Here is a 57,671-nt window from a genome sequence, read left to right as displayed (position 1 = left end):
GCTCACGGACGCAGTCGGCGAGCGTGCCGTTGTAGACGAGATAAGGAGGACCTCTGTCCTTCTGTCGTTCGCCCTTCAGCGACGGCCACTTCTTCAGTTCGGCCGGCGCGTCGTAAGCGATCGGCGATTCCTCTTTGAACATGCGCGTAGTCCCGAGCGGCCTGGATTGGGGGAATCCTAGGGCCGCCGGGTAAACACGCGTTAAAGAATTGGTTCAAATCAACCGGCAATGAAGGCGAGCAGGGTGCCGTTGGCCTTGGCCGGCGGCACGCAGATCGCGGCCCCGCTTCGCAACGCCGCCGAACCCAGCGCCTTCTCGGTCGCTGCGAGGTCGCCGCTCACGAGCACCAGGGCCGCGCCGCCGCGCTCGGAGAGACCGGCGAGAGGCACGCCGGGATAACGCTTTCCGAGTTGTTCCAGCGTCAGATAAACGAAGTCCGCACGATCGCCGCCGGAGGGCACGGTGGCCGCGCCGTCGGCATCAGCCTTCGGTTCGCGGTCGATCAGGCGCGCCAGATGCGCCGCCTCCTTCGCGGGCTCGGGTGTTGCGATCAGCACCTGCCTGATCCGCTTGGCCGCATTGGCGTGTTTCATCAACTCGGGAATCCACACGGTCTCGCGCGTCTTGTGCTGGCAGGCGAAGATGCGCACGCCGCCCGGCGCTTCCGCGGTCGGCCACATGAAGGTGCGGAATTTTGCGGCGGAGATCGTGCCGTTCGGCAGCGTCACCGGCCGCTCGAAATCGGTGGGGCCGATCGGCGTAAGGCCACGCGCGCGGATCTCTTCCGCACCGGCGGCGGAATCGACCGCAGTGAACGCGACGCGCTCGATGCCTTCGCCCTGCTTGTCGAGGAACGCGCGCGCCGGCGCATTGTGCTCGGTCGCGGCGAGCACGCCGAGCAGCTCCATATAGTCCGGGTCGAACATGATGGTGTAGTTGCCCGTGCCCATATGCGCGCTGTGGGTGCCGCGCGGCGAGATGGTGAAGCCGAGCTGCCTGTAATTCTCGGCGGCCTTGTCGAGGTCTTTCACCATGACCACGGCGTGGTCGATACCGATGACGTTCTTGAGGGCCACTGTGATTTCCCCGCGGCAAATGCAAATTGACGGCGACCTGTGGCCGCTGGCCTTATCTACGCCGGATAGGCGCCCAAGTCATTTTCAAATCGGCGGGAAATGCGGAATTTCGTTCCGCGTGAAGCTCGATCGACGCGAAGGCCGACGGCGTCAGCGATCCTGTCCGCTGATATAGGCGGCGAGGATGGCCCGTTCCTCGCTGGTCATTTCCGTGATGTTGCCGGGCGGCATCGCATTCGACCAAGCGGCCACGCGTCCGATCAGGCGGATGTTGCGATGGATGTGCTCGGGCGCGTCGAGCAGGATACCCTTTGGCGCGGTCACGATGCCGGCCCAGACCGGCTCGGACGCATGGCACATGCTGCAACGGGACATCACGATCTCCTCGACATTGGCGACCGTGACTGGCGCCGACAGCGCGCCCGTCTTGACCTCACGCGGGCCTGCGGCGGAGAGGAAGAGGATCGCGATCGCGCCGGCCGCAGCCACGCCCCACACCCACCACGGCGATTTGCGTCCGGCATGGCCCTCGTTGAAGAAGTGGCGGATCACCGGGCCGAGTGCGAGGACGATCGCGACGATGATCCAGTTGAAGCGGGTGGCATAGAGCAGCGGATAGTGGTTGCTGATCATCAGCACGACCACGGGCAGCGTCAGATAGTTGTTGTGGACCGAGCGCTCCTTGCTGGTCTTGCCGAGCTTCGGGTCGGGCGCCTTCCCGGCGATCAGGGCGGCGACGATCTTCTTCTGGTTCGGGATGATCACCGTAAACACGTTGGCGACCATGATGGTGCCGACGATCGCCCCGATCTGGTTGAAGGCGCCGCGCCCGCTCAGCACGTGGGTGAAGGCGTAGGTCAACGCGACCAGGAACAGATAGCCGCCGATGGCAAAGGGAAGCTCGCGCTGCGCAAGCCCGGTGCGGCAGGCGACCTCATACAGCAGCCAGGCCAGCGCCAGGCTCGAGAGGCTGAACAGCCCGGCCTGGATTGGCGTGAGGTCGAGGATCGACTTGTCGACCAGGAACAGGTCGGCGTCGAGATAATACACCACCACCATCAGTGCGAAGCCGGACAGCCAGGTGGTGTAGGCCTCCCATTTGAACCAGGTCAGCTCGTCCGGCATCTGGGTCGGCGCCACCAGATATTTCATGATCCGGTAGAACCCGCCGCCATGGACCTGCCAGGCCTCGCCCCCCACTCCGTCCGGCAGGTCAGATTTCGGCTTCAAGCTGAGATCGAGGGCGATGAAATAGAAGGAGCTGCCGATCCAGGCGATTGCGGCCACCACATGCAGCCAGCGCAGCAGCAGGCTCGCCCATTCCGATAAGATCGATCCCCACATGATCACCCCATCAATCGCGACACCAATGCCGCAGCTTTGATGACCGCAACCGGCGGCCGTGCCCCTACAATGTGTCGCACCGATCCGCGTTGTTTTCCAGTACGATGGGCGCACGCTGTTGCACATCGTGCGGGCATGAGCTGACGTGGGATTCGGCAGATAAGTCCGGGAGGAAGATGACGTGAAGAATCATGTTTCGCACATGATGGTGCCCGTATGGCTTTTGGCAGCCTGCGCTGGCGTGCAGGCCGAGCCTGTGCTGCAAGGCAAGGACGCCTACGGCAGCTGGCAGGCCGACAAGCCCGGCGTGGTCAGGCTGATCCGCCCGCAGGATCTGGCCAAACCGGGCGCCTCGCCGTCGGTTTCCAATTCCACGCGGGTGGCCGCGCGTGGCGGCGCCACGCCGCTCGTGCCAGAGGGATTCAAGATCGACCTTCTGGCTGACGGCCTGTCCGACCCGCGCGTGCTGCGCGTCGCGCCGAATGGCGACATCTTCGTTGCCGAGACCGGGCCAGGGCGCATTCGCGTGCTGCGCCTCGGGGAGGGCGGCGCCAAGGTCGCAACGAACGAGGTCTTTGCCAGCGGGCTCACCCGCCCCTTCGGCATCGCGTTCTTCCCGAACGGCGACAATCCGCAATGGGTTTATGTGGCCAATGCCGGCAACGTCGTCCGCTTCCCCTATCACGCCGGCGATCTGAAGGCGTCAGCCAAACCCGATGTCGTGGTGGCAAACCTGGCGCAGGGATCGGGTCATTCCACCCGCGACATCGTGTTCACGCCCGACGGCAAGCGCATGCTGGTGTCGGTCGGCTCCGCGAGCAATGTCGGCGAAGGCATGGGGAGTCCGCCCGGCGGGCTCGAAGCCTGGTCACGCACGCAGGCGGTCGGTGCGTCCTGGGGCTATGAGGCCGAGCGCGCCGCGGTGCTCACCCTGGATCCCGAAGGCAAGGATCGAAAGCTCTATGCCACCGGCATCCGCAACTGCGTCGGCCTCGCGATCCAGCCGCAGACCGGGCTGCCCTGGTGCTCGACCAACGAGCGCGACGGCCTCGGCGACGATCTCGTGCCCGACTATGTGACGAGCGTGAAGGAGGGCGCCTTCTACGGCTGGCCGTGGTTCTATATCGGTAACAATGAAGACCCGCGCCATGCCGGCGCGCGGCCGGACCTCAAGGACAAGGTGACAGTGCCGGACGTGCTGGTGCAGCCGCATTCGGCCTCGCTCGGCATGACCTTCTATCAGGGCACGCAGTTTCCGACGGAGTACCAGAGCGACGCCTTCGCCGCCGAGCACGGCTCCTGGAATCGCTCGAAGCGCACCGGCTACAAGGTGATCCGCATCCGGATGAAGGACGGCAAGCCGACCGGGGAGTACGAGGATTTTGTCACCGGGTTTGTTGTGAACGACACCCAGGTGTGGGGACGGCCGGTCGGGATCGCGGTGGCGAAGGACGGCGCGCTGCTGATCTCGGAGGATACTGGCGGCACGATTTGGCGCGTGACGCATTAGATCGGGCTGCAGTGAAGGTGCACCCTCGCCCCTTGTGGGAGAGGGTGGCTTCGCGACAGCGAAGCCGGGTGAGGGGTTCTCTCCGCGAGTCTATCTCGCTATGAGTTCGCCGACAGAACCCCTCATCCGGCGCCATAGCCGATGCAAAAGCATCGGCGTTCTTAAGAACGGCGGCCGTAGGCCGCCTATGCCACCTTCTCCCGCAAGGGGAGAAGGGACGGCAGCGCGCCTCTACTCAGTCACCCCCGTCTCACGCTTGCTCCCCCATCCACCGGCAGCGTCACACCCGTGATAAAATTCGCCTCATCCGACGCCAGGAATAGTGCGGCGTTCGCGACGTCCCACCCCGTGCCCATCTTCTTGCGCAGCGGCACCTTGCTGTCGCGTTCGGCTTCGACTTCGGCGCGGGTCTTGGACCATTCGCGGGCGCGGGTATCGACGGCCATCGGGGTGTTCATCAGGCCCGGCAAAATGACGTTGGCGCGGATGCCGTATTCGGCGTTCTGGTAGGCGAGCTGTTCGGTGAAGGCGATCATCGCCGACTTCGTCGCCTTGTAGGCGACGTAGGGATAGGTCGTGATCGCGGCCATCGAAGAGATATTGATGATCGCGCCGCTGTTTTGGGCGCGCATGATCGGGATCACCTCTTTCGCCGCCAGGATGCAGCTCTTCAAATTGATGGCGACGATACGGTCGAACGCCTCTTCGGTCAGCTGAAGCAGCTCGGCGTCACCGCCGGACAGGCTGACGCCGACATTGTTGTGCAGCACATCGATCCGGCGCCAGCGCGCCTGGGCGTCGGCCACCATCGCCTTGATGTCGGTGGATTTTGTGACGTCGGCCCTGAAGGCTGCGGCGATCCCTTGCTTCGCGGCAATCATCGCGGCGGTTTCCTGCGCCGACTCCAGATGATGGTCGACGCACAGCACTTTCGCGCCCTCGCGCGCGAACGTCAGCGCCGTGGCGCGGCCGTTGCCCATGCCTTCGCCGGGGCTCTGGCCGGCGCCGACGACGATCGCGACCTTGTCTTTCAAGCGCATGTCAGTTCACTCCCGGGATCGGGTACTGCTGGAGTACCTCTTTGTAGTAAGGCTCGTTGTCGATCTTCATGGTGGCGAGCACGCGCACCACGCTGCAATAGAAGGCGATGGTCAGGACGAGGTCGACCATAAGCTCGTCGGAAAGTTGTGCCTTGATCTCGGCAAAGGTTGCGTCCGACATCGCGAGCTCGCGCACCATTTCGCGGGCGCCTTTGAGGATCGCTCTCGCCAGCGGCTCCAGCTTCGAGGGCTTGCCCTCGGTCTCCGACATCAGGCCCGCGATGTCCTCGTCGGTGACGCCGAATTCCTTGCCGATCTTCACATGGTGGGTGAATTCATATTCCGACTTCTCCATCCAGCCGACCTGAAGAATTGCCAACTCCCGCAGCCGTGGGTCGAGCTTGCTCTCGAAGCGGATGTAGCCGCCGATGCCGTTGAAGGCGCGTGCCATCTCCGGCGAGTTGACCAGGAGCTTGTGCAGATTGGTGTTGCGCTTGAGCATGTCGCGATATTCGGGCGCGACCTGGTCGGCCTCGAGATAGGGTAGGCGGGCCATCCGACTCATTCCTTCTGCTAGTGTTCTTGTGATTCACGTTCGGGGGCTTGCAGCGTCACGCCGCCGTCGACCACCAGCACCTGGCCGGTGATATAGCGCGCAAAATTGCTGAGCAGGAATTTGACGGCGTGGCCGACGTCCCAGCCGGTGCCTTCGACTCTCAGCACGGAGGCCCTGGCGCGATTGGCACGCGCCTGCTCGCTCATGCCGCGGGCATAGACCATCGGCGTATACATCGGCCCGGGGCAGATGCAGTTGACGCGGATGTTATCGCGGCCGTGATCGACCGCCATCGCGCGGGTGAGGCCGATGATGGCTGCTTTCGACGTCGTGTAGGTCGTCAATCCGCGCGGCCGCAGCGCCGAGATCGAGGAGATGTTGACGATCGCGCCGCCCTTGGCAGTCTTGATCATGGCGGGGATCGCGTGCTTGGAGAGCAGGAACATGGTCTCGACATTGACCTGCATGACGCGGCGATATTGCTCGGGCGCCTCGTCGACCACGCTGCCGCGGCTGCCGATGCCGACATTGTTGTCGAGAAAATCGAGCCGGCCCCAACGATCGAGCGCGGCTTCGACCAGTTTCTTGCAATCAGCTTCGCTGGTGACGTCGCCGCCATGGGCCGCGGCCGTGCTGCCGTTGGCTGCGATCATCTCCACGGTGCGCTCGGCGAGCTTGAGGTCGCGATCGGCCACCAGTACATTTGCGCCGGCGCGAGCCAACAAAATTGCTGCGGCGCGGCCGTTGCCGATGCCGTCGCCCGCGGCGCCGCCGCCGCTGATCAGCGCCACCTTGCCGGCGAGGCCAGCATCGTCCTCAGGGCCCTGCATGTCGTTTCATCCCGATATTTTCGTGCAGATTAGCAATCGCCCCGACAGGTGAGAAGGCCGGCCATCACGCGCCGATGTCATTGACATCGCATGGAATTGCATGCCGCCGCGCGGCAGGAGGCACGGTTGAGCGGGTATGTTGCGGAACCGTCTTCACGCAACTGCGTTTGTCGGCGGGCCTTTTTCGCGTTACGCTGTCCCTCGGGGTTTCCCAATCGCCAGTGGCTTGCCGATGAATCTGCTCGATCCACAAGGGCCGGTGGCTGCGGCCAACAGCACCATCCTGGTCGATTCCGTCTTCATCATGCTCGCGATCGTGGTGCCAACCATCATCGCGATCCTGGCGTTCGCGTTCTGGTTTCGCGCGTCGAATCCGAAGGCGAAATTTCAGCCTGACTTCGTCTATTCCGGTCGCGTCGAGATGGTGGTGTGGGCGATCCCGGCGCTGACCGTGATCCTGCTCGGCGGTGTCGCCTGGATCGGTTCGCATAAGCTCGATCCCGCGGCGCCGGTGCCGGGCACCGGCAGCCCGGTGCGGATCCAGGCCGTCTCGCTCGATTGGAAATGGCTCTTCATCTATCCGGATCAGCGTATCGCCACTGTCAATACGCTGACGGTGCCGGCCGGCGCTGAGCTGAATTTCCAGCTGACGTCGTCGAGCGTGATGAACGTGTTCTTTATCCCACAGCTCGGCAGCATGATCTACAGCATGAACGGCATGGTGACGCGGCTGAACCTGCGCGCAGACAATGAAGGCAAGCTCCAGGGCCTGGGAGCGCATTTCTCCGGCGACGGCTTTCCGGACATGATGTTCGACGTCAATGTGATCTCGCCGCTCGCTTTTCCCGATTGGGTGGCGGCGACCGCGAAGTCCGGTGCCGTGCTGAACGAGGAGAGCTACACGAAGCTGATGCAGCAGGGCATCGAGCGGGGCAGGCCGACCTATCGCCTCGACGATCCCCGCCTGTTCGATCTGATCGCGACCCAGCACATTCCGCCAGGGCCCGGCCCGGAGCTGATCTCCGATGCCGGCCGTCCGCACAGTGGAGGCCATGATGCTCGGTAAGCTCGATTGGTCCGCGATCCCGTTCGGCCAGCCGATCCCGCTGATCGCGGGCGCCGTGGTGCTGGTTGCGATCCTTGCGGTGCTGATCTGGGTCGTGGTGAAAGGGCACCTGCCTTACCTCTGGCACGAATGGATCACCAGCGTCGACCACAAGCGCATTGGCGTGATGTATATCCTGCTGGCATCAGTCATGCTGCTGCGCGGCGGCAGCGACGCCATCATGATGCGGATCCAGCAGGCGGTCGCTTATCAGTCACAGGGCTATCTGCCGCCGGAGCATTACAACCAGATCTTCTCGGCGCACGGCACCATCATGATCTTCTTCACGGCGATGCCGTTCGTGATCGGGCTCATGAACCTGGTGGTGCCGCTTCAGCTCGGGGTGCGCGACGTCGCCTTTCCCACGCTCAACTCCGTCGGCTTCTGGCTGACAGCGACCGGCGCGCTGCTGGTCAATATCTCGCTCGTGGTCGGCGAGTTCGCGCGCACCGGCTGGCTGGCTTTTCCGCCGCTGTCGGAACTGTCCTATTCGCCGGGTGTGGGCGTCGACTATTACGCTTGGTCGCTCCAGATCTCCGGCGTCGGCACGCTGGTCGCCGGCATCAATCTCGTGACGACAGTGCTGAAGTTGCGCACAAAAGGCATGAACTATCTGCGCATGCCGATGTTCTGCTGGACCACGCTGGCCTCGAACCTCCTGATCGTCGCGGCCTTCCCGATCCTCACCGCCACGCTGGCGATGCTGCTGCTCGACCGTTATCTCGGCTTCCATTTCTTCACCAACGAGGCCGGCGGCAACGTCATGATGTTCATGAACCTGATCTGGGCCTGGGGCCATCCGGAGGTCTACATCCTCGTGCTGCCGGCCTTCGGCATCTTCTCCGAGGTGGTCTCGACCTTCTCCGGCAAGGCGCTGTTCGGCTATCGCTCGATGGTACTTGCGACCATGGCGATCTGCGTCATCTCCTTCATGGTCTGGCTGCATCATTTCTTCACGATGGGCGCAGGCCCCGACGTCAACGCCATCTTCGGCATCGCCAGCATGATCATCGCGGTGCCGACGGGGGTGAAGATCTACAATTGGCTGTTCACGATGTATGGCGGCCGTATCCGCTTTGCGACGCCGATGCTGTGGGCCGTCGGCTTCATGGTCACCTTCATCATCGGCGGATTGACGGGCGTGCTGGTCGCGGTGCCGCCGGCCGACTTCATGCTCCACAACAGCATGTTCCTGGTGGCGCATTTCCATAACGTGATCATCGGCGGCGTGCTGTTCGGCGCCTTCGCCGGCTTCGAATACTGGTTTCCCAAGGCATTCGGCTTCCGCCTCGACGAGCGCTGGGGCAAACGTGCGTTCTGGTTCACCTTCACGGGTTTCTACGTCACCTTCGTGCCGCTCTATGTCGCCGGCATGCTCGGCATGACGCGGCGCCTGCAGCACTATGAGGTCGCGGCGTGGCGGCCCTGGATGATCGTGGCGGCGTTCGGCATGGCCGTGCTGACGATCGGAGTGATCTGCCAGATCATGCAGCTCGTCGTCAGCATCCGCAATCGCGAGGCGTTGCGCGACCGTACCGGCGATCCCTGGGACGGCCGCTCGCTGGAGTGGGCGACCTCGTCGCCGCCGCCGGTGTTCAATTTCGCCTTCCATCCCGACGTGCGCGGCGAGGACGCCTATTGGGACATGAAGGTCGCTGCCCAGCAGCAATCGCTCGACCACACCGCACCCGAATATCACGACATCGAGATGCCCAAGAACTCGCCGACCGGTTTTGTCTGCGCGTTCTTTGCCACCATCATGGGCTTCGCGCTGATCTGGCACATCTGGTGGATGGTGATTTTGGGCGGCATCGGCGCGATCGCGACCTTCGTCGTGTTCGCCTGGCGCGATCATGATGAGTACGTCATTCCGGCAGCCGAGGTCGCGCGCATCGACCGCATCAATCTCGAGGAACGGCGCGGCCTCGTCAGCATGGCGGGGATGATCTGATGTCGATGACCGCAACCGTCGGCCGCGCGCACGCCGATCCGCATCACATCGGGCTCGTTGTCGAGCATCCCGGACCCGCGCCGAAGCGCACCGTGACCGCCTACGGCTTCTGGGTCTTCCTGCTCTCCGACATCGTGATGTTCTCCTGCTTCTTCGCGGCTTACGCGGTGCTGGCCGACCAGACCGCCGGCGGCCCGAAGGGCTCGGAGATTTTCGAGCAGCGCAACGTTGCGATCGAGACGGTCTGCCTGCTGCTGTCGAGCTTCACCTGCGGCATGGCCAGCATTGCGGCCGACGTGCGTAACCGGTTCTGGTTCTACCTCGGCATGGCCGTGACCTGCGTGCTGGGGTTGATCTTCCTCGCCATCGAGTTCCGCGAATTCGCCGATCTCGTCTCGCGCGGTTACGGCCCGTCACGCAGCGCGTTCCTGACGTCGTTTTTCTCGCTGGTGGGCTGCCACGGCCTCCACGTTTCGGCTGGCATATTGTGGCTGCTCACCATGATGGCCCAGGTCTTCGCAAAGGGCTTTCGTGCCGACGTCCTGCGCCGGATGATGTGCTTTGCGCTGTTCTGGCATGCGCTTGACATCGTCTGGGTTGGGGTTTTCTCTGTCGTCTATTTGCTTGGGAGTGGCGTATGAGCGATCAGACACATATGCCTGTCGAACACGACCTCGCACCGGGCGAGGAAGAGCAACACAGCGTCGGTGAGCGGATCACAGGTTATGTCGTCGGCCTCGCGCTTGCGCTGTTGCTCACGGCGACGTCGTTCTTCATCGCCGGCACCAATCTGGTCTGGCAGCCTTCAATCCCCGTCGCGCTGATCGTGCTCGCGATCGCGCAGATGGGCGTGCATCTGGTGTTCTTCCTCCACATCACGACGGGGCCCGACAACACCAACAACGTGCTGGCGCTGGCGTTCGGGCTTATGGTCGTGTTCCTGGTGGTCGGCGGGACCGTCTGGATCATGGGGCATCTCAATCAGAACATGCCGCCGATGGACCAGATCATGCAGATGCGACAGTAGTAGAGCCCGCACAAAAAAGAAGAGCCGCTCGTTTGTGACAAGCGGCCCAAGTCTAGGGAGGAAACGCCCGAGCAAAGACAATCCGATGAGGATCGTCTGCCAAGGATGCACTCGCGCAAGGCGCGTGCGCACGTTGATAAGTGCAGCAACTCGCGATGGAGTTCAATTCCGGATCAATACTGTCTCCGGCCACCACTCACGGGTGCGTGAACCAATTGTTCACTTTGGCCGGCGGCAGTTGTACGCCTTGCGGAAGCCCGAGGCCTGGGCGTCGTCCTCCGAGCAGAACCAGCGGTCCGGCCTGGTGGTCGCGGCATAGCTGGGGCAGCCTCTCAAGTGGTAGATGCCGATATTGCCGGTGACGCGCGCGCGCACCGCGAGCTTGCCCTTGATGGCGCAGCTCGGCGGCGCCGTCAGCTCGTCCGGAAACAACACCCCGCGGATCTCCTTGTCACGGTCGGAGCGGCAGGCGGCGCCGAGAAGCGCGCCGTCCCTCTTGCCGGTACGGAATTCTTGCGGTGCAACAAAGCAGCCCTTCCAGATGCCGGCCGAGGCGGTCTTGGCGTCAGCCGCCGCCGACTTGATATTGGCCTTGATCGGATCGCGCGCGATGGCGAAGCCGAGCTTGACCAGTTGCTCGTTCAAGCTGACCTTGTCGCCCTCGGCCGTGCAGATGGCCCGGTGCCGTTTGCCAAAGTTCTTTTCGGGGCCGACATCGTCGCAGCGCACGGAGCGTCCGCCGATCAGCTTGGTCAGCTGGTCGCGGGCGTCGATGCCGCAGGTCCAGGGATCGGCGTGGTCGTCGATGCAGACCTGGTCCAGTTCCGGCGCATCGATGCCGTCGAGCCGGTAGGTGATATCACCAAGCTGGATGGAATTGGCGTCCCGGGCGGTTGCGGCTGCGGTCAGCGCGGAGGCTGGCCCGGATGCGGCCAGAAATCCTGACAGAGCGAGACATAAAACAAGCGCGAAAGCGCGGGCGGCGGCATAGGAATTTCGGAAGGACATGCGGTCTCGCTATCGATTGCTCTTGCGCTTCGTTCCTAGCATCCGGATGTGGCGATACCAATGGTCTGCGCCCTGCGAAGTGCGACATTCCGGCCTCGTGGCTTTACTCAGCCGCCGCTCTGATCCTATCGTTTGCGATAAGCCAGCGTGCCGTGAAGGCCGAATCGCCCGGGAAGCGGCGAGGGCGGGAGGAAAAGGTTGCGATGAAAGACCCCGTGGACGTCCTGATCATCGGCGCCGGCGCTTCGGGCGCCGCAGTCGCGTGGTCGCTGGCCGAGACCAAGATGCACATTCTCTGCCTGGAGCAGGGCGGCTGGATGAACCCGGCGGAATACCCGAGCACGGGCCGGGACTGGGAAGCCAAGTTCTACGGTGAGTGGTCATCGAGCCCCAATATCCGGGGACGGCCCGAGGACTATCCGATCAACGACGACAATTCACCGATCAAGGTGGTGAATTACAACGCCGTCGGTGGCTCGACGGTGATGTACACCGCGCATTGGCCGCGGCTGCACCCTTCCGATTTCAAGGTGAAGACGCTCGACGGCGTCGCCGATGACTGGCCGATCGACTACGACGCGCTGACCCCATTTTTCGAAGAGAACGACCGGATGATGGGGACCTCAGGGCTGTCGGGTGATCCGTTGTCGCCGCTGACCCATCCGCCGATGCCGCAGCAGCCGATGGGATTGTCCGGCGCCATCATCGGCAAGGCCATGAACGAGTTCGGCTGGCACTGGTGGCCGTCCGATACGACGGTCGCGACCATGGACTACGAGGGCAGGGCTCGCTGCATCAATCTCGGCCACTGCACGCCGGCCTGCGCGCAAGGCGCAAAGTCCTCGACCGACATCACCTATTGGCCGCACGCGGTTCGCGCCGGCGTCGAGCTGCGCACCCATTGCCGGGTGCGCGAGATCACGACCGACGAGAACGGCATGGCCTCGGGTGTGGTCTATTACGACAAGGACGGTGTCGAGCAGTTTCAGCCCGCGCATGTCGTCATCATCGCCTGCAATGGCGTCGGCACGCCGCGCTTGTTGCTGAACTCCGCGTCGGGGCGATTTCCAGACGGTCTTGCCAATTCGTCGGGTCTCGTCGGCAAGAATCTGATGTTCCACCCTTATGCGCAGATCTACGGCTATGTGAAGGAGCCGACCGATAGTAACCGCGCGCCGCCGACCTGCCTCTGGAGCAAGGAGTGGTATGACACCGACCTGTCCCGCGGCTTCGTGCGCGGCTATGGCGTGCAGTTCGTCCGCGGCGCTGGGCCAGTATTCGAAGCCGTCGTGAGCGAGCAGAAGGGCATTCTGCCGTGGGGCGCCGATCATCACCGCGTGTTCCGCAAGCTCAATGGCCACCGGCTGGGTTTCTCCGCGATCTGCGAGGACCTGCCGGAAGAGCACAATCGCGTCACGCTTGATCCGGTCCTCAAGGACAGCCACGGCATTGCCGCGCCGAAGATCGACTACACGATCAGCGAGAACAGCCGGAAGATGATGGAGCATGCGCTGGCGCGCGGCCGCGAGGTTCTCGAGACGGCGGGCGCGACCGACATCTGCGTCAATTCGCCGATCCCGTGGGGCGGCTGGCATCTGCTCGGCACCGCGCGGATGGGCACCGATCCCGAACGCTCCGTCGTCAACGAATGGGGCCGCTCGCACGACGTGAAGAACCTCTTCATCGTCGACGGCAGCATCTTCGTCACCTCGGGCGGCGTGAACCCGACGTCCACCATCCAGGCCCTCGCGCTCTACATCGCCGACCAGATGAAGCAGCGTCTCGCCAATTTGTTCGATTAAGGCCGTCATGTCCGCAGACAATCAACTGACACGCACTCAATGCAACGATCTCCGCACAATTGCTGCGATGATCGTTCCCGCTAGTGACGAGTACAAGGTGCCCGGCGCCGACGATCCCGCGATCCAGGCCGATATCCTTGCGACGCTCGGCCGCGACACCAAACTGGTGGCGGCGGCGCTCGACCATCTGGCGCGGCTCGCAGGCCAGCCGCTCGCGGAGCTCGATGCCGGGAAGCGCGATGCGGTAGCGCAGGAGTTTCGCAAGCACGGCGGCGCGGCGGCCGCAACGCTCGTTCGCGTCGTGCTGCAATGCTACTACCGCGACGATCGCGTGCTGCGTTCGCTTGGGCTGGAGCTGCGCGCGCCATTCCCAAAGGGCTATGTGCTCCCGGATGGCGACTGGTCGCTGCTCGATCCAGTCAAGGCAAAGGCGGGCACGCTCCGGCGCGCGCCCTAGCCACCTGGGCAGTCCAGCCTTGCGCCCCAAGCGGGCCACTTGCGCGAGAGGGAACAGGCCACCATCTCTGTGAGCCTCAAGGACTCTTGCCATGTTGGATTTTACCTCAGATATCGCCGATGACGGCTCGTCATCGCGAACGGCAGCGGCTGCCCCGGCCGATGACCGGGCCCTGCTGGACGCCTATTCCAATGCCGTGATCGACGTGACCGATCGCGTCGGCCCTGCCGTCGTGCGGGTCGAGACCGGACCAAAAGTGCCGAACGGCCGCGAGCGCGGCGGCCTCGGCTCGGGCATCGTGATCTCTCCGGATGGATTGGTCCTCACAAATAGCCACGTGGTCGGCTCCTCCAAGGAGATCCGGCTGCGGGACGTCGAAGGTAACGTCGGTGATGCCCGCGTGCTCGGCGTCGATCCCGACACCGACCTTGCGCTGCTGCGCGCCAACGGCGTCCGCGACTTGCCCTATGCCGCGCTCGGCAACTCCAAGAGCCTCAAGCGCGGCCAGCTCGTGATCGCGATCGGCAACCCGCTCGGCTTCGAGTCAACCGTCACCGCCGGCGTCGTCTCGGCGCTGGGGCGCTCGATCCGCTCGGTCAGCGGACGCACCATCGAGGACGTGATCCAGACCGATGCCGCGCTCAATCCCGGCAATTCCGGCGGGCCGCTGGTGTCGTCGAATGCCGAGGTGATCGGCATCAACACCGCCATCATCAGCGGTGCGCAGGGCATCTGCTTCGCGGTTGCCAGCAACACCGCGCAATTCGTGCTGTCGGAGATCATCCGCCACGGCTACGTCCGCCGCGCCTATATCGGCGTCGCCGGACAGACCGCGCCAGTCCCCCGGCGCCACGCGGTGCTGGCGGGCGTTGAGAACAAGATGGGCGCGCTGCTGGCGCAGATCGAGCCTGACGGGCCGGCGGCAAAGGCGGGCCTGCTGTCCGGCGACGTCGTGATCAGGCTGGACGGCGTAGAGATCAACGGCGTCGACGACCTGATCCGCGTGCTCGACCGTGACCGGATCGGCCGGCGGCTCGCTATGGACGTGTTGCGGCTCGGCCGGTTGCGGGCGATCGACATCGATCCCGTCGAGCGCAAGCCTGCGCGCTAGCCTCTGATGCCCGGGGCGGGGTATGACGGTGTTATGCCTCGTTCCGGGAAACCCGCCGCATGATGCCGGCGCATGAGACCTACGACGTAATTGTCATCGGCGCCGGCGCGGGCGGCATGACGGCTGCTGCCGTCGCCGCCGCCGAAGGCTTGCGCGTGTTGGTCATCGAGAAGACGGCGTTCGTCGGCGGCACCACGGCCTGGTCGGGCGGTATGGTCTGGATCCCCGCCAATCCCAAGATGAAAGAGGCGGGGCTTTCTGACAGCGTCACGGATGCCGTCCAATATCTCGCGAGCACCGTGCCTGAGCCTGCCAATGCCGGCTTGCGCGCCGCCTTCCTCGCGCGAGGGCCGGAGGCCATCGCCTATCTCGAGGCCAAGACGGAGGTTCGCCTCCAGCCGGTGAAGGCCTACCCGGACTATTATCCGGAGCGGCTGGGCGCCACGCCCGGCGGGCGCGTGCTGGAGCCGGTCGCGTTCGATGGCAGGCGGCTGGGCGCGAGTTTCGCACGGCTGCGGCCGCCGCTGCCGGAGTTCACGCTGTTCGGCGGGATGATGGTCAATCGGCTCGACATCCCGCATCTGCGCCGGGTCGGAAAATCGCTGCGCTCGACCTTGCGCGCGGCGCGGCTTGTTTCCGAATACGCGTTGCAGCGGCTGCGCAACCCGCGCGGCACGACGCTGTATCTCGGCAATGCGCTCGCCGCGCGGCTCTATGCCTCGCTGCTGGCGCGGCAAGTTGAAATTCTCTTCAGCGCCGATGTCGAAGATCTGTCGATGCAGGGCGATCGCGTCGTTGGCGTGGTGATCCGTCACGGCTCGCGCGATCGCCCGATCTCCGCACGTCGCGGCGTGGTGCTGGCGACCGGCGGCTTTTCGCACGATGCCGCCTTGCGCAAACGTTTCTTCCCACCCGCGGCCGGGTTCGTCTCAGCAACCAATACATCCGGCACGGGTGATGGGCTTCGCTTCGCGACGACAGCCGGGGGTGCCGCGCTCAACACGGATGCCACCAGCCCGGCGTATTGGGTGCCGGCCTCGCTGTTTCGGCGCGCCGACGGCAGCCGCGGCGTGTTCCCGCATACGGTGACGGATCGCGCCAAGCCCGGCGTGATCGCCGTCAACGCAGCTGGCCGGCGCTTCGTCAACGAGGCGCTGTCCTACCATGAATTCGTGCTCGCCATGCTGCGCGACGGCAACGGCGAGCCCGATCGGCCCTTCCATCTGATCTGCGATCGCCAGTTCCTGTGGAGCTACGGCCTCGGCCGCATCAAGCCCTTCACCCGCAACGTTCGGCGCTATGCGGCGAGCGGTGAGCTGATCGAGGCTCCAGATATCGAGCAACTTGCGGCGAAGATCGGCATCAAGCCGCCCGCGCTCGCCGCGACCATTGCAAACTACAACACCGATGCGAAGGAGGGCCGCGATCCCGAATTCGGTCGCGGCAGCACGATTTATCAGCGCCACCTCGGCGACGCCGCGCACAAGCCCAACCCTTGCGTCGCACCGATCATCCGCGCGCCGTTCTTCGCGATGCGCATCTATCCAGCCGACCTCGGCACCGCGATCGGTATGAAGGTCGATGCCCAGGCCCGCGTGCTGCGCGACGACGGCACGCCCATTGCGGGGCTCTATGCCTGCGGCAACGACATGGGCTCGATCATGAATGGCAACTATCCGGGGCCGGGCATTACGCTCGGGCCGGCGCTGACGTTCGGGTATGTTGCGGGACGGCATTTGGCGGAGGGGGCAGCCGTGACGATGAGTGCGGTTACAGCGTCAGTCTAGCCATCTCCACCGCTGTCATGCTCCGCGAAAGCGGGGCATCCAATACGCCGCGGCCCATCGATTCAACCACTCCTGTCTCGGCGCACTGGATCGCCCGGTCAAGCCGGGCGATGACAGCTGAGAACACGGCGACAGCTACTCCGCCGCTGCCGCAAAGCGGCTGTTCTCCAGCTCCGCCTCGAGCCGGGCCTTCTCCGCCACCGCCAGCTTGATATTGGCTTCCTTAACGTGGCCGAAGCCGCGGATTGTCTCCGGCACGCGTGCAAGCCTCGTCAGCAGTGGGATCTGCGCGGCCTTCAGCCCAGCGATCCGCTGATCGATCATCGCGAGATAATCCTCGATCAGCTTGCGCTCGGTCCTGCGCTCCTCGGTACGTCCGAACGGATCGAACGCACCGCCGCGCAGGAACTTCAGCTTTGCCAGCGCGCGGAACGCGTGGATCATCCAGCCGCCGAACTCTTTCTTCTGAAGATGCCCAGTCGTCTTGTCACGCTGTGCGAAGATCGGGGGCGCCAAATAGAACTTCAACGAAAAATCGCCGTCGAACTTCTCCGACACTTTTTTGGCAAAACTGCCGTCGGTATAGAGCCGCGCGACTTCATATTCGTCTTTGTAGGACATCAGCTTGAACAGGCTTTTTGCTACGGCTTCCGTAAGCTCGGTCGACGCAGGCGAGGCAGCGTTCTCTGCCTTGCGCACCTTGGTGACGGCAGCGAGGTAGCGGTCCGCGTAGGCCTTGTCCTGATAGCCGGTCAAGAACTCTGCGCGCGTCGCAATGATGTCGTCGAGCGACTTCGTTGGCGCACTCGCCCGGCTCTTGAACTGGAGCACGCTGCGCACCCGCGTCATGTCGTGGGCGGCCAGCCGCCCCCAGGTGAAGGCGAGCTTGTTCATCTCGATTGCGGCACCGTTGATCTCGATGGCGCGGAGCAGGGCCTCCAGCGACAGCGGGATCGCGCCCTTCTGGAAGGCGAAACCGAGCATGAAGGGATTGGTCGCAATCGAATCGCCCATCAGCGCCGCGGCGATGCCGGTGGCGTCGATGATGTCGAGGTTCTTGTCGCCGATCGCATCGCTCAGCACAGTCTGCATCGTGCCCATCTCGAAATCGAGATCGGGGTTCTGCACAAAACTCGCGGTCGGCTGGAGATCGGCATTGATGTAGGCTTTCGTCACCCCGCGCTCGGCACGGCTGAGCGCGGAGGGACCTGCCGAAACGATCATGTCGCAACCGAGGATGACGTCCGCGCCGCCGGTGGTGATGCGGACGGCAGAGATATCCTCCGGCTTTGGGGCGATGCGGACATGGCTCATCACCGCACCGTTCTTCTGCGACAGGCCGGTGAAATCCAGTGCCGAGCAGCCGCGGCCGTCGACATGCGCGGCCATGCCGAGCAGCGCACCGATGGTGATGACACCGGTGCCGCCGATGCCGGTGACGAGGATGTTGTAGGGGGCCTCCAGCTCGCGTGCGGGCGGCAGCGGGAGGTCGGCGAACAACTGCCCGGAATCAACGCCCGAGGTCTTGATGCGCTTGAGCGTACCGCCGTGCACGGTGACAAAGCTCGGGCAGAAACCCTCGACGCAGGAAAAATCCTTGTTGCAGTTCGACTGGTCGATCTGGCGTTTGCGACCGAACTCGGTCTCCAGCGGCTGCACCGAGACGCAGTTCGAGGCTTGCGAGCAATCGCCGCAACCTTCGCAGACCAGCTCGTTGATGAAGGCGCGCTTGGCGGGATCGGGATAGAGTCCGCGCTTGCGGCGGCGGCGCTTTTCCGCCGCACAGGTCTGGTCGTAGATGAGGACGGTCAGGCCCTTGATGTCGCGCAGCTCGCGCTGGACAGCGTCGAGCTCGCGGCGGTGATGGATGGTTGCGCTTTGCGGGAAGTAATTGCCTTCGGGATATTTGCTCGGATCGTCCGAGACGATCGCGAGCCGCTTGACGCCCTCAGCCCAGACCTGGTGCGCGATCTGCGCAACGTTGAAACCGCCCTCGGCCGGCTGGCCGCCGGTCATCGCCACCGCATCGTTGTAGAGGATCTTGTAGGTGATGTTGATGCCGGCGGCGGAAGCGGCGCGAAGCGCAAGCAGGCCGGAATGCGTATAGGTGCCGTCACCGAGATTCTGGAAAATGTGCTGCTCGGTGGTGAAGGGCGACTGCCCGATCCAGTTCACGCCCTCGGCGCCCATATGTGAGATCAAATCGGTGCGGCGGGTCGGCATGCTCAAGGCCATGCCATGGCAGCCGATGCCGGCCATGGCGCGGCTGCCTTCGGGTACTTTTGTCGAAGAGTTGTGCGGGCAGCCCGAGCAGAAGAACGGCGTGCGCGCGAGCTTGATTTGTGCAGTGGCCGGAACAGGATTGTCGAACGCCTCGAGCCGCGCCAGGCGCTGCTCCAGCACCGGGCTGTGATGGCCGAGCTTGCGCAGCCGCGCCAGCAGCGCGGACGCAACGATGGTCGGCGTCAGCTCGCCTTCGCTCGGCAGCAGCGGCGCGCCGCTCTCGTCGCGTTTTCCCGTCACCGTCGGCCGCTTCGACGCATCGATGTTGTAGAGGATGCGCATCAGCTGGTCTTCGATGAAGCCGCGCTTCTCCTCGACCACCAGCACGTCCTGAAGACCCTCCGCGAAGCGCCTTGCGCCGCTTTCCTCCAGCGGCCAGGTCAGCGCGACCTTGTAGATGCGCAAGCCCAGATCCTGCGCGTCCTTGTCGGTAATGCCCAAGTCGGCGAGCGCCTGGCGCAGATCGAGATAGGCCTTGCCGGTCGCGACAATGCCGAGCCGCGCGGGCTTTGAATCGAGCACGATGCGGTCGAGCTGGTTGGCGCGGGCAAAGGCCTGCACCGCAGCCATCTTCGGGCCGAACAGGCGCCGCTCGGCCTCCAGCGGTGGATCGGGCCAGCGGATGTTGAGGCCGCCGGGCGGCATTTCGAAATCATCGGGCAGCTTGATCTGGATGCGCGCGGGATCGCTATAGATCGACGCCGAGCTCTCCACGGTCTCGCTGATCGCCTTGAAGCCGACCCAGCAGCCGGAGAAGCGCGACAGCGCGAAGCCATAGAGGCCGAGATCGAGATAGTCCTGGAGCGTTGCGGGATTGATCACGGGAATCAGCGCCGCCGCAAACACCTGCTCGCTCTGATGCGCCAGTGTCGAGGACTGGCAGCCATGGTCGTCGCCGGCGAGCGCCAGCACGCCGCCATTGAGCGAGGTGCCGGCGGCATTGGCGTGCTTGAGCGCATCGACCGAGCGATCGACGCCGGGGCCCTTGCCGTACCAGATGCCGAACACGCCATCGACCTTGGCGCCGGGAAACAGTCCGACCTGCTGGCTGCCCCAGACCGCGGTCGCCGCCAGATCCTCGTTCAGCCCGGGTACGAAGGCGATGTCCTGCTGCTGAAGGTGCGACTTCGCGCGCCACAGCGCGTGGTCGTACATGCCGAGCGGGGAACCGCGATAGCCCGAGATGAAGCCGCCGGTGTTGAGCCCCTGAAGCCGGTCGCGTTCGCGCTGCAACATGGGCAATCGAACCAGGGCCTGCGTGCCGGACAGGAAGATCCGCTTCGATTCGAGCCGGTATTTATCGTCCAGCTCGACCTGCATCAGCGTCATTTCGGGAGTCCTTGTTTTTCTTGGTCTGACGGGAATTTTGCGCCGCGGAAAGAGTGGCGGCTTGCGAAGCAGGATGAGGCAGTCAAAAGCATGGGCCAGCGAAGTCAATACGGCTAGCCGCATCTGTGGCGCTCCTGCTAGTCATGGCTTCGATCGGAGGACACCATGGCTGCAAGCGCATTCGAAACCGAGATATCAGAAACGGCCAATGCCTTGGTCGGGCCGTGGCGTCAGCCGCGGCAGATGCTCCACGCGCAGACCTATGACGCGCATGCCTCCATCCACGACGATGCCACCGCGCAAAAGCTTGGCTTCAAGGGCGGCACCATCGAGGGGCCGACGCATTTCAGCCAGTTCGCGCCGCTCGGCGTGCGGTTGTGGGGACAGGCCTGGTTCGAGAGCGGCTGTCTCTCCGCGCACTACCGCAACGCCTGCTTCGAGGGCGAGGAGGTGCAGGCGATCCTGTCGAAGCCATTGCCCGGCACCAGCCAGATCCAGATGGTCAAGCGTGACGGCACCGAGGTGTTGCGCGGCACGGCATCGGTCGGCGATCCCCAAGCTGCGACCGCGCTGGAGGCGCGCCTTGCCGAGCTCAAGCCGCTTACTGATCCCGTGATCCTGCGCGACGTGAAGGTGGCGCAGACCAGCCAGCGGCAGTCGGTGCGGATGGCCTTCGACCAGAACATGGGCGACCTCTATCCGTTCTCGCTGCGGCAGAAGCTCGCCGTCATCACCGAGAACTCGCCATATTATTCCAGCGCGGAGAATCCGTGGGGCCGCGCCATCATTCCGATGGAGATGCTGAGCGTGCTGTTTCAGTACCGCTCCAAGGACGATCCGCTCCCGGCCAAGGGGCCTGCCGTCGGCCTGTTCGCCGACCAGGAGATCAGGCTCGTGAAGGGTCCGCTCTTTGTCGACGAGGCCTATGAAGTCGAGCGCGAGGTCGTCGCGCTCTCCGGCAGTCGCCGCACCGAGAGCGCCTGGATCAAGACGCGCGTGTTCGACAAGACGGGTACGATGGTGGCCACGATGCTGCTCAACATGGCGACGCTAAAGGACTCGTATGCGCCGTATGAGGACGAGTATCGGCGGCTGTACGGAGATACTGCCCGCTAAAAAAGCGAGCTTCGCCGTCGCTCATCATTTGAGCAAATGCACGTCGCAAAGACGTCGCACAGCGAATGAGCAGACCCGCGCTCCTCTCTTAACATTCTGACAGCACAGCAAATTTCTCCGCGTCGCGCGTCGGATTGTCATTGTACACAATGGCACGGCGTTTGCAGAACTCCTGGCAACGAGAGTTCTCGCGGGGGCCTGCGTCATGTTGAACTCAACCAAGCCGACACTGGGCGTCATCAGCGCCGAGCCCGAGCCGATCAAGCTCGACTGGGCGAGCACGGCGCTCGTGATCATCGACATGCAGCGCGATTTCATGGAGCCCGGCGGCTTCGGCGAGACACTCGGTAACGACGTCAGCCAGCTTGCGCGTGCCGTGAAGCCGATCGGCGCGCTGCTGACGGCTGCGCGCGACACCGGCATGCTGGTGGTTCACACCCGCGAAGGCCATTTGCCGGATCTTTCCGATGCGCCGCCGGCGAAAGTCGAACGCGGCGCGCCGAGCCTTCGCATCGGCGATCCCGGCCCGATGGGACGCATTCTCATTCGCGGCGAAGCCGGCCACGACATCATCCCCGAACTCTATCCGCTCGACAGCGAGGTCGTGATCGACAAGCCCGGCAAGGGCGCATTCTACGCCACCGAGCTCACCGACGTGCTGGAGAAATACGGCATCGAGAACCTTTTGGTATGCGGTGTCACCACAGAGGTGTGCGTCAACACCACCGTGCGCGAGGCCAATGACCGCGGCTATCGCTGCGTCGTCATCTCGGACGGCTGCGCATCCTACTTTCCCGAGTTTCACGAGATGGGCCTGAAGATGATCAAGGCCCAAGGCGGCATCTTCGGCTGGGTCGCGGACTCAGCCGCAGTACTGGAGGCGATGAAGACTTCGACCACATAGGGGTATTATCATGAGCGCTTTGACGGGGACGGCCGGCAAGTCCGAGTTTAAGCCGGTACTATGGACACCGGGCGACTGGAACGCGTTTTTCGGCTTCGGCACCAACATCCTCGTCAACATGCTGGTGCTTACGGGCCTGCTTCGTTTCGTGCTGAAGATGCCGGACAGTCTCGTGTTCGGCCGCATCCTGCCCGCGCTCGGGCTGATGATGTGCCTGTCGACCTTCTACTATGCGTACCTCGCCTATCGCCTCGCGCAGAAAACCGGCCGCACCGATGTCTGCGCGCTGCCCTCGGGCGTCAGCGTGCCGCACATGTTCATCGTCACCTTTGTGATCATGCTGCCAGTCACGATCAAGACCGGCGATCCACTCAAGGGCTGGTCGGCCGGCCTGGTCTGGGTGTTCTTCCAGAGCTTCATCTTGATGATCGGCGGCTTCATCGCGCCCTTCATCCGGAAGATCACCCCGCGCGCTGCGCTGCTCGGCACGCTTGCAGGCGTCTCGCTGACCTTCATCGCGATGCGTCCGGCGCTCGAGATGTACATGACGCCGCAAATCGGTCTGGTCTGCTTCGCCGTCATCCTGGTGAGCTGGTTCGGTGGCGTGAAATATCCAAAGGGCATTCCCGCCGGTCTGATCGCGATCGTGGTTGGCATGATCATCGCCTGGGGCTCGAACCTGTTCGGTCTCAGCCTCGGCGGACTGAGCATCAAGGGCGTCGGGGATGCCTTCGCCAATTTCGGCTTCTCGGTGCCGATCCCGGCGGCGGGCTACGTCTTCTCCGGCTTCGAATATCTCGGCGTCATTTTGGTGACCGCTATTCCCTTCGGCATCTATGACCTCGTCGAGGCCATGGATAACGTCGAGAGCGCGGAAGCCGCCGGCGACGAATATCCGACCACGCGCGTGCTGACCGCCGACGGCGTCGTCAGCCTGATCGGCTGCCTGATGGGTAATCCCTTCATCAACGCGGTCTATATCGGTCATCCCGGCTGGAAGGCGATGGGTGGCCGGATCGGCTATTCGGCCGCGACCGGCATCATGGTGGTGGTCCTGTCGTGGTTCGGCGTCATCTCGGTCCTGCTGGCGCTGGTGCCCGTCGTCGCGATCTCGCCGATCCTGCTCTATATCGGCATGCTCATGACTGCGCAGGCATTCCAGACCACACCGTCGAAGCACGCGCCCGCCGTGGCGCTGGCCTTCACGCCGCATCTCGCCGCCTGGGCCAAACTCCAGATCGACACGATGCTGGGCTCGACCATGAATGCGGCGGCAACGGTCGGCGGCATGGCCGCCGACAAGGCCGACGCGGTCAAGGCTGCTGCGATCGCAGCACTGCCGCAGCAGGGCGTGTTCTATCACGGCCTCGAGATCATGGGCGGTGGCTCCATCCTCGGCGGCCTCATCCTGGGTGCGATCGGTGTCTTCATCATCGAGCGTGACTTCGAGAAAGCCTCGGCCTTCGCGCTGGTCGGTGCCGTCTTGACTTACTTCGGCTTCATGCATGGCGAAGCCGTCGGCATCGGCGGCGGGTTCGGCGTGACGCCCGCGGTGGCGTTCGCCTATGCCGTGATGGCGGCGGGCCTGTTCGCGGCGACCAAGCTAGGCGCTACCGAGCACTATGCTGCGCATCCGGAGATGCACGCCGCGCCTGCGGAGTAGGCAGCTCTGACATCAATCGCGGCCGGGTGACGTCGTGTCGCCCGGCCGTTTCATTTCTACCCGCCCTTGACGGCACCGGCAGTGAGCCCGGCGACGATCTGCCGTTGGGCGAGCACCGTCAGCAACAGCACCGGGAACGTCACGATCAGCGCGGCGGCGGCGAGCGGGCCCCAGCTCAACTGGTCGAACGAGATCATGTTGTAGACGGCAACCGGCAGGGTGCGCGTCTCGCGTCCCGCCAGCACGATGCCGAACACAAAGTTGTTCCAGGAGAAGATCACGGCGAGGATGAAGGCGACCGCGATGCCCGGTTTTGCGATCGGCAGCGCGACGTGCCGAAACACCTGCCAGCGCGTGGCGCCGTCGATCAGGGCGGCTTCCTCCAGCTCCATCGGTGTCGTCTCGAAATAGCCGATCATGATCCAGATCACGATCGGCACCGTCACCACCAGATGGATGATGATCTGCGGCACCAGCGTACCGAGCAATCCGAGCCACTGGAACAGCAGGAACAGCGGGATCAGATAGGATAGTCCCGGCGTGATGCGGGCGATCAGGATCACGATCGCGGATTTGTGCGCGGCCATCCGCGCGATGCCGTAGCCGGCAGGGACCCCGGTCAGCAGTGCCAGCGCGGTGGCGCTGCCGGTCACGATCAGGCTGTTGATGAAATAGGTCAGGAAACGGTTGGAGGCGAGCACGTCGGCATAGTTCTTCCAGGCGAAATGCTCGGGAATGAACACCGGCGGGTAGGCGGCATTGTCGATCTCGAATTTGAGCGACAGCGACGCCATCCAGAGGAAGAACAGGATCGCCGGCGACACGATGACGAGCACCGCGAACCACAGCCCGATCCGGCCGAGAAGGCTGCGCAGGTTCATGCGTCGCTCCCCGTCTCGGTCCACAGCATGCGCTGGCGGAAGTAGAGCATCACCGCGGCCAGCGCGACGATCAGCAGGAAGAAGATGACCGCGATCGCCGAGCCATAGCCGATGTCGTAATAGGCGAAGGCGACGCTGTAGAGATAGAGGTTGATGGTCTCCGATGCCGAGCCTGGTCCGCCCTGGGTGATCGCGAAGATGATGTCGAAGCTTTTCACCGCGTCGATCATGCGGATCATGCCGGCGATGAACAGGAACGGCATGATCAGCGGCAGCGTAATGAAGCGAAACACCTGCCAGAAATTGGCGCCGTCGATCTGTGCGCTTTCATAGGGCTCGGTCGGTATAGCAGCGAGGCCGCCGAGCACGATAAGCATGACCAGCGGTGTCCATTGCCAGGTCTCGACCAGCACCAGCGACGGGATCACCGTTGCGGGATGAAACACCCAGAGCTGCGGCGGCAGGCCGATCAGCGACAACAGGTAGTTCAGCACGCCGAGCTGGGGATGGAACATCATGGTCCAGACCAGGCCGATTGCGACGGGCGTCGCCATCATCGGCATGATGAAGACGCCGCGCAGGAAGCCGCGGCCGGCGAATTTCTGGTGAAACACCACGGCTGCGAACGTGCCGAACAGCAGCGGCAGCAGCACTGACAGCGCGGTGTAGACCAGGGTGTGGCCTACCGCCTCGATGAAGCGGGGATCGTTGGGTAGCCGCAGATAGTTGGAAAATCCGACGAAGGTGGTCGGCGCGCCGACCTTCCACTCGTTCAGGCTCATCCAGATCGTGAACAGCCAAGGGAAAATGATGATGGCGAGCACGACGACCAGCGCCGGCACCACGAATGGCCAATAGGACGGCCGACGCCACGGTTTCTCCGGCGCGGCGGCTTGCGCCGCGGCCGGAGAGGTCTGTGTTATTACGCTCACGCTTTTTCGCTGCGCTCCAGGATCGGGCGGAATTGCTCGTGTGCCTTCTTCAGCTCCGTTGCGGGATCGGCGCCGGACAAGGTCGCGGTCAGTGCAGCGCCGACGGTGTCGCGGAATTCGGCAACCGGGATGATGACGGGCAGACCGAGCTTGGAGATCTTGGCGGAGTCGATGACCGACTGCAGCCACTCCTTGGTCTTCACGCCCTTCGCGACTTCGGGATCATCGACGATGGAGTTGCGGAACGGCACGCCGCCGCCGGCCTGGAGCAGGCGGGCGCCTTGTCCCTTTGAGGCCACCCATTGGCAGAGCAGATAGGCGGCTTCCTTGTTCTTGCTCGCCGCCGCAATGCCGATGCCGTCGCCATAGGTTGACGAGAACTGGCCTTTGGGACCCGCGGGCACCACGGTGTAGCCGACCTTGCCGACGATGCGGGAGGCGCCTGGATCTTCCAGCGGTGGCGCCCAGCCGTCTGCGTCGATCCACATCGCCGCCCGGCCTTGCGTGAACGAGGCCATCGATTCCATCCAGTTGAATCCGGCGACGCCGGGAGGCGCGGACTTGGTCAACAACCGCTGATATAGCTTGGTGGCTTCGATCGCTTCCGGACCGTCGGTCAGGATGTTGCCCTTGGCGTCGAGGAATTCGCCGCCATAGTTCAGGTAGAAGTTGGTCCACATTGCCATGTTGGCGTTGCGTAAGCCGCGGCCGACGAAGCCATAGATCCCTTCCTTGGGATCGGTGAGCTTCTCGGCCGCAACAGCCATTTCCTCCAGCGTTTTCGGGACCTCGACGCCCTTCTTCTGGAACAGCTCCTTGTTGTAGTAGAGGATGAAATAGTCGACCGACCACGGCAGCGACAGCATCTGGCCCTTGTCGTTGCGGGCGTATTGCAGGCCCGCCGCCGAGAAATCGCTCTCGACGAGATCGGGCGGCGTGAGACTGGGGTCCTTGAGATAACCGGACATGTCGGCGAGCCAGCCGGCCTTCTCGAACTGCCGCTTCTGCACGTGATAGCTGAGATGCACGACGTCGAAGCTCGGCCGGCCCGAGGTCAGCTCGATCACGACCTTCTGGCGCTGCTGCTGCTCGGGGATCTGCTCCGACTCCACCTGGATGCCGGTGAGTTCGGTGAACTCCTTGATGTATTTTTGCAGGTTGTCGCCGCGCGGTCCCTTGGCGAGGATCACCTCCAGCTTGGTCCCGGAATATTTCTTCCAGGCTATCTCCGCGCGGGCCGGAAATCCGGTGACGCCGAGCACGCCTGCTGCTGCGGTGCCGGCCAAAAGGCTGCGGCGCGAAATCTTGTGGTCAACCACTGTATTCCTCCCTGTGACTCATTTTCTTTGGGAGGGATAGTAGCGTCCGTGCCGCGCCTGCCTAGCCCTAATCTCTGCGGATCAAGGTCGCACGGCCGGCGTTTCCATCGGCATGCCGCGCGCCCGCGACATCAGATAGAGCTCGAGCGCGACCAGCTCGGGCGCGCCGTAATCATAGGCCTGGGCGCGGACACCGGCCATGCAGCTGCGCAAGCGACGCTCCAGCGATCCCAGCGTCTGCCATTCCAGCCGATAGAGCGGATAGCCGGTCGGCTGTGCTTGCGTGATCGGCGCGCCGGCGAGGTGCTTGTCAAAGTTGTCGTCGTGGCAATTGGTGCAGGCCAGGTTGAGCTGGCCCTCGCGCTGCATGAAGAGGTTGCGGCCCTGTTCGACGAAAGGCTTTGCTTGAGGATCGTCGCCGGCCGTGATCGCGACACCGCGCGACTGCTGGGCGACGAAAGCGGACAGCGCCAAGAGGTCGCGGCTCTCGTAGGGCAGCGGCGTCGCCTGCTGATGATCTGCGCGGCAGAGATTGATACGCTGGTCGAGCGTGACGGGGCGGCCGAGCGTCTTGTCGAAGGCGGGATAGCGCGCTGCGATGCCCTTCATGCTGTTGCGCGCATCACCATGGCAGTCCGCGCAGGCTTTCCCGGCGCTGCCGGTCTTCTTCGCCCACAGCGCCTCGCCGTCGAGCACGAACAGCATGCCGGGGTTGGACGTGTCGTCATCCTGGATGGCGCGTGTCTCGGGGCCCATGAAGGAATAGCCGGAGCGTCGCGCATCGGACGGAATTTCGCCGGCGAGCAGGCCGGGGACCGTGACGAGAAACGCCACGACCGCTATCGCGCGCCAAAAACTCATTCGACCGTGATCGATGCCGACGCGGTGGACGCATATCCGTTGTCGCCGATCCATTCGAACTCAAACTTGCCGCTTTCCTTCGCGATCGTGAAGAACGACAAATACGGATTGGCTGCGATCGCCGGAAACAGGTCGGCGCGGAAGATCTCGGTGCCGTTGTAGCGGCAGGTGAAGCTGGTGATGATGTCACGCGGCACCAGTGTGCCGTCCATGGTGTGGCGAAAGCCGGTCTCCATGATGTGCGAGGTCAGCGTGCGGATCTCGATGATGTCGCCGCGCTTTGCGCGTGAGGGAACGTTGATGAGGGCTGCGGCCATCAGTTCACCTCCTCGGTGCAGGCGGCGAGCGTCACGACAACGTCGGCTGTGACCTGCCAGAAGCTGTCGTCGGAGAGGCGGGCGATGGCGACCACCTTCTGGGTGTCGGCAAGCCGGATCCGCGTCGAGACCTGGGCGCGGCCGGAGGAGGGGTTGAAGTAGAAATTGCCGATGTTCGGCTGCGGGTTCTTCTCGTTGAAGACGTGGATGCTCTTGACGTAGTCGTCCGCCGTCATCGGGCTTGCGACACTGATCGTCATCGGCACCGTGTTGCCGTTCTCGACCAGCGGCGGAATGTCGATCTTGACCTTGCCGGTGCGTATCGCGGCTTCGCCGACGACATTGCGAATGGCGGTATTGAGCATCGCGGGCGTCGCGTTGAGTGGACGCAACGTGACGATCGGGATTGCTCCGGCGGCTGTAACGCTGCCGGCGAGGCTCAAAAATTGTCGTCGCGTGGTTGGCATGAACAGTCCTAGTCCCGAAGCGTTGCAAGATAGGCCACGATGTCCTCGATCTCCGTGGCCGATAGTATCGGTTTGCCGGCGAAATTGCGCCCGACACGAACGAGCCCGTCGGCGCGATAATAGGACGGCATGATGGTCTCAGGGTTGAAGTGCGAAGCATCTACCAGCCGAAGCCGCAACTGGCCCACCGACCAGCGGTTCCCGGCGCCTGTGAGATCAGGCGCGAGATCACCCTGGAACCGCGTTTCGGGAAAGGGGCCAGAATGGCAGAGGATGCAGGTCGTCGTCCGCGCCAGCACCAGCGCGCGTCCGCGCACGGCATCGCCGGGCGAACCCGTGAGCGATTCCGGAATGCCGTCACTGATGATCTTGTAGGGCACGAGGCCCTCTGCTCTCGCGCCGGGGACAAACGCGAGACTGGCGGCGATCAGCGCAGCGATATGGACGGTCGATCTAGCCAAAGGTCTCCGCCGTGATGGTTTGAAACCAGCGCTCCGCCTCGGCCGCCTCGCGGGCGCGCAGCTCGCGCGGCGCATCGACCGGGCTCGTCGCACCGCCCTCGACCTCGGCAAAGATATCGCCCCTGGGCTGGTAGTTGCCGGCGAGTGAGAAGCCGTAACCGGGCGCGACGGTGTTGTAGCACACGCCGGTGAGCCGCGGTGTCTCCGGCGCGTCGCCCGCGAGCAGGTTGACGATTGCGGCGGCGCAAGCCTTGCCTTGCGCGCTCGCAGCTGACGCCGATTTTGGAATGCCGCCGCCGAGACAGGCGTCGCCGATGACGTGGATATTGGGGACGAGTTTTGACTCGAAGGTCATGGGATCGATTGGACACCAGCCGGACGTGTCGGCCGCTCCGGCGATTTCGGCGATGCGCCCGGCCCGCTGCGGCGGGATGACATTGGCCACATCTGGGGTGTAGTTGCCGAATTCGGTGATGATGGTTTTGGTCGAGGGATCGACCGAGGTGACACGGCCGCCCTGCGACAGCGCCACGCGCTCGATCATGTCGCCGTAGAGCTCCTTCCACGCCTTCTCGAACAGCCGCTGCTGCGAGAAATTGTCCTTGGCGTCGAGGATCAATACTTTCGAGCGCGGCTTCTTCGTCTTCAGGTAATGCGCAATCAGGCTGGCGCGCTCGTAAGGTGCCGGCGGGCAGCGCGAGGGATTGGCGGGGACCGCGATTGCCACCACGCCACCATCGTCCATCGCTTCCAATTGCGTGCGTAGCAGCAGCGTCTGTTCGCCGGCTTTCCAGGCGTGCGGCATTTTTTTCGATGCGGTTTCGTCGTACCCGGGCAGGGCGTCGAAGTGAAAGTCGATGCCGGGCGAGAGCACGAGACGGTCGTAGGGCAGCGCGACGCCATCAGCCGTCACGACGCTGCGCTGCTGCGGCTCGATCGTGGTTACGGTCTCGCCGATCACGGTGACGCTCTCGGCGGCGAGCTTGTCATAGCCAAACTGCTGCGCTTCGATGTTGCGCAGGCCCGCAATCACCTCGTTGCTCAGGGGGCAGGAGGTGAAAACCGCATTGGGCTCGATCAGGATGATTTGCAAGTTCTCCTGCATACGCTTCAGCGCGCGCGCGCAGGCTGCGCCGCCAAAACCGCCACCGACCACGACGACACGGCCCGTGGATTGCGCGCGCAAGATCGACGGCCGCGCCAATGTCGCGGCCGCCGCGATGCCGAGCACCGCATTCCGCCGTGTCACCGGGCGCGTGGTCATCAGGATCATCCGGAAGTGGTTGCGGCGGCAATTTCTCGCCGCCGCAACTCGTCTTTTAGACGAGGGTAATGTTCTGGTCGCGCAGCGGCACCGAGCGGATGCGCTTGCCCGTCGCCGCGAAATAGGCGTTGAGCACCGCAGGTCCGGCAACGCAGATGGTCGGCTCGCCGACTCCACCCCAGAAACCGCCACTCGGCATCACGATCGATTCCACCTTCGGCATCGCCGCGATGCGCATGGAGTCGTAGGTGTCGAAGTTGGTTTGCTCGATAGCGCCGTCCTTCACCGTGCAACCGCCGAAGAACAGTCCGCTGAGCCCGTAGACGAACGAGCCCGCGATCTGGCGATCGATCTGCGCCGGGTTGACGGCATAACCGGGATCAGTGGCCGCGATGATGCGCTGGACCTTGACCTTGGTCCCGTCGGTCACAGAGATTTCGGCTGCCGCCGCAACATAGCTGCCGAAGCCCATGAAGTGAGCGAGGCCGCGATATACCCCTTCCGGGGCCGGCTTGCCCCATCCGACCTTTTCGGCGACGGCCTCGAGCACCGCAAGATTTTTGGGGTTGTTCTTCATCAACTTGCGCCGAAACTCGAGCGGATCCTGATTCACCGCATGAGCCAGCTCATCCATGAAGCATTCGACATAGAGAGCGTTGTGATTGACGTTCACGCCGCGCCAGAAGCCCGGGATGATGTGCGGGTTGCGCATCGAGTGATCGATCAGGAGATTGGGCACCGAGTAGCCGAACGATGCATCGCCCTTGGGCGCGAGGCCCTGGAAGGTCGAGGGATCCATGCCGTTGACCAGGCCATCTGGTCGGAGCGTGAACTGGATCGATTGACCGGAGATCCGCATGTGGAGCGCCGTCAGATTGTTGTCGGCGTCGAAGCCCGCGGTCATCTTGCATTGCGTAATGGGATGATAGCGGCCATGCGTCATGTCCTCCTCACGAGTCCATAACAGCTTGATCGGTGTGCCCGGCATCTGCTTGGCGATCAGCACAGCCTGGCGCACATAATCGGTCTGGCCGCGTCTTCCGAAGCCGCCGCCAAGCATGAGCTTATGCACGTCGCATTTGTCAGCAGGCAGTTCGGAAGCCTCAAGGACCGCGGCAAACGCTGCCTCACCATTCTGCGTGCCGCACCAGACCTCGCACTTGTCGGCGGTGTAGAGCGCAGTCGCGTTCATCGGCTCCATGGTGGCGTGGTTCTGGTAGGGATAGTTGTAGACGGCTTCGACCGTCTTCGCCGCGCCCGCGAGCGCCGTCTTCACATCCCCGTTGGAATTGCCGACATAGGCTTGGCCGCCGTCGAGGCCTTCCGCCAGCCATTTTGCGATGGAGGCGCTGGAGACCTTCTTGTTCTCGCCTTCGTCCCAGACGATCGGCAGCGCATCGAGCGCGGTCTTGGCGTGCCAGAAGGTGTCGGCCACGACCGCGACCGCGCTGTCGCCGACCTTCACGACCTTCTTCACGCCCTTCATGCCGGCGATCTTGGCTTCGTCATAGCTCTTCAGCTTGCCGCCGGTGACCGGGCAATCCTTGATCGCGGCGTTGAGCATGCCGGGCAGCTTGACGTCGATGCCGTAGACGGTGGCACCGACGACCTTGTCCGGCGTGTCGAGCCGCTTGACGCCCTTGCCAATCAGCTTCCAGTCTTTTGGGTCCTTCAGCTTGACATCGGCCGGTGGCGTCAGCTTCGCGGCGGCCTCAGCGACCTTGCCGTAGGTCGTGGTCTTGCCCGACGGGCTATGGGTGATGACGCTGTTGGCGGCCGTGCATTCCGATGCCGGCACCTTCCAGTCGTTGGCCGCGGCCTGGATCAGCATCATGCGCGCGGTGGCGCCGCCCTTGCGGACGTAGTCTTGCGAGGTGCGGATGCCGCGGCTGCCGCCGGTCGAGAAATCGCCCCAGACGCGCTTGCGGGCCACGCTCTGGCCGGGCGAGGGGAATTCGGTCGTGACCTTGGTCCAGTCGCATTCGAGTTCCTCGGCGACGAGCTGGGCAAGGCCGGTCAGCGAGCCCTGGCCCATCTCGGAGCGGGCGACGCGGATCACGACGGTGTCGTCGGGCTTGATCACGACCCAGGCATTGATTTCGGGCGAGCCGTCGGCCGCGCGCACCACGGCGGGGCCGCCGAAGGGAATATCGAGGCCGATGGCCAGGCCGGCGCCGAGCGCGGTGCTGCCGATGACGAAGGCGCGGCGATTCATTCGGGGTGAAACATGCTTGTTCATGTTGGCGGCTCCTTACGCGCTTGCGATCGTGTGGATCGCTTCGCGCACCTGTTGGAAGGTGCCGCAGCGGCAGATATTGGTGATGGCCTCGTCGATGTCGGCGTCGGTCGGTTTCGGATTATCGTTGAGGAGCGCTGCCACCGCCATGATCATGCCGCTTTGGCAATAGCCGCATTGCGGAACATCCTGGGCGATCCAGGCCTCCTGCACCTTGTGCAGCGTGCTGCCGGCCCCCAGCCCCTCGATCGTGGTGATCTTCTTGCCTTCGGCCTCGGCGACCGAGATCCCGCAGGAGCGGGTGGCGCCACCGTCCATGTGAACGGTGCAGGCGCCGCATTGTGCGATGCCGCAGCCATATTTGGTGCCGGTCAGCCCGGCATTCTCGCGGATCGCCCAGAGCAGCGGGGTATCCGGCTCGACATCGAGCGTGAGTGATTTTCCGTTTATTGTTAGGTTTGCCATCGCAAAGTCCCCTGATTGGCCCAATCCATCGACTGGACTCAGGGCGCAATGTGTCCGGCAAATTGGAACTGTTCAAATCAAGAGTCTGAGGGCTGGCGGCAGAAGATTCTGTCGGTCGCGGGAAGATTACGGACCGGGCGGTGTTTTGTCCTCCCCGCAGGAGATACCCGCCCATGCCCCAAAACGCCGCCTCCCTGAACGCCAGAGGTGCGGCCTCGGGCGACGAGGGGCGGCGACAGTTTGTCCCTTTTACAGGGATGCAAGACGGATGCGCTCTGTTACACTGGCGCGAAGCAAAAGGGGTTCCATGAACGTACCGCGCTCTTGCAACGTGTTGATGCTCTATCCGCTCTTCACCGCCGAGTCGTTCTGGAGCTTTGGCGAGTCCTGCCAGCTGATGGGCGTCAAGCGCCCGGCTGCTCCCTTGGGCCTGATCACCGTTGCCGCAATGTTGCCCGAGAGTTGGACGGTCCGGCTCATCGACTGCAACACGCAGACCTTCGGCCGCGACGATCTCGCCTGGGCCGACGTCGTCTTCACCGGCGGGATGCTGCCGCAGCAAGCCGACACTTTACGCCTGATCGAGCTGTGCCGCGCGGCGGGCAAGCCGGTGGTGGTCGGCGGTCCTGATCCGACGTCGAGCCCGCACGTTTACGCTAGCGCGGACTTTCAGGTGCTCGGCGAGGCCGAGAGCATCCTCGACGAGTTCATTGCTGCCTGGGATAGCGGCGCACGTTCCGGCGTTTTCACCGCGCCGAAATTCCAGGCCGACGTCACCACGACGCCGGTGCCGCGTTTCGACCTGCTCAAATTCGAAGACTACCTCTACCTCGGTGTGCAGTATTCGCGCGGCTGTCCGTTCACCTGCGAGTTCTGTGACATCATCGAGCTCTACGGCCGTGTGCCGCGGACCAAGACGAACGAGCAGATGCTGGTCGAGCTCGAGAAGCTCTACCAGATGGGCTATCGCGGTCACCTCGATTTCGTCGACGATAATTTCATCGGCAACAAGAAGTCGCTCCGCCTGTTCTTGCCGCAGCTCGCCGAATGGCAGCGCGTCCACGGCTATCCCTTCGAATTGTCCACTGAGGCTTCGGTCAATCTCGCCGACGATCCCGAACTGCTGGATCTGATGGGTGCGGCCAATTTTTTCGCCGTCTTCGTCGGCATCGAAAGTCCGGATCCCGCAACCCTGGTCGCGATGCGGAAGAAGCAGAACACGCGACGCAACATCGCCGAGAGCATTCACAAGATCTACGCCGCCGGCATGCTCGTCACCGCGGGCTTCATCGTCGGCTTCGACACCGAGAAAGTCTCGATGGCGGAGGCCATGGTCGATTTCATCGAGGAGGCCGCCATCCCGGTCGCCATGGTCGGCCTGCTCTATGCGTTGCCGAACACCCAGCTCACGCGTCGCCTGGAGAAGGAGGGCCGGCTGCACGCGGATCACGATCTGGCGTCGACGACAGGCGGCGATCAATGCACGGGCGGCATCAATTTCGATCCAGTGCGGCCGCTGCGCGATATCCTGATGGACTACAAAACCGTGCTGGAGCGCGTCTACAGCCCGGCCGCCTATGCGGGCCGCGTCGACAAGTTGATGACGCTGCTCGACCGTTCCAGGCAGCGCCATGAGCTCGCCGAAGGCGACATCCGCGCCCGGGTCGGCGCAATGGAGACCGTGCACCGTGTGGTCACCGCGATCCCCGAGGCGCGCGGACCGCTCTGGCAGACGTTCATGAATTGCGCCAAGCGCGACACGTCATCGGCGCGTATCGCCGTGCAGATGATCGCGGCCTATGCGCATCTCGGGCCGTTCTCGCGCAAGGTCATCGATGCCATCGATGTGCGTTTGGCCGAGTTGGATGACGAGCAGCCAATCATCCCCGCGGCGATCGCAGACGCGACGGCGGCTCAGCATCTGGCCTGACCGTCCTACTTCACCGCGAGTCGCAAAAAGCTCATCACGCTGCCGAGCGCGGCAAAGCCTGCGCCGAGCGCCAGCGCGACGGTGGCGCCGTTGTGACCGGCCATGGCAAAGCAGGCCGCAGCGAGCGCCGCACCGGTCGTCTGTCCGGTCAGACGCGCGGTCGCGACGATGCCCGAGGCGCTACCGCTGCGATGCGGCGGCGCGCTTCCCATCACAGCCTTCATGTTGGGCGCCTGGAAGAAGCCAAAGCCCATGCCGCAGATCGCCATCCGCCAGATGATGTCGGGAATGGCGGGATTGGCCGGAAGCAACGCGAGCAGCGCCATGCCGATCCCGAGCAGCACGAGCCCGATGCCGCCGAGCAGGCCGACGGCGTGGCGGTCGGACAGGCGGCCGGCGATCGGCGCCATGATGCCGACCACCAGCGGCCATGGCGTCATGAAGAAGCCGGTCTCGACCTGCGAACGGCCGAGCACGTCCTCGAAATAGAACGGCAGCGAGACGAAGGCGAGGCCCTGGACCACGAAGGAGCAGACCGCAGTCGCCGCCGACAGCGCGAACATCGGCCGGGCGAACAGGTCGATCGGCAGCATCGGCGCCGGATGATCGGCATGACGGCGCATCAGGATAAAGCCGAGCACGAGCGCCGTGACCAGCTCGACCGCAACCAGCGCCGGCGAGAGGTTATGCGCGGCGCTGCCGATCCCCGTGATGAACAGGCCGAGGCAGGCGGAGGCCAGGGCCGCGCCGAGAAAATCAAAGCTGTGATCGGCCCGCGGCGTCTTCGGCAGCATCGCAAAGCCGATGCCGATTGCGACAAGGCCGAAGGGGATGTTGACGGCGAACAGCCACGGCCACGGCCCGACCGCCAGGATCGCGGAGGCGATCGACGGTCCGAGCGTGAAGGCGGTTGCGACCACCATTGCATTGTGGCCGAAGCCGCGGCCCTGCATCCGGCCGGGATAGACGAAGCGCACCAGCGCGGTGTTGACGCTCATGATGCCGCTTGCGCCGAGGCCTTGCAGCGTGCGCGCGACCAGCAGGCTGTCCAGTGACCACGCCACCGCGCAGAGCAGCGAGGCGATGGTGAACAGGATCAAGCCGCCGAGATAGATGCGCTGGTGCCCGACGATCTCGCCAAGCGCGCCGAGCGGCAGCAGCGTTGCCACCAGCGCGATCTGATAGACGTTGACCACCCACACCGACTGCTCCGGGCTGACATGGAGATCGGCGGCAATGGCGGGCAGCGCGATGTTGGCGATCGCGGTGTCGAGCGAGGCCATCGCCAGCGCGGTAAAGATCGCGGCAATCGCCCAGCGCCGCCGTTCCGCCGGCAGGCCATCGGCAACGGGGTGATCGGGCTCGCGCGCAGCGGCAGGTAACGTGATTGTCATTGCCTTGCGCGTTCTCCGACAGCATGGCCCAAATGGTCTTTCCGGCATGTACTACGGCTGGAGCTGCTTCCACAGGCATATGCTTGCATGCTGTGTATGCGCGAAGGTCAGGCGCTGTTGTCGTGCCCGCCATTTTGCCCTTTGACCGACAGCTGAAACCGCCGATCACCCGTTAGCCAGAACGATGTCAAATTGCGCGACCAACTCGTGCTTTTCCAAGTGCGAAAGGGGTTGCAGGGTAACGATCAACCGTTCCGGATGCGGGGCCGCATTAAGCCAGCGGTCGGTGGCGTTGTCTCCTTCGCCTGCGAAATACAGCTGGGTCACCAAGCAATCGAACTGCCCCTCAATGGTGAGGTGAATGTGCGGCGGCCGGACGTCGCCTTCTGGTGTCGGGTAGCGGCCCGGTTTGATCGTACGAAAGCTGTAGTGCCCGGACGCATCCGTTGTGAGACGCGCGAAGCCCTTGAAATTGGGATCGAGCGGCGCCGGATTGGTATCACTCGGATGACGATATTTCCCCGCAGCGTTGGCTTGCCAGATGTCGATGCGTGCATGCGGCACCGGCGCTCCAGAACGGTTGAGCACACGTCCCCGGACATGGATGAGCTGACCCTGCGCCTCAGCGGTGCTGCCGTTTGGACGCGTCAGATCGTTTGCCAGATCGGGGCGCTCCGAGACTGGATAGAACGGGCCGACAATCTGCGGCGGCGTGATCGCCAATGCGGCCGCCTCGGGGCCACCCGTCTGGGTTTTGGATGTGGTCTGGCCCATCAGGGTAGCTTGATATCCGCATCCTTGACGACCTTGGCCCAGTGGGCGATGTCGGTCCGAATTCCTTCTCCAAATTCCGCAGCGGTGCCGCCCACTGCTACCGCTCCTATTTTGTTGAGCGAAGCGCCGATTTTTGGTTCGGCCAGGACCTTGTTGATTGCCTTGTTGAGTTGCGACGTTATCTCTGCGGACGTCCCACGTTTGGCGGCTAAGCCGATCCAATCGGCTGTCACCAGGTCGGGAAGGCCAGCCTCGATCACGGTGGGAACGTCCCTCAAGGCAGCGATCCGGGTAGGAGCGGTGACGGCAAGCGCGCGCAACTTGCCGGTCGCGATGAGGTCAATAACGGGAAGCGTGGTAACAAACATGTACTGTACGTTGCCGCCGATCAGATCGGCGATTGCTTGAGAAAACTGTTGGTAAGGCACGTGGGTCGCGTGCACGCCTGCCTGCAATGCAAACAGTTCGCCGATCAGATGCGAGGGGGTGCCGAAGCCGGCGGAAGAGAAGTTGAGCGTTCCCGGCTTGCTCTTGAGCAGCGCCACCAGATCGGACAGCGATTCGACCGGCAAGGAAGGTGTTGTAACGAGTACGGTGTAGGACTTCGATATCTTGATCACGGGATCGAAATCAACATCCGGCCGTATTTCCGTCTTCGGAAGCAGGGACGGCGTGACCGTCATCGGAAGACTCATGGTCAGCAGGGTATAACCGTCCGCGGGATGCCCGCTCACGTCGTTCATGGCGATAGTCTGCAGTGCGCCTGGGCGATCTTCCACCACAAGCCGCCAGCCTTCATTGACCGCGAGCCCGTCCGCGATCAGGCGGCTGATAATATCAGGCGGTGTACCCGCACTGGTAGGGACGACAATCCGTATGAGATTGGACGGATAGGGTTGCGCGGCGACCTTGCCGGGCAGCAACAATCCCGCGAGGCTTCCGAGCAGGAAGGTGCGGCGAGGAAGATAAATCTTCGACATGGGCTGCTCCAACGCTATGCAGTGGAGGTTAAGGCGGATTGCAGCTTGTCCGGCGGAGCTATATAAGAAAAGTTCTATTTTCCGATGCTTCTATTCCATTTCAGAAAGGGGTCGCATGCTCGATGCATCCCAGATCAGCCGTCGGATCAAGCTGCGGCAGCTGAGCGTGTTTATCGCCGTCGTGGAACACGGGAGCATGGCGAAAGCGGCCGAGCACCTGGCCATTTCGCAGCCCGTTATATCCAAGATGATCGCGAGCCTCGAGCAAACGCTCGGTCTTCCGCTTCTGGAGCGCAGCCGGCTCGGCGTTGAGCCGACGCTTTATGGCAAGGCCTTGCTCAAGCGTAGCATTGCGTTGTGCAACGATTTGCGGAGCGGTGTTGACGAGCTGCAATCGCTCGCCGATCCCGCGATGGGTGAATTGCGCATTGGCAGCACCGAGCCCGTGATGGCTGGATTACTCCCCGCGATTATTGACCGGCTGTCCCGGCAATATCCGAGACTTGCGCTTCACATCATCGAGGGCGAGCCGCCGGAACTGCAGGATCGCCATCTGCGCAATCACGACATAGACCTGATGATCGGGCGTCTACCGGGCCCAACGCCGGCGGCCGATACCGATGTGGAAGTGCTTTTGCACGAAAGCGGTGTCGTTGTTGCAGGCTTGAACAGTCCGTGGGTGCGCCGGCGCAAGATCCGCCTCGACGAGCTGGTCAACGAGTGTTGGTGCCTGCCACCCCGCGAAAGTTTTCCGGGCGGCTGGATTGCCCACGCATTTCACGCCTGCGGATTGGAGGTGCCACGTGCCAGCGTGACCGTGTATTCGATCCTTATGCAGTCGGCGTTGCTGTCGTCGGAACGTTTCCTGAGTTTTCTTCCGGCATCGATGTTGCACTTCAGCGCGAAGCGGCTGTCGATGAAGGTCTTACCCGTCGAAATGCCCATTCAGATGTGGCCGGTCGGAATTATTGCGCTCAAGGGCAGAACGCCAAACCCTGCTCAGCGCCTGTTCGTCGCGTGCGCTCGAGAGGTGGCGAAGCCGCTCGCAGGCAAGCGAAACGCCCGGTCCAATCGATGAAATTGAAACTGATCGTTGCAGGCTCCCGTGCGGCTGCTCCTGACGGGGCGTTTTAAACACACGCTGAGGCGTTGATTAAAACTTTGTTGGCAGGTGCCTGCTGCCAGACACGTGCTAAGCGGTCATCGTTACACCAAATTGGGGGGCACGGTGACGAGTTCGGGAATGAGTTTTCAGGATGTTGTCGCGCTAAATGCTTCCGCCCGGCTGAATCGTTTAGCCGGATTCGAGGTCACGACCGCAGCAAACGGAACGGCTGAACTCGTCATGCAATGGAACGATGATCTGACACAATATGCTGGTCATCTTCATGCGGGAATGATCGCCGCCCTATTGGATACCGCGTGCGGTTTCGCAGTCGTCACCGTAGCTGGCGGTGTGACCGCATCTCATTTTTCCATGAATTGTATCAAGCCGGCCGTCGGCCGGCGATTTGTCGCGAAGGGAATTACGGTCCGAGCCGGCCGCAGGCAGATTTTTGCAAAAGCCGAACTCTTTTCCGAGGACGAGAAGGGCGGCAGGACGCTGGTTGCCACCGGCGAGACGTTGCTGGTGCCACTTGATCGTTAGCAGGTTTAGGTCGGAAAACCGCCGCGCACTCTCCCGGATCATGCCTTAATCGATGATGTTGCCGCCCTCCGCCTTCAGGCGGGCGACATTGTCTTTCATCTGTTGCAGCCGTTCAGGCGCATGGCCTTGCCACTGCGTCACTTCGGCAATGACCCGCAACGGATCGCGGGAGCGATAGGACAGCGTCGGATTTCCGGGAAACTTCTTATCGGTCACGTTCGGATCGTCCATGATCGGCCCGGTCGGCTCGACGACGTAGATTCGTCCGCGTGCGGTACCTACGGCCAGCTCGGCGCCCCAGATCGCCGCATCCAGCGTGGCCGCGAAATAAACCCAGGACAGCGGCTTCACATCGGTGAAGTTGGATGGGTGGCCGACGACAATAAGGTCGCCGGGTTTCAAATCGGCCCGTGTGCCGTGGAAGAAGGATTGCGCGAACGTGGTTGCGGCAGATGACATAAGACGATCCTGGAATCGTTAGCAGCGGCAAGGATGTCGCATATGCACTCCGTCATTGCGAGCGCAGCGAAGCAATCCAGATTGTCTCCGCGAAAAGGCTCTGGATTGCTTCGCTGCGCTCGCAATGACGATGCGGATGCCGCGAGAGATCATTCCGACATTTCGCCCCGCGAAACGGGCAGTCCGACGGCGAGCGAGCCCCCTAAAACTGATACCTCCGCAACCCCCCATCCACGGGGATCACTGTCCCCGTGATGTACCGCGCCACCGGCGACGCCAAAAACACCGCGAGTGCCGCCAGATCCTCCGGCTCGCCCCAATAGCCGACCGGGATTTCCTCTTCCGCAAACCGCTCGCGGTACTCCGGCGGATAGTTGCGGCGAATCTGTTCGCTCATGATGCGGCCGGGCGGGATGCAGTTGATGGTGATGCCGTGCTCGCCGATCTCGCGCGACAGTCCCTTGGCCCAGGCGTGCACGGCGGCTTTCGCGGCGAAGGCGGCGTTGAGGCCTTCCGGCTCGGACTTGCCGGTGATGTTGACGATGCGGCCCCATTTGCGTTCGATCATCTGCGGCAGCAGCGCGTGCGCGATGCGGCGGTAGCTGGTAAAATTCAGCGCGATCGCCTCGTCCCATTTGCTGTCGGGCGCATCGACCGGCAGCGGACGGCTGCCGCCGGCATTGTTGATGAGGATGTCGACATGGCCGAGCTCTTTCAGCGCGAAGGCGGCGATGTTCTCAGCTGCATCCTTGGCCATCACGTCCTGCTCGAACGGCGTGATCAACCCGCCACCGACTTCCTGCACCAATTGCGCGAGGAGGTCGGTCCGCCGCGCCACGCCGACCACGCGCACGCCTTCGGCAGCTAGGCCCTTGGCGATGGCGCGGCCGATGCCGATGCTGGCTCCGGTGACAACAGCGGTTTTCGATTTGAGCCCGAGGTCCATGGTCACACGCTCTCTTGTTTGCTTTTGCTTATTGCTGTTCGTTTGGTGTTCGTTTTCCTGCCCGGTCCCGGTCAGCGTGATTTGCCCGACGGGGACGAGCAGTGGTAACCAAGAGAGACAGTGAAGGAAACACGAAAAAGAAAAGGCGTTGAACGATGGTCTGGGACCCGCAGCAATACCTCAAGTTCTCCGGCCACCGGCTTCGGCCCGCGGTCGACCTGTTGATGCGGATTCCGGATTTTGCCCCAAGCGAGATTGCCGATCTCGGGGCAGGGGCCGGCAACGTGACAAAGCTGATCAAGGAGCGCTGGCCGGATGCGGCGGTGACCGGCGTCGAGGGCTCCGCCGAGATGGTCGCCGCGGGGCGGAAGGCGGCGCCGGACGTGCAATGGTCGCACGAAGACCTCGGTCATTGGCGTCCGGCCAAGCGATATGATTTGGTCTATTCCAATGCCGCACTGCACTGGCTGCCCAATCATGCGGCACTCTTCCCGTCGGTGATGGAGAAGGTCACGCCCGGCGGCATGCTCGCGGTGCAGATGCCGCGCAACTTCCTGGCCCCTTCGCATGTGCTGATCGGCGAGACCGCCCTGAACGGTCCGTGGCGGTCCAAGGTCGAACATCTCGTCACGCCACCGCCGGTCGAGGGGCCGGCCTTCTATCACGATGTGCTCGCGCCGCTGTCGCAAAACATCGACATCTGGGAGACCGAATATCTCCAGGTGCTCGAAGGCGAGAACCCCGTGAAGGAATGGACCAAGGGCACCTGGCTGACGCGCTATCTCGACGTGCTCCAGGGCGACGAGAAGGCCGCGTTCGAAGCGGCCTATGGGGAGCGCGTCGCAAAGGCCTATCCGAAGAATGCCGCGGGGCAGACGCTGTTCCCGTTCCGGCGCCTCTTCATGGTCGCCCAGCGCAAAGGTTAATTGCGCCGCCGCGATGCGACATAAGCGCTCGCTTCCTCAGGAAGGTGCGGGCGCCGGGTTGCGTATCCAACAGCCGTCAAGATAGCTTGGCTGCGGCAAATTGGGCTTAGGTCTAGTTGTTCGGGTGGTGGATTGCTGCCACTACTGAAGCCGGAAAACAAAAAAAGAACCCGGTTTTAGAGGTTGTTGGGAGGTTAGTTCATGCGCAAGCTGCTTTTTGCAGTCGCGGCCGCGTCTCTTCTCGTGGTCCCGGCTGCCGTCCAGGCTCAGGCCCCGATTGTCATCAAATTCAGCCACGTCGTCGCCAACGATACGCCAAAGGGCAAGGGCGCGCTGAAGTTCAAGGAGCTTGCCGAGAAGTATACCGACGGCAAGGTCAAGATCGAAGTCTATCCGAACTCCTCGCTGTACAAGGACAAGGAGGAGATCGAGGCGCTCCAGCTCGGTTCGGTGCAGATGCTCGCGCCCTCGACCGCAAAATTCGCGCCGCTCGGCATCAGGGAATTCGAGGCGCTCGACCTGCCCTGGCTGTTCAAGGATGACGAGACCTATTCCAATGCGATGAAGGGCACGATCGGCAAATGGCTGTTCCAGAAACTGGAAGCCAAGGGCATCACCGGGCTTGCCTATTGGGACAACGGCTTTCACATGGTTTCCTCCAGTCGTCCGCTGATGAAGCCGGAGGATTTCAAGGGCCTGAAGTTCCGCATTTCCGGATCGAAGATCGCCGACCAGTATTTCCGCCTGATGGGCTCGATCCCACAAATCATGGCGTTCTCGGAAGTCTATCAGGCCTTGCAGACCGGCGTGGTCGACGGCTGCGAAAACACGGCCTCGAACTATCTAACGCAGAAATTCTACGAGGTGCAGAAGGACATCACCGTGTCCTATCACGCGCATCTGCAGTATGCTGTCATTGTCAACTCGAAATTCTGGTCCGGCCTGCCGCCTGACATCCGCGCCCAGCTCGAGAAGGCGATGAACGACGCGACCGACTACACCAACTTGATCGCGCATCAGGAGAACGAGGATGCGCTGGCCGAGATCAAGAAGGCCGGCAAGACCACGCTGCATTATCTGACTGACGCCGATCGCAAGGCATGGCAGGAAGCGATGCGGCCGACTTATACCTGGGCAAAGGGCCGGGTCGGGCAGGAAGTGCTCGATCTCGTCGCCAAGGAACTCGACGTCAAGATGAACTGACGGCGCTTCCGAAAAAACAACAAGAACGGTCGGGAGTGAACGCTCCCGGCCGTTTCGATCTGATATGGGGGACTTGATTTGCTTCGCGTGCTCAATAGTGCGCTCAATCATCTCGAAGAATGGTTGATCGCGACGCTCATTGCGGCGGCAACGGGTTTGATCTTCATTGCCGTGGTGCACCGCTACGGCGCCGGCGAGTCGATCGTGTTCTCGCGATGGGCCGCCGCGCACGGGCTGACCTGGCTCGCGACGCTGTCGATGGCGGTGTTCACCTTCCTGTCCGAGCTCGATCTCTCCTGGGCGCAGGAACTCTGCATCTACATGTTCATCTGGATGGCGAAGTTCGGCGCGGCCTATGGCGTGCGCACCGGCATCCATGTCGGCGTCGATCTCCTCGTCAATCGCCTGCCCGAACATTCGCGCAAGCATGTCATCCTGTTCTCGCTGCTCTGTGGCGCACTGTTCACCGGCATGATCGCCGCCTTCGGCGCTTCCTTTGTCTCCGAGATGTTCAAGACCGGACAGCAGTCCAACGACCTCGAAGCGCCGATGTGGTTCGTCTATCTGGCGATCCCGCTCGGCTCCGGCCTGATGTGCTTCCGCTTCCTCCAGGTCTCGTGGTTCTACTACTGGACCGGCGAGCTGCCGCACCATGATGAGACCCATGTCGAGGGCGTGGAGGCCGACATCTCGCCCGCGCTGCATCCGCAGCCCGCGGGCGCGGCGACGAGAGCTGCTGCGCGAAAAGTTTCGCCGCTTGGCGTGATCCTGATCATGGCGCCGATCCTGATCTTCGCGATGTGCCTTGCCGAGAAGTTTGGCGTCGTCGTGCTGCCGCATTGGCTGCGCGCCTTCACCGTGTTCGCGCTGCTGATTGCGCTGATGCTGACCGGCATTCCGGTGTCGATTGCGCTCGGTCTCACCGTGATGACGTTCCTGTTCACATTGACGACGGTGCCGATCGAAGCGGTCTCGATGAAGCTCTTCACGGGCATCGAGGGCTTCGAGATCATGGCGATTCCGTTCTTCATCCTCGCCGGCAATTTCCTCACCCATGGCGGCGTCGCGCGCCGCATGATCAATTTCGCGACCTCGCTGATCGGGCATTGGCACGGCGGCCTCGGCCTTGCCGGCATCGTCGCCTGCGCGATGTTCGCACTGGTCTGCGGCTCGAGCGTGGCGACTGTCGCGGCGATCGGCGCCATCGTGTTGCCGGAGATGGTCCGCCACGGCTATCCCATGCGCTTCGGCGCCGGCATCATCACGGTCGCGGGTTCGCTCGGCATCCTGATGCTGCCGTCGATCCCGAAGATCGTCTACGCGGTCTCGACCAATACCTCGATCGGGGCGCTGTTCGTCGCAGGCCTGCTCCCCGGCATGCTGCTGACGACCATGCTCTGCATCGTCACCTGGTGGCTGGCACGCAAACGCGACTATCCCCGGATGAAGAAGGCGAGCTGGGGTGAGACGCTCCACGCCTTCCGCGAGAGCATCTGGGGCCTGATGCTGGTCGTCATCATCATCGGCGGCATCTACAGCGGCCTGTTCACGGCCACCGAGGCGGCCGCGATGGCCGCGGTCTACTCCTTCGTCATCGCGGTGTTCGTCTACAAGGCGATCAAGATGGTGGACGTGCCGCGGGTGCTGCTGCGTGCCGCCAATACCAGTGCGATGCTGCTCTACATCGTCACCAATGCGGTGCTGTTTTCCTTCGTGCTCTCCAACGAGAACCTGCCGTCGACGCTCGCCGACTGGATCGCGGCGCAGAACCTCGGCTGGGTCGGCTTCCTGCTGGTCGTCAACGTGTTGCTGCTGCTCGCCGGCAACTTCATGGAGCCGAACTCGATCATCCTGATCATGGCGCCGATCCTGGCGCCGGCGGCCAAGAAGCTCGGCATCGACCTCGTCCATTTCGGCATCGTGATGGACGTCAACATGGAGGTCGGCCTCTGCCATCCGCCTGTCGGATTGAATCTCTATGTCGCCTCGATGATAGCGCGAATGCGAATAACCGAGCTCGCTGTCGCGGTGATGCCATGGCTCCTCACCATGCTCGGCTTCCTCGTCATCGTGACCTATTGGCCCGATTTGACGCTGTGGCTGCCGCGGGTGCTGGGCATGCATTGAGCCGCACGTCGTAGCCCGGATGGAGCGAAGCGTAATCCGGGTCTCTCTCGCAGCTCGATAGAAGGCCCCGGATTGCGCTTCGCTCCATCCGGGCTACGCATTACTCCTCCGCCAGTGATGGCAATCAACCGCGAGATGCGGTTAGATGCCGCAACAAAGCCGGGAGGATAGAGATGACAGACACATCCAGCAGCGAGCCGAAGGACGCAACGTCGTCCGTGATCGCGCAGCAAACGGCGATGCTGAATGCGCTGCCGTTTTCCGACACGCGGGATTTCGATGACGCCGCGCGTGGTTTCCTCGGCACGATCGAGAATGCGAAGGTCTCAAATCCGCAGGGGCGGACGGTCTGGAGCCTCGAGCCCTACGGCTTCTTGTCCACTGAACAGGCGCCCCCGACCGTCAATCCCAGCCTGTGGCGACAGTCGCGCCTCAACATGAATCACGGCCTGTTCGAGGTCGTGCCGGGCGTCTACCAGGTGCGCGGGCTCGACATCGCCAACATGACGCTGATCGAGGGCGACAGCGGCGTCATCGTCGTCGATACCCTGACCTCGACCGAGGGTGCGCGCGCCGCGCTCGATCTCTATTACAAGCATCGGGGCGCCCGTCCGGTTGCGGCCGTCATCTTCACCCACACCCATACCGATCATTGGGGCGGCGCGCGCGGCGTGCTGGAGGAGGATGCGCTCGCCACCGGCCGCGTACCGATCATTGCGCCGAACCTGTTCATGGAGCACGCGGTCTCCGAGAACATCATCGCGGGACCGGCGATGCTGCGCCGGGCACAATACCAGTTCGGGCCGTTCCTCGCCAAGGGTGTGCGTGGGCAGGTCGATTGCGGCCTCGGCAAGTCGATGGCGGCGGGCTCGGTTGCGCTGCTTCGCCCGACCGATCTGATTATGGCGACCGGGGACAGGCGCGTGATCGACGGCGTCGAATTCGAATTCCAGATGGCTCCCAACAGCGAAGCGCCGGCGGAGATGCACTTCTTCATCCCGCGCTACAAGCTGTTGAACCTCGCGGAGAACTGCACTCACAATTTCCACAATCTGCTGCCGTTTCGCGGCGCCGACGTGCGCGATGCGCTGGCCTGGTCAAAATACCTCAACGAGGCCTTGCAGCTCTGGGACGGCAAGGCGGAGGCGATGTGCGGCCAGCATCACTGGCCGGTGTGGGGCCGCGAGCGCATCGGCACCATGATCCGGCAGCAGCGTGATCTCTACAAGTTCGCGCACGACCAGACCATCCGCCTGATGAACCATGGCCTGACCGCGGCCGAGATCGCGGAGACCATTCAACTGCCGAAGAGTCTCGAAGGAGCCTGGCACGGTCGCGGCTATTACGGCCACATCCGGCACAATGTGAAGGCGATCTATCAGAAATATCTCGGATGGTACGATGCCAATCCGGTCAATCTTGACCCGCTGCCGCCGGTGGAATCCGGCAAGAAATATGTCGAGTATATGGGCGGCGCGGACGCCATCCTCGCGCGCGCACGTAAGGATTTTGACAAGGGCGAATTCCGCTTCGTAGCGCAGGCGCTCGGCCATCTCGTGTTTGCCGAGCCGGACAACGCGGCGGCGCGGACGCTGCTTGCGGATACGCTGGAGCAGCTCGGCTATGTCGCCGAGAGCGCGACCTGGCGCAACGCCTATCTGTTCGGCGCGCAGGAGCTGCGCCAGGGCATGCCGAAAACGCCGCCACGCCCGCCGATGCCGCGCGAGACGCTGGCGGCGCTACGCACCTCACAGCTCTGGGACGTGCTCGGCATCCGCCTCAACGGACCCAAGGCCGAGGGCAAGCACATCGTGCTGAACTGGAGTTTTTCGGATACCGGCGAGACGTTCGTGCTCAATTTAGAGAATTGCGCGCTGACCTATACCGAGGGTGTGCAAGCCGAAGGCGCGGATGCCAGCTTCACGCTGGCGCGTGCGACGCTCGATGAGGTGATCGCGAAGCTGACGAGCTTTCCGGAAGCTGTGGCTGCCGGCAAGGTCAAGCTTGCTGGTAATCCGATGCGGCTGGCCGAGCTGATGGGCCTGATGGACGAGTTTCCACGGATGTTCGAGATTGTGGAGCCGAGGCGGGCGGTGGTGGGGTAGGCGAACTGCCGCCACAAACTTGCTGTCATCGCCCGGCTTGACCGGGCGATCCAGTACGCCGAGGCTGTTGTTCTGAATCTCTTCGCCTCTGGAATACTGGATGCCCCGCTTTCGCGGGGCATGACAGCGATCGTGTGGATGCGGCGTTGTCTACTCCGCGCTGCTTACCAGCTTGATCCGCGGCGCCTGGGCCTCGGTCAGGCTGCGATACGCCGCGAGATAGTCCAGCGCCATCCGTCGCGCCGTGAAGCGCGTTTCGAACTGCTTGCGGATCGCGGCGCGGTCCAGTTGCGGAAGTCGTTTGACGACGCCGGCTGCGCTGATGATGTCCTCGACCACGAAGCCGGTGAGGCCCTCGTCGATGATCTCCGGCACCGAGCCGCGGTTGAACGCGACGACCGGTGTGCCGCAGGCCATGGCCTCGATCATCACCAGCCCAAACGGCTCCGGCCAGTCGATCGGCAACAGCAAGCCGAGCGCGCCGCTCAAGAACTCCGACTTCTCGTGATCGCCGATCTCGCCGATGAATTCCACCAGCGGATTGTTCTCGATCATCGGCCGGATCAGCTCGTCATAATAGTCCTGGTCGGCGCGATCGACCTTGGCCGCGATCTTCAGCGGGATGCCGCAATTCATCGCGATCTTGATGGCGCGGTCGACGCCTTTCTCCGGCGCGATGCGGCCGAGCACGGCAAGGTATTCTTGGCGAGCCGGCTTCGGCGTCAGCAAATTCTCCGGCAGGCCGTGATGGATCGTCTTCACCCAATTCGCCTGCGGCACCGGCCGCCGCTGCGCGTTCGAGATCGAGATCACCGGGACTTTGGAGAAGGTGTTGAACACCGGTTGATGCTCGGGAAGGTCGAGCCGGCCATGCAGCGTGGTCAGGAACGGTGTCGGCTGCCGGTAGAACAGCGACCACGGATAATAGTCGAGATGAAAGTGGAGGAAGTCGAACTCCTCGTCGTCACATTTCTGCCGCACCCGCTCCAGCATCACCATGTGAAGCGCGTTCGGATCGCGCACGGAACCGTCGAGCCGAAGCGCCCGCGGCCAGGTTGCATCCAGCTTTGCCGACGTCTGCGAATCGCCGCTGGCGAATAGTGTCACGTCGTGACCAAGGGCAACCAACTCTTCCGTCAACCAGTGCACCACCCGCTCGGTGCCGCCATACAGCTTGGGTGGAACAGCCTCCGTTAACGGAGCTACCTGCGCGATGCGCATCTCGCCATCTCCTCTGCGATCATGAACGTTAAAACCCCAGTGTGTGCGGCACCGGCAATGCCAGCCAAGGGAACGTTCCCGCAGTTGCGAAGTTCCTCTCAACGAACGTTACTTATTCGCCACATCGCACACGCGTCTCGATGCTGCCATCACCGCTTCTCAGTTCGTCCGCATCCGCATGTCGTGATGGCTTGCCCGGGAACCGAGGCGAAGTGGTCGATGTTCATTCGACCAGTAACAAAAGTAGAAATAACAGGGTCGCAGCCACATGGATCATCTCTCTGGATACGCGCGCAGGCCATTTGCCTTTGTCTTGCGCTATCTCCGGCATCGTCTGGCGTCGCATCTGGTGATCCTGACCGCTGTCGTTGCGGCAGTTGCCTGTTCGGTGGGCACGCAGTACGGCGTCAAATCCCTCGTCGACAGTCTATCGGCCGGGGCCTCGCATGGCGGCGGCGTATGGCTGGCATTCATTTTCCTCATGTCGCTGATCGCCGCCGACAATTTCCTGTGGCGGATCGCGAGCTGGACCGCGAGCTTCACCTTCGTCCGTGTCACCGGCGATCTGCGCCGTGACATTTTCCGCCATTTGACCGGGCACGCGCCGAGCTATTTCTCGGACCGGATGCCGGGCATGCTGACGAGCCGCATTACCGCCACATCCAACGCCGTGTTCACCGTGGAGAACATGTTCGTCTGGAATGTGTTGCCGCCGTGCATCGCCACAGTTGCGGCCATCGCGCTGATTGGAACCGTGAGCCCTTATATGGCGCTCGGCCTGATTGTAATCGCCGGCGGCATGGTGGCTGCGATGTTCCGTCTTGCCGCCGCCGGCAAGCCGCTCCACGACGACTTTGCCGACAAGGCCGCCGTTGTCGACGGCGAGATGATCGACGTCATCAGCAACATGCCACTGGTCCGCGCCTTTTGCGGCATCAGCCACGAGCACGAGCGGTTCGATGCCACCGTGAACCGGGAACTCACCGCGCGCGGCCGCAGCCTGCGCTATCTGGAGAAGCTGCGACTCACGCATGCCGGCATTACCGTCGTGCTGACCGTCGGCTTGATGGCCTGGGCCATCACGCTCTGGCAGGACGGCGAGGCGACCACCGGCGATGTCGTGCTGGTCTGTACGCTTGGCCTTTCTATCCTGAACGCCACGCGGGATCTCGCGGTGGCGCTGGTCGACGTCACCCAGCATGTCGCGCGGCTGACCGAGGCGATCGCGACGCTGCTGGTGCCGCATGAGTTGCGCGATCACCCCGAGGCCGAGCCGCTGGTCAAGAGCGGCGCCGCGATTGCGTTCAACAACGTCACCTTTGGCTATCCCGGCGGTGTAAAGATCTTCGAGCGCTTCAGCCTGCGGCTTCAGCCCGGCCAGCGCGTCGGCCTGGTCGGCCAGTCGGGCGGCGGCAAGTCGACATTGTTCACGCTGCTTCAGCGGTTCTACGATGCCGACGAAGGCAACGTCACCGTCGACGGCCAGGATATCTCGATGGTGACGCAGCTGAGCCTGCGCGAGGCCATCTCGGTGGTGCCGCAGGATATTTCGCTGTTCCACCGTTCCATCCGCGAAAACATCCGTTACGGCCGCCCCAATGCGACCGACGACGAGGTGCTGCGCGCAGCGATCGCGGCACGCTGCGATTTCATCGATAGTCTGCCGGAGGGGCTCGACACCATGGTCGGCGACCGCGGCGTGAAAATGTCCGGCGGCCAGCGCCAGCGTATCGCCATCGCACGCGCCTTCGTGAAGGACGCGCCGATCCTGCTGCTTGACGAGGCGACCGCGGCGCTCGACAGTGAATCGGAGGAAGCGATCCGCGAGGCCCTGTCGCGCCTGATGCGCGGCCGGACCGTGATTGCGATTGCGCATCGGCTGGCGACGCTGCGCAATTTCGACCGCGTGATCGTCCTGAAAGCAGGCAAGATCATCGAGGACGGTGCGCCCGATCGCCTGATGCAGGGCCAGGGGCCCTATCGCGAACTCGTCACGCAAGAGATGAGCCGGCTCGCCAAATTCGCAGCGTAAATCCGACAATTGCGTTCGCGTTGGTTGCGTTTCGAAACAAACGCAGGGGAGCACTTTATGGCAGCTGAAGTCGTCACCAAGTTCGTCTCCGTCTCGCGGACCGTAGAACAGGTCGCGGAGCAGCCGTTCTATATTCCGATGACGGGGCCCTCAGCGCGGCCGCGGCGCTCGCTCAAGCACGACGACACCTTTATCGTGCTCGACAGCCATGGAGATATCGGCGCGTCCGCCGGTGGGCCGGACGGCCTGTTCCACCACGACACGCGCTACCTCGCGCGGCTCGAACTCGTGCTCGACGACCTTCAACCGCTGCTACTCGGCTCGAACTTGCGCGACGACAATTCGGCCTTGACGGTCGACCTCACCAACCCCGACATCTACCGTCAGGGCAGCCTCGTGCTGCAAAAGGATCTTCTGCACATCGTGCGCACGATCTTCCTGTGGCGCGGCACCGCCTATCAGCGCATCGGAGTGCAGAACCATGGCGACCGCCGCGCCAGTTTTGAACTGACGCTGCTGTTCGACAACGACTTTGCCGACCTCTTCGAGGTCCGCGGCGAGCGGCGCCCGCGCCGCGGCACCAGCGCGAGCCGGCTGCTGGGGCCGACCGACGTGCTATTCGACTATCGTGGCCTCGATGATGCCGAGCGGACCACCGGCCTGCATTTCGATCCGCGCCCGACCCAGCTGTCGGTGAATTCTGCCAGCTGGCAGCTCGAGCTCGATCCGCATGAGTCGAAATCGCTGTTCGTGGCCGCATCCTGCAACCGGCCGCTGACGGAAAAGCCGGCGCGCTTCTTCAGGGGCCTGCTCGCGCACCGCCGCGAGATGCGCCAATTGACGACGCACGCAGCCAGCGTCGAGACCTCCAACAATATTTTTAACGAGGTGCTGTGCCAGGCCATGGCCGACCTCAACATGCTGATGACGGAGACCCCGCAGGGGCGTTATCCCTATGCCGGCATCCCCTGGTACTCGACGACGTTCGGCCGCGATGGCCTGATCACCGCGCTCCAGATGCTGTGGGTCGACCCGCGGGTGGCGAAGGGCGTGCTGCGGCGGCTCGCGCATTTCCAGGCCAAGGCGGTCGATCCGCTCGCCGACGCCGCACCCGGAAAGATCCTGCACGAGATGCGCGGCGGCGAGATGGCGGCGCTGGGCGAGGTGCCGTTCTCGCAATATTACGGCAGCGTAGATTCGACCGCGCTGTTCGTGCTGCTGGCAGGGCGCTATGTCGAGCGTACCGGCGACGAGAAGACATTGGTCGAGCTGTGGCCCGCGATCGAGGCGGGGCTCGCCTGGATCGACGGGCCCGGCGATCCAGATCAGGACGGCTTTGTCGAGTACCAACGCGCTACCGAAAAAGGGCTCGCTAACCAGGGCTGGAAGGATTCCTACGATGCGATCTTCCATGCCGACGGCCAGCTCGCGGAGGGCAATATCGCGCTCGCCGAAGTCCAGGGCTACGTCTTTGCCGCCAAGCAGCTCGCGGCGCGTTGCGCGCGGCGGCTCGGCAAGCCTGACCGCGCCGAGAAGCTCGAGGCCGAAGCCAAGGCGCTGGCCGAGCGCTTCGAGAAGGCGTTCTGGTGCGAGGAGCTCGGCACCTATGCGCTCGCGCTCGATGGCAGGAAGCGGCCTTGCAAGGTGCGGACGTCGAATGCCGGGCAGGTGCTGTTCAGCGGCATGATCCGGGAGGACCGCGCGCGCCTGGTCGCCGCCGACCTGATGCGGCCGCACTTCTTCTCCGGTTGGGGCATCCGCACAGTCGCGCAGGGCGAGGTGCGCTACAACCCGATGTCCTATCATGACGGGTCGATCTGGCCGCACGACAACGCGCTGATTGCGCTCGGGTTTGCGCAGTACGGGCTCAAGCATTCAGTGGCACATCTCTTCAAAGGGCTGTTCGACGCCGCGACCTACATGGATCTGCGCCGGCTGCCGGAATTGTTCTGCGGTTTCCGGCGCGAGAAGCGGCGCGGCCCGACGCTCTATCCGGTCGCCTGCGCGCCGCAGGCCTGGGCCAGCGCGACGCCGTTCACACTGCTGGAGGCGGCGCTCGGCATCGAGTTCGATGTCGGCCGCAGCGAGATCCGGCTGCGCAACCCACATCTGCCGGCGTTTTTGAACGAGGTCATTCTGCGCGACCTGCGATTGGGCGAGTCCACTGTCGATCTGCGCGTCAGCCGCCACGGTGACGACGTGGCGCTGGAAGTGCTCCGCACGCGCGGGCAAATCCAGGTGTCGATCGTGCTGGCGCGATAGCGACGCGCCGCGAGGAGGGTATATGCGTGCGATCGGATGGTTGTTTCTCAGTGTTGCGATCGTCGCAGGCTTGACGATCGCAGGGTCGCGCGCCGCAGATGAGCCACCCGCGGCTCCAACTGAAGCGAATGCGCCGCCGACGGCACAGCCGCCAGCCTCGGTGGTGCCCGTCACGCCAAAGGATGCCGCGCCGCCGCCGTCGGTAACCATCATCGGCGCGAGCGATGCGCACGGTGTGCTAGGTCGTGATGTGCTCAGCGCGGCGAACGAGGACATGGGCCGCATCGTCGACGTCATCGTCGATCGGAGCGGACGCGTGCGTGCGGCCGTCATCGATTTCGGAGGCTTCCTCGGCGTCGGCAGCCGCAGGATCGTGGTGGACTGGAACGCGATGCGGTTTGGCAAGATCGTCAACAAGAAGGACAGCATCACGCTTGAATTGACCAAGGCGCAGGTCGCGGCCGCGCCGGAATACAAGGAAGACACGCCGATGGTCGTGCTCGGCGCGTCCGGCAGCCTGCAACCGCTGCAAGCGGTTCAGTGAGGCGCGGGGAGGGATGGGCGCCTGTGCTGTTGTCGAGAAAGCCGAACCGTGCAGCCGAGGATCGCAGCGGCCGCGTTGCGCAGGACAATGTCGCCGGCCTGCAATCGGCCGCGGGTATTCCGGCGCCGTCGCGTCGGAGCCTGCGCGGCCTTGACTGGTTCATTTTCTTTCTTGCCGACGTGCAGACGGGATTTGGTCCCTTCATCGCGGTCTATCTGACGACGCAGAAATGGACCCAGGTCGAAATCGGCCTGGTGCTGTCGATCGGCGGCATCGTTGCCTTGATTGGGCAGATGCCGGGCGGCGCGATCATCGACGCGGCGAAATCCGAGCGGCTGGTCGCCGGACTTGCGATCGTGACCATCGGCTGCTGCGCGCTCGCCTATGCGGCGATGCCGATCTTCCCCGTGGTGGTGGCTGCGGCGACGCTGCATGCGGCGGCGAGTTGCGTTTTGGGGCCGGCGATCGCGGCGATCAGCCTTGGTCTCGTCGGTCCATTCGCGATCGGCGAGCGGCTCGGCCGCAACGCGCGTTTCGCTTCGCTCGGCAACGGCGTCGCGGCTGCGGTGATGGGCACCGCCGGTTATTTGCTGTCGAGCCGTTCGGTGTTCCTGGTCACCTTCCTGCTCGCGATCCCGACCCTGATCGCGCTGTCGCGCATCCGCGAGGAGGAGGTCGACATCGCGCGCTGTCATGGCGAGATGCCGCGCGAGGCGGAAGATCGCGGCGACACCAATATCTGGCATCTGGTGCGGCAGCGGCCGCTCATCGTGTTCGCACTCAGCGTGCTGCTGTTGCAGCTCGCCAACGCCGCGATGATGCCGCTGATGGCGAGCGCGGTGACGGCGCGGTCGAGCCAATGGGCGACGGTCCTTGTCGCCTTTTGCATTGTCGTACCGCAAGCGATCGTGGCGCTGCTGTCGCCGACCGTCGGGCGCAAGTCGCAGCTTTGGGGCCGGCGGCCGCTGCTGTTGATCGGCTTCGGCGCGCTGGCGATCCGCGGCCTTCTGTTCGCAACGGTGCGCGATCCCTATCTGCTGGTGCTGGTGCAGGTGTTCGACGGTTTCACCGCGGCGGTGTTCGCGGTGATGATCCCACTGATCGTGGCCGACGTCGCCTTCGGTAGCGGCCATTTCAACCTCGCGCAGGGCATCGTCGGCACCGCGACCGGCATCGGCGCGGCACTGAGCACGGTGCTCGGCGGCTATGTCAGCGACAAGTTCGGCAATGCCACCGCTTTCGTCGGTCTGGCGAGCGTCGCCGCAATGGGCTTTCTCTTGATCCTGCTGGTGATGCCGGAGACGCGGCGCACGGTATGATCGCAGCCCGAAACGGCTCTCCGAAATCAAGACGAACATCGTCGTTCATCGAATTGCCACAGGCCCTGCGGATTGTCAGTCTCGGTCCGCAGTCGAAAGGCCCTGCAAGTGGTGTCCGAGAACGATCTGGAATCTGCCCTCGATCAGGTTCGGGCTCACGCGGTAGGGCCGGTGGCCGGCGTATTCGGTCCGGCCTCGCTGACCTGGCAGATCGACCGGGAGGCCGTTATCTTCCTCGGTGCTGGCCGCGCGCTGTTGCTTCAGCTCGCCCACCCCTGGGTCGCTGCCGCCATCGCCGAGCATTCGCGCACTTTTGCCGATCCGATCGGCCGCTTCCATCGTACCTTCGACATCGTCTTCGCCATGGTGTTCGGCTCGCTCGACCGCGCCATGCTGTCGTCCCGGCAGCTGCACCGGCGTCACAGCATGATCGTCGGCGAGATGCCCGAAGCGGTCGGTCCGTTCGCGGCCGGCTCGCGCTACTGCGCCAACGACATTCCGTCGCTGCGCTGGGTCCACGCCACGCTGGTCGAGACCGCGCTGATGGCGCACGACCTGGTCCTGCCCCCGCTCTCGGTGGACGAGCGCGAACGCTACTGGACCGAGAGCCGGACGTTCGGCGCCTTGTTCGGACTGACGGCGGCCGGCGGACTGGGCCGGCTTCGCAGCCTACACTGCAATGATGGCGCAGTCGGACACGCTGACCGTCAGTCCGGCCGCGCGCGAGATCGCGGCACAAATCTTCACCGGCGCCCGTCCATGGCTGCGGCCGCCGCGATGGTATCGCGCGCTCACCGCGAGCCTGCTGCCGGAGCGCTTGCGCGCGGGTATTGGGTTTGAGCTCGACGATCGGGACAAGATGGTAGCCGACCGCGCGCTGAGATGGATCAAGCGCGTCTATCCGAAACTGCCCGATCGGCTGCGATACGTCGGTCCCTATCAGGAAGCACAGGCGCGGCTGAATGGCAGAGCTGAGCCGGATTGGATGACCCGCTGTCTCAACCGTGCCTGGATCGGACGGCCGCAAATGGACGTGCGGGGTAGGGAGTCTTAGCTCCGTCATCCTGAGGTGCGAGTTGCGCAGTGCACTTGCACTGCGCGGCGAGCCTCGAAGGATGCACGGCCCCGCAACTGCAGCCGGGCCGTCGCCCTTCGAGGGCCGCTGAAGGAGCGGCCACCTCAGAGCGTGTGATTTTTTGGCAGCGTGCCAGGTAAATCTGTCCGAATGCCGGTGGCATGTGATTCTCTGGCGATGATGGATTGGCGGGAGGCGAAGATGGCTGCCGATGAATTGTTCGGTGATCTGCCGGCGCAGTCGAAGCCTGAAGCCGACGCGGCGCCGCTCGGCGCGCCACGGCTGCGTGAGCCACAGCGCGACCAGATCGCGTTGCGAGCGGTGGATATCGAGAGCCTGATCGGGGAAGACCATCCGGTGCGCCTGATCTGGTCTTATGTCGAAGAGCTTGATCTGAGTGAGCTGGAGAACCGGATCAAGGCCAGGGGCGACCGCCCCGGTCACCCCGCGACCTCGCCGCGGCTTTTGCTGGCGCTGTGGCTCTCAGCCACCAGCGAGGGCGTCGGCAGCGCGCGAGCATTGGAGCGACTGTGCGAGAGCCACGATGCCTATCGTTGGCTGTGCGGCGGGGTGTCGGTGAACTATCACATGCTGGCGGACTTCCGGGTCGGTTGCGCCGACCTGCTGGACCGGCTGCTCAGCGAGCATCTGGCGGCGCTGGCGAAGGCTGGTCTCGTCAATCTGGCGACACTGGCGCAGGACGGGGTGCGGGTCCGGGCCAGCGCGGGAGCCGCCTCGTTCCGGCGCGAGGCGACACTCGAGCGGCATCTGGCCCTGGCTGGGACGGTGGTGGAAGACCTCAAGCGCGAAGTCGACGTGCGCTCTGACGCCAGCAATCAGCGCGCCCGGGCAGCCAAGGAGCGAGCCGCGCAGGAACGCAGCGCGCGCGTGAAAGCGGCGCAGGCGGCGCTTGCCGAGATCAAGCAGCAGCGCAAGGAACGCGAGAGCAAGCAAGGCAATGGCAAGACGCCGAAGGAGCCGCGCGCGTCGACGACGGACGCCGATGCACGGGTCATGAAGATGGCGGATGGCGGCTTCCGCCCAGCCTACAACGTGCAGGTGACGAGTGCGGCCGGCGAGCAGTTCGTCACTGACGTTAAGGTATGCAACACGGGGTCCGACCGCGGGCTGATGCGGCCCATGCTGGAGCGGCAGCGCACGCGCCCTGGCGGCCTGCCCAAAGACCATCTCGTCGATGGCGGCTTTGGCAGCGCGGAAGACATCGAGTGGGCGCATGCCGAGGGCATAGAGGTTTTTTGCCCGCCCACTCAATCCAAGCACGGCACCGACCCCTACCTGCCGCGACGCGGCGACGGCGCGGGGGTACTGGCTTGGCGTGCGCGGATGGCGAGCAAAGAGGGCAAGGCCCGGTACAAGCCCCGTTCGATATGCGAGTGCATCCATGCCCGCTGGCGCAACTGGAACCTACGGCAATTGACCGTGCGCGGGATCGAAAAGGTCCGCGCCGTCGTGCTCTGGTACGCCCTCACCAACAACATCCTGCAAGGCAACCGCCTCCGCAGCGCATAAACGAGAGCTCATCGACGAACTCAGACCCGCCATTTACCGCGACAGGAAACTCCACTCCGTTCCGAACAAGTAAAAGCGTCACAAGCTCTCAGG

48 protein-coding genes and 2 pseudogenes (1 of these 50 running past the window's edge) are annotated in these 57,671 nt (G+C 63.6%); 26 read left to right on the top strand and 24 right to left on the bottom strand.

Going from position 1 to position 57,671, the window contains the following annotated elements:
- The 3 genes from UP06_RS12645 to UP06_RS12635 form a co-directional block, all read right to left on the bottom strand.
- Window positions 1-142: the 5' portion of a hypothetical protein gene (locus UP06_RS12645; RefSeq protein WP_045002907.1), read on the bottom strand. Its footprint begins 134 nt before the window's first position; the window shows 142 of its 276 coding nt (coding positions 1-142); the start codon lies at window positions 140-142; its stop codon lies beyond the left edge, outside the window.
- 77 nt (window positions 143-219) lie between these two features.
- Window positions 220-1,077: a VOC family protein gene (locus UP06_RS12640; protein WP_045002906.1), complete on the bottom strand. Its 858-nt coding sequence runs from the start codon at window positions 1,075-1,077 to the stop codon at window positions 220-222.
- Between the two features lie 150 nt (window positions 1,078-1,227).
- The gene (locus tag UP06_RS12635) at window positions 1,228-2,421 is read right to left on the bottom strand and encodes a urate hydroxylase PuuD (RefSeq protein ID WP_045002905.1); all 1,194 of its coding nucleotides are present in this window, start codon (window positions 2,419-2,421) and stop codon (window positions 1,228-1,230) included.
- Window positions 2,422-2,626: 205 nt separating this feature from the next.
- Here UP06_RS12635 and UP06_RS12630 point away from each other — a divergent pair, with 205 nt between their 5' ends.
- Complete coding sequence (locus tag UP06_RS12630) at window positions 2,627-3,931, top strand: PQQ-dependent sugar dehydrogenase (protein ID WP_502691263.1); 1,305 nt, start codon at window positions 2,627-2,629, stop codon at window positions 3,929-3,931.
- 239 nt (window positions 3,932-4,170) lie between these two features.
- Here the strand turns inward: UP06_RS12630 and UP06_RS12625 are convergent, their stop codons facing one another.
- From UP06_RS12625 to UP06_RS12615, 3 genes are read right to left on the bottom strand one after another with little or no spacing between them, the layout of a single operon-like run.
- Window positions 4,171-4,971 (bottom strand): SDR family NAD(P)-dependent oxidoreductase, encoded by an 801-nt coding sequence (locus UP06_RS12625; protein ID WP_045002903.1) that lies wholly within the window; start codon window positions 4,969-4,971, stop codon window positions 4,171-4,173.
- A gap of 1 nt (window position 4,972) precedes the next feature.
- Window positions 4,973-5,527, bottom strand: coding sequence for a carboxymuconolactone decarboxylase family protein (locus UP06_RS12620; RefSeq protein WP_045002902.1), 555 nt, complete (start codon window positions 5,525-5,527; stop codon window positions 4,973-4,975).
- A 17-nt stretch (window positions 5,528-5,544) separates the two neighbouring features.
- Window positions 5,545-6,357, bottom strand: a complete 813-nt coding sequence (locus UP06_RS12615; RefSeq protein ID WP_045002901.1) for an SDR family NAD(P)-dependent oxidoreductase — start codon at window positions 6,355-6,357, stop codon at window positions 5,545-5,547.
- A gap of 232 nt (window positions 6,358-6,589) precedes the next feature.
- On the opposite strand from UP06_RS12615, the gene UP06_RS12610 reads away from it, so the two are divergent.
- Genes UP06_RS12610 through cyoD form a run of 4 tightly spaced genes read left to right on the top strand, consistent with a single transcriptional unit; the run spans window position 6,590 to window position 10,440 of the window.
- A complete protein-coding gene (locus UP06_RS12610; RefSeq protein WP_045002900.1) occupies window positions 6,590-7,423 on the top strand; it encodes a cytochrome ubiquinol oxidase subunit II family protein in 834 nt (277 codons plus the stop codon).
- On the top strand, window positions 7,413-9,413 hold the full coding sequence (gene cyoB / locus UP06_RS12605) for a cytochrome o ubiquinol oxidase subunit I (RefSeq protein ID WP_045003049.1): 2,001 nt from the start codon (window positions 7,413-7,415) through the stop codon (window positions 9,411-9,413). The genes UP06_RS12610 and cyoB overlap by 11 nt, the downstream gene beginning before the upstream one ends.
- Window positions 9,413-10,054 (top strand): cytochrome (ubi)quinol oxidase subunit III, encoded by a 642-nt coding sequence (locus tag UP06_RS12600; protein WP_045002899.1) that lies wholly within the window; start codon window positions 9,413-9,415, stop codon window positions 10,052-10,054. Before cyoB ends, UP06_RS12600 begins: the two co-directional genes overlap by 1 nt.
- A complete protein-coding gene (gene cyoD, locus UP06_RS12595) occupies window positions 10,051-10,440 on the top strand; it encodes a cytochrome o ubiquinol oxidase subunit IV (protein WP_045002898.1) in 390 nt (129 codons plus the stop codon). The genes UP06_RS12600 and cyoD overlap by 4 nt, the downstream gene beginning before the upstream one ends.
- A 219-nt stretch (window positions 10,441-10,659) precedes the next feature.
- On the opposite strand, the gene UP06_RS12590 is transcribed toward cyoD, so the two are convergent.
- Complete coding sequence (locus UP06_RS12590) at window positions 10,660-11,448, bottom strand: thermonuclease family protein (RefSeq protein WP_045002897.1); 789 nt, start codon at window positions 11,446-11,448, stop codon at window positions 10,660-10,662.
- Between the two features lie 203 nt (window positions 11,449-11,651).
- On the opposite strand from UP06_RS12590, the gene UP06_RS12585 reads away from it, so the two are divergent.
- From UP06_RS12585 to UP06_RS12570, 4 genes are all read left to right on the top strand, one after another.
- Window positions 11,652-13,250, top strand: a complete 1,599-nt coding sequence (locus UP06_RS12585) for a GMC family oxidoreductase (protein ID WP_045002896.1) — start codon at window positions 11,652-11,654, stop codon at window positions 13,248-13,250.
- 7 nt (window positions 13,251-13,257) lie between these two features.
- Complete coding sequence (locus tag UP06_RS12580; RefSeq protein WP_045002895.1) at window positions 13,258-13,707, top strand: hypothetical protein; 450 nt, start codon at window positions 13,258-13,260, stop codon at window positions 13,705-13,707.
- 91 nt (window positions 13,708-13,798) lie between these two features.
- On the top strand, window positions 13,799-14,818 hold the full coding sequence (locus UP06_RS12575) for a S1C family serine protease (protein WP_045002894.1): 1,020 nt from the start codon (window positions 13,799-13,801) through the stop codon (window positions 14,816-14,818).
- 59 nt (window positions 14,819-14,877) lie between these two features.
- Window positions 14,878-16,605, top strand: a complete 1,728-nt coding sequence (locus tag UP06_RS12570) for an FAD-dependent oxidoreductase (protein ID WP_045002892.1) — start codon at window positions 14,878-14,880, stop codon at window positions 16,603-16,605.
- 135 nt (window positions 16,606-16,740) lie between these two features.
- Here UP06_RS12570 and UP06_RS12565 read toward each other — a convergent pair whose 3' ends face one another.
- Window positions 16,741-20,217, bottom strand: coding sequence for an indolepyruvate ferredoxin oxidoreductase family protein (locus UP06_RS12565; protein WP_045002891.1), 3,477 nt, complete (start codon window positions 20,215-20,217; stop codon window positions 16,741-16,743).
- A gap of 165 nt (window positions 20,218-20,382) precedes the next feature.
- Between UP06_RS12565 and UP06_RS12560 the strand changes: the two genes are divergently transcribed.
- The 3 genes from UP06_RS12560 (at window position 20,383) to UP06_RS12550 (ending at window position 23,900) form a co-directional block, all read left to right on the top strand.
- Complete coding sequence (locus tag UP06_RS12560) at window positions 20,383-21,333, top strand: hypothetical protein (RefSeq protein WP_045002890.1); 951 nt, start codon at window positions 20,383-20,385, stop codon at window positions 21,331-21,333.
- Between the two features lie 205 nt (window positions 21,334-21,538).
- Window positions 21,539-22,237, top strand: a complete 699-nt coding sequence (locus UP06_RS12555; protein ID WP_045002889.1) for a cysteine hydrolase family protein — start codon at window positions 21,539-21,541, stop codon at window positions 22,235-22,237.
- Window positions 22,238-22,247: 10 nt separating this feature from the next.
- Window positions 22,248-23,900: a hypothetical protein gene (locus UP06_RS12550; protein WP_045002888.1), complete on the top strand. Its 1,653-nt coding sequence runs from the start codon at window positions 22,248-22,250 to the stop codon at window positions 23,898-23,900.
- A gap of 56 nt (window positions 23,901-23,956) precedes the next feature.
- Here UP06_RS12550 and UP06_RS12545 read toward each other — a convergent pair whose 3' ends face one another.
- The 10 genes from UP06_RS12545 to UP06_RS12500 form a co-directional block, all read right to left on the bottom strand.
- On the bottom strand, window positions 23,957-24,781 hold the full coding sequence (locus UP06_RS12545; protein ID WP_045002887.1) for a carbohydrate ABC transporter permease: 825 nt from the start codon (window positions 24,779-24,781) through the stop codon (window positions 23,957-23,959).
- Complete coding sequence (locus UP06_RS12540; protein ID WP_045002886.1) at window positions 24,778-25,713, bottom strand: carbohydrate ABC transporter permease; 936 nt, start codon at window positions 25,711-25,713, stop codon at window positions 24,778-24,780. The genes UP06_RS12545 and UP06_RS12540 overlap by 4 nt, the downstream gene beginning before the upstream one ends.
- A complete protein-coding gene (locus tag UP06_RS12535; RefSeq protein ID WP_045002885.1) occupies window positions 25,710-27,032 on the bottom strand; it encodes an ABC transporter substrate-binding protein in 1,323 nt (440 codons plus the stop codon). Before UP06_RS12535 ends, UP06_RS12540 begins: the two co-directional genes overlap by 4 nt.
- A gap of 81 nt (window positions 27,033-27,113) precedes the next feature.
- Window positions 27,114-27,893 carry a sulfur oxidation c-type cytochrome SoxA gene (gene soxA / locus UP06_RS12530; protein ID WP_045002884.1) on the bottom strand — a complete coding sequence of 260 codons (780 nt, stop codon included), beginning with the start codon at window positions 27,891-27,893 and terminating at the stop codon, window positions 27,114-27,116.
- Entirely contained in the window at window positions 27,890-28,210 is a 321-nt protein-coding gene (gene soxZ / locus UP06_RS12525; RefSeq protein ID WP_045002883.1) for a thiosulfate oxidation carrier complex protein SoxZ, read from the bottom strand. Before soxZ ends, soxA begins: the two co-directional genes overlap by 4 nt.
- Complete coding sequence (locus UP06_RS12520) at window positions 28,210-28,677, bottom strand: SoxY-related AACIE arm protein (RefSeq protein WP_045002882.1); 468 nt, start codon at window positions 28,675-28,677, stop codon at window positions 28,210-28,212. Before UP06_RS12520 ends, soxZ begins: the two co-directional genes overlap by 1 nt.
- A gap of 8 nt (window positions 28,678-28,685) precedes the next feature.
- Window positions 28,686-29,138 (bottom strand): sulfur oxidation c-type cytochrome SoxX, encoded by a 453-nt coding sequence (gene soxX, locus UP06_RS12515; protein ID WP_045002881.1) that lies wholly within the window; start codon window positions 29,136-29,138, stop codon window positions 28,686-28,688.
- Window positions 29,131-30,411 (bottom strand): NAD(P)/FAD-dependent oxidoreductase, encoded by a 1,281-nt coding sequence (locus tag UP06_RS12510; protein ID WP_197087204.1) that lies wholly within the window; start codon window positions 30,409-30,411, stop codon window positions 29,131-29,133. Before UP06_RS12510 ends, soxX begins: the two co-directional genes overlap by 8 nt.
- A gap of 46 nt (window positions 30,412-30,457) precedes the next feature.
- Entirely contained in the window at window positions 30,458-32,641 is a 2,184-nt protein-coding gene (locus tag UP06_RS12505) for a xanthine dehydrogenase family protein molybdopterin-binding subunit (protein WP_045002880.1), read from the bottom strand.
- 12 nt (window positions 32,642-32,653) lie between these two features.
- Window positions 32,654-33,103, bottom strand: a complete 450-nt coding sequence (locus UP06_RS12500) for a (2Fe-2S)-binding protein (RefSeq protein WP_045002879.1) — start codon at window positions 33,101-33,103, stop codon at window positions 32,654-32,656.
- A gap of 307 nt (window positions 33,104-33,410) precedes the next feature.
- Here UP06_RS12500 and UP06_RS12495 point away from each other — a divergent pair, with 307 nt between their 5' ends.
- A complete protein-coding gene (locus tag UP06_RS12495) occupies window positions 33,411-35,033 on the top strand; it encodes a B12-binding domain-containing radical SAM protein (RefSeq protein ID WP_045002878.1) in 1,623 nt (540 codons plus the stop codon).
- A 5-nt stretch (window positions 35,034-35,038) separates the two neighbouring features.
- On the opposite strand, the gene UP06_RS12490 is transcribed toward UP06_RS12495, so the two are convergent.
- From UP06_RS12490 to UP06_RS12480, 3 genes are all read right to left on the bottom strand, one after another.
- Window positions 35,039-36,427 carry an MFS transporter gene (locus tag UP06_RS12490; protein WP_045002877.1) on the bottom strand — a complete coding sequence of 463 codons (1,389 nt, stop codon included), beginning with the start codon at window positions 36,425-36,427 and terminating at the stop codon, window positions 35,039-35,041.
- A 165-nt stretch (window positions 36,428-36,592) separates the two neighbouring features.
- The gene (locus UP06_RS12485) at window positions 36,593-37,201 is read right to left on the bottom strand and encodes a dioxygenase family protein (RefSeq protein ID WP_045002876.1); all 609 of its coding nucleotides are present in this window, start codon (window positions 37,199-37,201) and stop codon (window positions 36,593-36,595) included.
- Window positions 37,201-38,181, bottom strand: coding sequence for a Bug family tripartite tricarboxylate transporter substrate binding protein (locus UP06_RS12480; RefSeq protein ID WP_045003047.1), 981 nt, complete (start codon window positions 38,179-38,181; stop codon window positions 37,201-37,203). The genes UP06_RS12485 and UP06_RS12480 overlap by 1 nt, the downstream gene beginning before the upstream one ends.
- A 115-nt stretch (window positions 38,182-38,296) precedes the next feature.
- On the opposite strand from UP06_RS12480, the gene UP06_RS12475 reads away from it, so the two are divergent.
- A complete protein-coding gene (locus UP06_RS12475) occupies window positions 38,297-39,259 on the top strand; it encodes a LysR family transcriptional regulator (protein ID WP_045002875.1) in 963 nt (320 codons plus the stop codon).
- Window positions 39,260-39,424: 165 nt separating this feature from the next.
- Window positions 39,425-39,829, top strand: coding sequence for a PaaI family thioesterase (locus UP06_RS12470; RefSeq protein WP_045002874.1), 405 nt, complete (start codon window positions 39,425-39,427; stop codon window positions 39,827-39,829).
- A 45-nt stretch (window positions 39,830-39,874) separates the two neighbouring features.
- Here the strand turns inward: UP06_RS12470 and arr are convergent, their stop codons facing one another.
- Both arr and UP06_RS12460 read right to left on the bottom strand, forming a co-directional pair.
- Window positions 39,875-40,288 carry an NAD(+)--rifampin ADP-ribosyltransferase gene (gene arr, locus UP06_RS12465; protein ID WP_045002873.1) on the bottom strand — a complete coding sequence of 138 codons (414 nt, stop codon included), beginning with the start codon at window positions 40,286-40,288 and terminating at the stop codon, window positions 39,875-39,877.
- A gap of 202 nt (window positions 40,289-40,490) precedes the next feature.
- Window positions 40,491-41,234, bottom strand: coding sequence for an SDR family NAD(P)-dependent oxidoreductase (locus UP06_RS12460; RefSeq protein ID WP_045002872.1), 744 nt, complete (start codon window positions 41,232-41,234; stop codon window positions 40,491-40,493).
- 155 nt (window positions 41,235-41,389) lie between these two features.
- On the opposite strand from UP06_RS12460, the gene UP06_RS12455 reads away from it, so the two are divergent.
- The 5 genes and pseudogenes from UP06_RS12455 to UP06_RS12440 all read left to right on the top strand — a co-directional run bounded on the left by UP06_RS12455 (window position 41,390) and on the right by UP06_RS12440 (window position 47,595).
- Window positions 41,390-42,160, top strand: coding sequence for a methyltransferase domain-containing protein (locus UP06_RS12455; protein ID WP_045002871.1), 771 nt, complete (start codon window positions 41,390-41,392; stop codon window positions 42,158-42,160).
- A 201-nt stretch (window positions 42,161-42,361) separates the two neighbouring features.
- Complete coding sequence (locus UP06_RS12450; RefSeq protein WP_045002870.1) at window positions 42,362-43,363, top strand: DctP family TRAP transporter solute-binding subunit; 1,002 nt, start codon at window positions 42,362-42,364, stop codon at window positions 43,361-43,363.
- Between the two features lie 258 nt (window positions 43,364-43,621).
- Window positions 43,622-43,963: pseudogene (locus UP06_RS42545) on the top strand (TRAP transporter small permease); the annotation flags it as partial.
- 243 nt (window positions 43,964-44,206) lie between these two features.
- Complete coding sequence (locus UP06_RS42540) at window positions 44,207-45,490, top strand: TRAP transporter large permease (RefSeq protein WP_045003046.1); 1,284 nt, start codon at window positions 44,207-44,209, stop codon at window positions 45,488-45,490.
- A 173-nt stretch (window positions 45,491-45,663) separates the two neighbouring features.
- A complete protein-coding gene (locus UP06_RS12440; RefSeq protein ID WP_045002869.1) occupies window positions 45,664-47,595 on the top strand; it encodes an alkyl/aryl-sulfatase in 1,932 nt (643 codons plus the stop codon).
- Between the two features lie 150 nt (window positions 47,596-47,745).
- On the opposite strand, the gene UP06_RS12435 is transcribed toward UP06_RS12440, so the two are convergent.
- On the bottom strand, window positions 47,746-48,816 hold the full coding sequence (locus UP06_RS12435) for a glycosyltransferase family 4 protein (RefSeq protein WP_045002868.1): 1,071 nt from the start codon (window positions 48,814-48,816) through the stop codon (window positions 47,746-47,748).
- A gap of 268 nt (window positions 48,817-49,084) precedes the next feature.
- Between UP06_RS12435 and UP06_RS12430 the strand changes: the two genes are divergently transcribed.
- From UP06_RS12430 to UP06_RS12405, 6 genes and pseudogenes are all read left to right on the top strand, one after another.
- Complete coding sequence (locus UP06_RS12430) at window positions 49,085-50,848, top strand: ABC transporter ATP-binding protein (RefSeq protein ID WP_045002867.1); 1,764 nt, start codon at window positions 49,085-49,087, stop codon at window positions 50,846-50,848.
- 57 nt (window positions 50,849-50,905) lie between these two features.
- Window positions 50,906-53,110, top strand: coding sequence for an amylo-alpha-1,6-glucosidase (locus UP06_RS12425; RefSeq protein WP_045002866.1), 2,205 nt, complete (start codon window positions 50,906-50,908; stop codon window positions 53,108-53,110).
- A 22-nt stretch (window positions 53,111-53,132) separates the two neighbouring features.
- The gene (locus tag UP06_RS12420; RefSeq protein WP_045002865.1) at window positions 53,133-53,654 is read left to right on the top strand and encodes a PRC-barrel domain-containing protein; all 522 of its coding nucleotides are present in this window, start codon (window positions 53,133-53,135) and stop codon (window positions 53,652-53,654) included.
- Window positions 53,655-53,677: 23 nt separating this feature from the next.
- Window positions 53,678-54,973, top strand: coding sequence for an MFS transporter (locus UP06_RS12415; RefSeq protein ID WP_045002864.1), 1,296 nt, complete (start codon window positions 53,678-53,680; stop codon window positions 54,971-54,973).
- Between the two features lie 108 nt (window positions 54,974-55,081).
- Window positions 55,082-56,027, top strand: a pseudogene (locus tag UP06_RS42535) (oxygenase MpaB family protein).
- 222 nt (window positions 56,028-56,249) lie between these two features.
- A complete protein-coding gene (locus tag UP06_RS12405) occupies window positions 56,250-57,578 on the top strand; it encodes an IS1182-like element ISBrsp9 family transposase (RefSeq protein WP_044999801.1) in 1,329 nt (442 codons plus the stop codon).
- Window positions 57,579-57,671: the final 93 nt, after the last annotated feature.

Source organism: Bradyrhizobium sp. LTSP857 (genome assembly GCF_000938285.1).
Lineage (GTDB): Bacteria > Pseudomonadota > Alphaproteobacteria > Rhizobiales > Xanthobacteraceae > Bradyrhizobium.
The sequence above is the reverse complement of the archived record's forward strand: the minus strand, read 5'-3'. Positions and strand labels throughout refer to the sequence as shown.

Coding starts and splice junctions, on each gene's coding strand:
- UP06_RS12505 (WP_045002880.1), bottom strand. CDS start 32,641: ATGAACAAGCATGTTTCACCCCGAATGAATCGCCGCGCCTTCGTCATC.
- arr (WP_045002873.1), bottom strand. CDS start 40,288: ATGTCATCTGCCGCAACCACGTTCGCGCAATCCTTCTTCCACGGCACA.
- soxZ (WP_045002883.1), bottom strand. CDS start 28,210: ATGGCCGCAGCCCTCATCAACGTTCCCTCACGCGCAAAGCGCGGCGAC.
- UP06_RS12600 (WP_045002899.1), top strand. CDS start 9,413: ATGTCGATGACCGCAACCGTCGGCCGCGCGCACGCCGATCCGCATCAC.
- UP06_RS12440 (WP_045002869.1), top strand. CDS start 45,664: ATGACAGACACATCCAGCAGCGAGCCGAAGGACGCAACGTCGTCCGTG.
- cyoD (WP_045002898.1), top strand. CDS start 10,051: ATGAGCGATCAGACACATATGCCTGTCGAACACGACCTCGCACCGGGC.
- UP06_RS12590 (WP_045002897.1), bottom strand. CDS start 11,448: ATGTCCTTCCGAAATTCCTATGCCGCCGCCCGCGCTTTCGCGCTTGTT.
- UP06_RS12470 (WP_045002874.1), top strand. CDS start 39,425: ATGAGTTTTCAGGATGTTGTCGCGCTAAATGCTTCCGCCCGGCTGAAT.
- UP06_RS12450 (WP_045002870.1), top strand. CDS start 42,362: ATGCGCAAGCTGCTTTTTGCAGTCGCGGCCGCGTCTCTTCTCGTGGTC.
- UP06_RS12425 (WP_045002866.1), top strand. CDS start 50,906: ATGGCAGCTGAAGTCGTCACCAAGTTCGTCTCCGTCTCGCGGACCGTA.
- UP06_RS12405 (WP_044999801.1), top strand. CDS start 56,250: ATGGCTGCCGATGAATTGTTCGGTGATCTGCCGGCGCAGTCGAAGCCT.
- UP06_RS12585 (WP_045002896.1), top strand. CDS start 11,652: ATGAAAGACCCCGTGGACGTCCTGATCATCGGCGCCGGCGCTTCGGGC.
- UP06_RS12420 (WP_045002865.1), top strand. CDS start 53,133: ATGCGTGCGATCGGATGGTTGTTTCTCAGTGTTGCGATCGTCGCAGGC.
- soxA (WP_045002884.1), bottom strand. CDS start 27,893: ATGAGTTTTTGGCGCGCGATAGCGGTCGTGGCGTTTCTCGTCACGGTC.
- UP06_RS12435 (WP_045002868.1), bottom strand. CDS start 48,816: ATGCGCATCGCGCAGGTAGCTCCGTTAACGGAGGCTGTTCCACCCAAG.
- UP06_RS12430 (WP_045002867.1), top strand. CDS start 49,085: ATGGATCATCTCTCTGGATACGCGCGCAGGCCATTTGCCTTTGTCTTG.
- UP06_RS12490 (WP_045002877.1), bottom strand. CDS start 36,427: ATGACAATCACGTTACCTGCCGCTGCGCGCGAGCCCGATCACCCCGTT.
- UP06_RS12550 (WP_045002888.1), top strand. CDS start 22,248: ATGAGCGCTTTGACGGGGACGGCCGGCAAGTCCGAGTTTAAGCCGGTA.
- UP06_RS12610 (WP_045002900.1), top strand. CDS start 6,590: ATGAATCTGCTCGATCCACAAGGGCCGGTGGCTGCGGCCAACAGCACC.
- UP06_RS12495 (WP_045002878.1), top strand. CDS start 33,411: ATGAACGTACCGCGCTCTTGCAACGTGTTGATGCTCTATCCGCTCTTC.
- UP06_RS12485 (WP_045002876.1), bottom strand. CDS start 37,201: ATGGGCCAGACCACATCCAAAACCCAGACGGGTGGCCCCGAGGCGGCC.
- UP06_RS12635 (WP_045002905.1), bottom strand. CDS start 2,421: ATGTGGGGATCGATCTTATCGGAATGGGCGAGCCTGCTGCTGCGCTGG.
- UP06_RS12615 (WP_045002901.1), bottom strand. CDS start 6,357: ATGCAGGGCCCTGAGGACGATGCTGGCCTCGCCGGCAAGGTGGCGCTG.
- UP06_RS12580 (WP_045002895.1), top strand. CDS start 13,258: ATGTCCGCAGACAATCAACTGACACGCACTCAATGCAACGATCTCCGC.
- UP06_RS12620 (WP_045002902.1), bottom strand. CDS start 5,527: ATGGCCCGCCTACCCTATCTCGAGGCCGACCAGGTCGCGCCCGAATAT.
- UP06_RS12500 (WP_045002879.1), bottom strand. CDS start 33,103: ATGGCAAACCTAACAATAAACGGAAAATCACTCACGCTCGATGTCGAG.
- UP06_RS12480 (WP_045003047.1), bottom strand. CDS start 38,181: ATGTCGAAGATTTATCTTCCTCGCCGCACCTTCCTGCTCGGAAGCCTC.
- UP06_RS12520 (WP_045002882.1), bottom strand. CDS start 28,677: ATGCCAACCACGCGACGACAATTTTTGAGCCTCGCCGGCAGCGTTACA.
- UP06_RS12570 (WP_045002892.1), top strand. CDS start 14,878: ATGATGCCGGCGCATGAGACCTACGACGTAATTGTCATCGGCGCCGGC.
- UP06_RS12510 (WP_197087204.1), bottom strand. CDS start 30,411: ATGATCCTGATGACCACGCGCCCGGTGACACGGCGGAATGCGGTGCTC.
- UP06_RS12565 (WP_045002891.1), bottom strand. CDS start 20,217: ATGACGCTGATGCAGGTCGAGCTGGACGATAAATACCGGCTCGAATCG.
- UP06_RS12460 (WP_045002872.1), bottom strand. CDS start 41,234: ATGGACCTCGGGCTCAAATCGAAAACCGCTGTTGTCACCGGAGCCAGC.
- UP06_RS12625 (WP_045002903.1), bottom strand. CDS start 4,971: ATGCGCTTGAAAGACAAGGTCGCGATCGTCGTCGGCGCCGGCCAGAGC.
- UP06_RS12455 (WP_045002871.1), top strand. CDS start 41,390: ATGGTCTGGGACCCGCAGCAATACCTCAAGTTCTCCGGCCACCGGCTT.
- UP06_RS12630 (WP_502691263.1), top strand. CDS start 2,627: ATGGTGCCCGTATGGCTTTTGGCAGCCTGCGCTGGCGTGCAGGCCGAG.
- UP06_RS12475 (WP_045002875.1), top strand. CDS start 38,297: ATGCTCGATGCATCCCAGATCAGCCGTCGGATCAAGCTGCGGCAGCTG.
- UP06_RS12555 (WP_045002889.1), top strand. CDS start 21,539: ATGTTGAACTCAACCAAGCCGACACTGGGCGTCATCAGCGCCGAGCCC.
- cyoB (WP_045003049.1), top strand. CDS start 7,413: ATGCTCGGTAAGCTCGATTGGTCCGCGATCCCGTTCGGCCAGCCGATC.
- UP06_RS12575 (WP_045002894.1), top strand. CDS start 13,799: ATGTTGGATTTTACCTCAGATATCGCCGATGACGGCTCGTCATCGCGA.
- UP06_RS12545 (WP_045002887.1), bottom strand. CDS start 24,781: ATGAACCTGCGCAGCCTTCTCGGCCGGATCGGGCTGTGGTTCGCGGTG.
- UP06_RS12560 (WP_045002890.1), top strand. CDS start 20,383: ATGGCTGCAAGCGCATTCGAAACCGAGATATCAGAAACGGCCAATGCC.